This window comes from Vibrio mediterranei, assembly GCF_900088415.1.
Classification (GTDB): Bacteria; Pseudomonadota; Gammaproteobacteria; order Enterobacterales; family Vibrionaceae; genus Vibrio; species Vibrio mediterranei.
Genome location: NZ_FLLQ01000008.1, coordinates 1 through 57,671, shown reverse-complemented (window position 1 = coordinate 57,671; position 57,671 = coordinate 1). Strand labels below are relative to the sequence as shown.

Here is a 57,671-nt window from a genome sequence, read left to right as displayed (position 1 = left end):
AGCAGTTTAGGTGAGGTTGCTAATGCTCTGGCTAACATAACGCGACGTGTTTCGCCGGTTGATAGTTGCTTAAAGCCTCGCTCTTTTAAGTGCAAAAGATCCAGCTCTTGAATCAACTGCTCTGCTACAGTTTCGTTGCTGGCAAACTCGGATACCAGTTGAGTCACGGTGCGACCAAAATCGATTCGATCCATAAAGTCGGTATCGTCATTGGCATTTTCCAGTTCAAGTAATCGCTGCTGCTCTGCTAAAGAAACTTGTGCAATGCCGGTTTGTAAACCAAGAATCTCCCCTTCTTTAGGAAAGATTTCTTGGCACAATAAGTCGCCCAATAAGGAGCCTACATTGCCTTGGGTTTCAAATACTGCCCAATGTTCACCAGATTGAATGCGCCAATCTGGAATAGAGATAGAACCAGCTTGGTCAAAAGAAACGTGATTGAAGATGACATCCATAGACTTTTCCCTGTCATTGGTCTGAGAGACGATGAATTAACCAACATACTAAAGCGAAAGGGAAAAATGAAGAGTAAAAGCTAGAGATTGTTATCTCTAGCTTTTGGTAATCAGGTTACTTATCTAAAGCAAACGTAGGTAAGGATAAGTGCCAGCGAATAGCGCCTAAGCGAATAACCAGCGTTGCAACAATACAACACAAGAAGGCTACTTCTGAAGAAGCACCAAGTAACAGAGCTGAGGTATGGAAAACACCACCTATGATACAGGCTGTTGCGTATACCTCACGGCGCAGTACCATAGGAACCTCGCGAGCCAGTACATCCCGAATAATACCGCCACCGCATCCGGTAATTACTCCCATAATGACTGCAACCATATAGGAGTCTTGGAATAGCATTGACTTCTCAACACCGATACCGACAAAAACCGCAAGACCAACGGCATCGCACACTGGTAACACATACCAAGGAAGTCGACGTGGATGGCGAATCAATAGCATGGTCAAAATACAGGTGATGAAAATGACCCAAAGGTAAGTGTTGTCGGTGATCCAGAAAACTGGCGTTGCACCGAGTGCCATGTCTCGAATCGTGCCGCCACCTATCGCAGTGACGCTACCGAGTACCATTACACCAAAAGGATCCATCCTGAGTCTTCCTGCGAGTATCACTCCTGATATCGCAAATACTGCCGTACCAAATAAGTCGACCAAATAGAGCATGGAATCCACAGCTAGTTTCTCACTGAAGCATTAAAAGGAAAGTTCGCCAATTTTACGGGATTTAACGATTGCGCCTAGTGGTTCGTAGCTGAATGTGATCTATCTCTCAATTATTATTGAGTTCTTACCTGATCCAGATACTGGCAAACCTGTTGTATGGCTAGAAGTGTTCTTGGTGTTGGTCTGTTTAGCCAGTCAGACGTCAATGACCACACATGATGTTGGCTAACGGCTGGTAACTCCTGCTGCCACTTGTGCCACATGGTGCCGTTTTTAATGGCATGCTCTGAAGTAAAAATGGCTTGAGGCTGGCGAACTATTACCTGTTCAGGGCTGACTTGTGGGTAGGGGGCTTTGCTATCGGCAAAAATATTTTCACCACCACAAAACTCAAACACTTCGCTCGGCCAACTGCCTTGCGCTAAGGTGATAATGGGCTTTTCACTTAGCTGGTAAAAGTAGCGAACGGGTGTTTCTGTGTCATATTTTTGCTTTAACTGCGCTAAACCTCGACGAAATTCTTGGGCTGCGTTTAAGCCAATGGAAGGGTCATCGGCATATTGGCTTAACTTCTCGATGTTGGTAGCGATATCATCGAGAGTTTTGGTTTGTGAGTAAAATAGGTTAAATCCCAGCTTTTCTAGTTTCTCCAATTCACGAGCAGGGTTTCCCGCTGGCCAGACAAGAATGAGGTCAGGCTGCATCGCCACGATTCGTTCCAATTTGATACCTTGGTAATTGGCCACTCGCTCCAACTCTTTCGCTTGCTCTGGATAGTCACTGTATTCACTTACTGCGATAAGCTTATCGCCAAGTCCTGCGGCATACGCCAGTTCCGTAGCATGAGGGGCTAAACTGATAATACGTTGTGTGTCTGCTAGAGCATGTTGAGTTGCCAAAAAAGTAATGACAAGTATTAGCCAATTCTTCATGAAATTAGAAACCTCTGTGAATGATAAACATGGCTAGACTCTGCATCACTAGCCAAAAATAGATACGCCAAGCAATGTGTTTCTGCAACAAGGCCAAGTGATAAGCTGATGGTGCTACTTTTCCGCCGATACGTGCTCGCTGAAGTTTTTCACCTTGATAGATAGCTGGCCCACCAAGAGCAAGCTCAAAACGGTGTGCACAGCCACTGATGAGCCAAGCCGTGACTGGGTTATGCCACGATTTAGCTTGCATTATGGCGTGTTTAATCGAGGTAATGGGCAGACCAGCAAACATGAGTATTGAAAACAGCTTCTGGGGTGCGAAATCCAACAGTGAAAATAGCCAAGCAATAGGCTTACCGAAACTAGCAAAGCCTTTTTGGCTAGGACTCCAATTGCGAGCGAGCTCTAAAGTCAGTCGATACAGCAAAGCGCCAACACCACCACTAACGCCGTACCAAAACAGCACGCCGACTACGTTTCTAGCATAACTCAGAAGTAGAGTTTCAGAGCCTGCTTTGCCTATGCCCAGAAGCGATAGGTTGTTGGTCTCTCGGTTTACTTTGGTTGAAAGCAGTCTACGCGCATTGGCTTTATCTTCTTGAGCGAGGGCATTAATAAGTTTGTGGGCGTACTGTTCGTTGTTGCGCCAATCAATGGCCAAGAGAAGCAAGGCTAATTGATAGAATTCTGGCTTCCAAACTAATGGCTCAAGAGCCCAAAGTACTAGGCCAGTGGGGACTAACATTAGTAACAGGGCAAGCCAACCCGCAAGGTGTTGTTGCTCGTTTGTTGACGATGGAGAATTGACTTTATCTGCCACTAGCGCAGCAATCTGTTGCCAAAATCGAACAGGATGAGCGGCGGAGGGGATTGGAATTAGCAGATGAAATAACAGCGCACTCCACATTACCAGCAGTGCGCCATTTCCATATAAACTCTCTAGAAAAGAGCTCATTCAGCAGTCCTTGCGTTTTATTTCCCTTAGGAGGCTTAAGTTGAAGGGTTACTTAAGCAAATCCACCATATTTACTACCATTTCAGACGAGCTTTGTGCTGCCAAAGGTAGGAATTCTTCGAAGCTCATTGGTGACTCTTTGTCTGCCACGTCAGAGATAGCACGTACCACGACGAAAGGTGTATTGAACTGGTGGCAAACTTGTGCGATAGCTGATGCTTCCATCTCGACAGCGATAACACCAGGGAAGTTTTTACGGATAGTTTCTTGACGTTCTGGACGACATACAAACTCATCACCAGTACAAATTAGACCACGTACTGCGTGCTTATCTTTCATCTGTGCAAGCGCTTGTTCTGCTGTTTCCATCAATTTAGCGTCGGCAGCGAAGGCCGCTGGTTGACCCGCCATCTGACCAATTTCATAGCCAAATGCCGTCACATCAGCGTCGTGATGACGAACTTCAGTGGAGATGACGACATCTCCTAGGTTGAGTGAAGACTCAAAGCCACCTGCAGAACCTGTGTTAATAACCACATCAGGTTGGTAATCGCTAAGAAGAATCGTTGTTCCTACAGCTGCCGCTACCTTGCCAATACCTGACTGTAGCAAGACAATGTCTGCACCGTTAAGTTGACCAGTAAAGAAGGTGCAACCGCCTTTTTTAGTTTCAACAAGGTTTGTTAATGCTGATTTTAGGATGGAAACTTCTTGTTCCATTGCGCCGATTACGCCGATTTTCATAGAGATTCTCTCAGGTTGGAAAACGTATTTGGCGTGCAGTATAGCAATAGTCTTTGCACAGCCCAACCATTGCTATAGCAATTACTCAAGGGTTTGCTTCAATCAGTCCTGATTCGATCAACTTGAGGCGAAATGCTTCAACTCTTTCACGGTTCACGTCAAAGTCGTAATAGCCAATTCTAGCTTCGGAGCGAACCAATAATTGGTCTCCTTCAATTTTTAGTTCCATATCATCGACATAGCGAAAAACACTGGAGGTGTATTCGACTCGCAGATAATTGCCTTCTTTGGCCGCAACTTCGGCATTCGGAAGGGTTAAGGCGACTTGTTCTATCTGATTGATATTGGTGTTTGGCGTCAATGTGAATGGGGCAAGTGTAAACTCTTCTCGGCTATCTTGAGTTGAAACACACCGAGGACTATCGCCACAGGGTTGCTCTGTCCGGTCCGTTGTTGTTTTATAACCTGCACCGCATGCGGTTAGGATCATCACTGAAGAAAGTGTAAGCCACTTGGGTAATGTCATAATCATCCCTTAAACAAAAGCCCAGCTAGGCTGGGCTAAGAAAACAATGGTCATTCTGATTGATGAAGATCGGAATGGCGTGTCTGGTGTTAGACCTCTAAGAAGTCTAGTATGCCTTCTGCCGCTTTGCGCCCTTCGTCAATGGCAGTAACCACGAGATCTGAACCACGAACTGCATCACCACCAGCGAAGATCTTCTCATTGGTCGTCTGATACATAAATTCTTGAGAGGCTGGAGCTTTGATCCGTCCCCATTGATCGAGTTCTACACCGTGAGGTTCAAGCCATGACATCTGGTGCGGTTGAAAACCGAACGCCATGATAACAGCATCAGCGGCAAGAACGTGTTCACTGCCTTCTACTGGTTCTGGACGACGACGACCAGCCTCATCGGGCTCACCTAGTGCCGTTTTCACTACTTTAACGCCGCATGTGTTGCCATTGGCATCCACCTCTATGCCTAGAGGCTGCAAGTTGAACATAAAGTTCACGCCTTCTTCACGAGCATTTTTTACCTCGCGTCGGGAGCCCGGCATGTTAGCCTCATCTCGTCGATAAGCACAGACAACGCTACTAGCTCCTTGGCGAATAGACGTTCTGACACAGTCCATAGCTGTATCACCACCACCAAGAACGACCACTTTTTTACCTTTCATATCAATGAAAGGATCAGAGGCTTCCAACTCCATAACTTTGTAGGTGTTGGAAATCAAAAATGGTAGGGCATCAAATACACCAGGAGCCTCTTCATTTGTCAGACCTGCCCGCATGTTTTTATAAGTGCCGACACCTAAAAATACTGCATCATAGTCTCTGACTAGTGTTGCCATGTCGATATCTTTGCCCACTTCAGTATTGAGCTGAAACTCGACGCCCATTTCGCTAAAGATTCGACGTCGGTTTAACATGACATCCTTTTCCAACTTGAACGATGGGATACCGAATGTCAGCAGTCCGCCGATTTCTGGGTAGCGGTCAAAGACAACGGGCTTAACACCATTGCGAACTAGGATATCTGCAGCGGCGAGTCCCGCCGGGCCTGCACCTATGATAGCCACCTTCTTGTCCGTCCACTCCACATGGGACATATCCGGCTTCCAGCCCATTTCAAAGGCTTTGTCGGTAATGTATTTCTCGACATTACCTATAGTAACGGCACCAAAATCTTCATTGAGTGTACACGAGCCTTCACAAAGGCGATCTTGTGGACAAACTCGTCCGCAGACTTCAGGTAGACTGTTGGTTTGATGTGATAGCTCGACAGCTTCAATGATTCGTCCCTCATTCGCCAGCTTAAGCCATTGAGGGATATAGTTGTGAACGGGGCATTTCCACTCACAATAAGGGTTACCACAGTCAAGACATCGGTCTGCTTGAGCGGTTGCTTGTTGTTTCGTAAAGGGTTCGTAAATCTCTACAAACTCAATTTTGCGAACCTTGAGCGGCTTTTTAGCCGGGTCGACGCGGTTCACATCAATAAATTGGTATACGTTCTGGCTCATAATTCTGGCTCCTTCCAATTATTGTGCTTGAACGCGCAGCTCAGCGGCGCTTCTGCTTTGATGACCAAGTAGTGTGCGTAAATCCGCAGCTTTTGGTTTGACTAGGTAGAACTTTGGAATCCATTCATCAAAGTTCGCCAGAATATTCTCAGCATGCACAGAGCCGGTTTCTTCTAAATGCTCGGCAATCAGTCCACGAAGGTGTTCTTGGTGAATATAGAGATCGGATAAAGAGATAGCTTCGACAGATTCGGTGTTCACACGCCCTTCAAAGTCCTCGTTAGTATCCATCACATAGGCAAAGCCGCCCGTCATACCGGCACCGAAGTTCACGCCTGTTGCTCCTAGAATCGCCACAATGCCACCAGTCATATACTCACAAGCGTTGTCACCTGCACCTTCGATAACTGCAATCGTGCCTGAGTTACGGACACCAAAACGCTCGCCAGCGGTCCCTGCGGCGAACAACTTACCGCCAGTGGCGCCATATAAACAGGTGTTACCAATGATAGTGGCCTCATTACAAGTGAATGTTGTACCGACATGCGGCTTCACGACCAGCTTACCGCCAGCCATGCCTTTGCCTACATAGTCGTTAGCATCACCGGTTAGATAGATTTCAACACCACCCGCGTTCCATACCCCAAGAGACTGACCCGCTGTACCATCGAGGTAAAGCTTAATAGGGCGACTCGCCATTCCCTGGTTGCCATAACGTTTGGCGACTTCACCTGAGAGTCTCGCTCCTGCAGAGCGATCGGTATTACGGATATCAAAGTAGAAGCTACCACCTGATTTAGCCTCGACCGCAGCTTGTGTTTCTTCGACAATCTTTTGGTTTAGCAGTGCTTTATCGAACGGCTGATTTGGCTCTGTCCAGTACAAAGGCAGCGAAAGAGGAGAGATAGGGGCCTCCAAGATATTCGACAGGTCAAGCTTGGCTTGTTTCGCGGTCATACCTTCGAGACTCTCGAGCAGGTCAGTACGACCGATAAGATCAGTAAGCTTCTCTACTCCTAACTGAGCGAGTAACTCTCTTACTTCATCAGCAAGACCTGTGAAGTAGTTGACCACCATTTCAGGTAAGCCCTTAAAGTACTCTTTTCGTAAGGTCTCATCCTGAGTGGCTACGCCCGTGGCACAGTTATTCAAGTGACAAATACGTAAGAACTTACAACCCATAGCCACCATTGGTGCAGTACCAAATCCAAAGCTTTCCGCACCTAAAATTGCAGCTTTGACTACATCAAGCCCTGTTTTAAGACCTCCATCAACTTGAAGACGAATCTTGTGTCTTAAGTTGTTGGCAACAAGAGCTTGTTGAGTTTCAGCCAGACCGAGTTCCCAAGGACAACCTGCGTATTTGACCGACGTTAGTGGACTCGCCGCAGTGCCGCCATCGTAGCCGGAAATAGTGATAAGGTCGGCGTAGGCTTTTGCTACTCCTGTTGCGATAGTGCCAACTCCCGGCTCAGACACCAACTTAACTGACACGAGCGCATTTGGGTTGACTTGTTTAAGGTCGAAAATCAGCTGTGCTAAATCCTCAATAGAATAGATATCGTGGTGAGGAGGTGGGGAAATCAAGGTAACACCTTGTACTGAATGGCGCAGTTTGGCAATCTCCGCTGTCACTTTATGGCCAGGAAGCTGTCCGCCTTCACCGGGTTTAGCGCCTTGAGCCACTTTGATTTGCAACACATCGGCATTGGTCAAATAGTGCGGCGTGACACCAAAACGTCCAGAGGCGATTTGTTTAATGCGAGAGTTACGATTAGTGCCAAATCGACGCGGATCTTCGCCACCTTCACCTGAATTAGAATATCCGCCAAGCTTATTCATCGCCATGGCCAGTGCTTCATGAGCTTCTGGGCTTAAAGCACCAATGGACATTGCAGCAGAGTCGAAACGTTTATACAGCTCTGCATTCGGCTCGACTTTGTCTAGTGCCAGTGGTGAGTCTGACTTTTTAAGCGCCATCATATCGCGCAGCATAGACACAGGACGTTCATTTACTTGTTTGGCAAACGTCTGATAATCAGATGATTCACCACTTTTCACTGCTTTTTGCAGCGTACCAACAACATCTGGGTTGTAGGCGTGGTATTCGCCGTCATGAACATATTTTAGTAGTCCACCGTGCTCGACAGGCTTGCGTTTAGCCCATGCTTTTCTAGAAAGATTAAACAGGTCTTGTTGGAAGTCTTCGAAGTTTGCACCTTGTATACGAGTAGTCACTCCCTTGAAGCAAAGATCGACGATATTGGTGTGCAGACCAACGGCTTCGAACAGCTGAGAGCAGCGATAGGAGGCAACGGTGGAAATACCCATTTTGGACATAATTTTATACAGACCTTTATTGATACCGTATTGATAGTTTTGCATCACGTCTCGGTAGCACTTATCAATAGCACCATCATCGATCAGTTTACCAAGTGCTTCATAGGCCAAATAAGGGTAGATAGCCGTAGCGCCGAAACCAAGCAATACAGCAAATTGGTGAGGGTCTCGGGCCGTTGCAGTTTCAACGATAATATTGGCGTCACAACGTAAGTTGGCTTCGATTAAACGAGTTTGCACCGCGCCGACGGCCATTGCTGCCGGAATAGGTAGTTTTCCTTTGACTAGAGCTCGATCTGAAAGAACCAATAAAACGGTTCCTTGCTTGATGACGCTCTCGGCACTATCGCAAAGGTCAAGCAGAGCTTGCTTGAGATCTTTCTCATTTGGGTCGTAATTAATGTCCAAAATAGTATTGCGATAGTGCTTATCACTCAGCTCTAACAGTTGCTGCATATCAGAGTAAAGGAGTACTGGAGAGTCGAATGTGACTCGATAAGCGTGACCATCGGTCTCACAAAATACATTCATCTCTTGACCAACACTGGTCGCCAATGACATCACATGCTTTTCGCGCAGTGGATCAATTGGTGGGTTGGTGACCTGAGCAAATTTCTGACGGAAATAGTCGGTGACCAAGCGCTCTTTAGAAGAGAGGACTGCCATTGGGGTATCATCACCCATAGAGCCGACGGCTTCTTGGCCCATATCACCTAAAACACGTAATACCTGATCCGTCTCTTCGTTCGTCATAGCGAACTGCTTTTGATAGGTTTTCAGCAGGGGTTCATCAAAACTGCGAGCTCCGACTTGGTCGTCCGGTAATTCACTAAAGGAGGTCAGTTTGTGGACGTTGTTTTCCATCCACTCTCGGTAAGGATGACGGCTCTTTAGATCGTTATCTATGTCTTCTGAATGCCATAGCTCACCTTGTTGAGTATCGACAACAAGCAGCTCGCCGGGGCCAACACGACCTTTCTCTGCAACTTCATCAGGCGCGTAGTCCCAGATACCCACTTCAGACGCTAAGGTAATCAAATTGTCTTTGGTAATCACGTAACGCGCTGGACGTAGGCCGTTTCTATCTAGGTTACATGCGGCATAGCGACCATCTGATAATACGATCCCAGCGGGTCCATCCCATGGCTCCATGTGTTTGGAGTTGAAGTCATAGAAGGCACGCAAATCAGGATCCATATCTGGGTGATTTTGCCATGCTGGTGGCACAAGCATACGCATGGCACGGAAGATATCCATACCTCCAGACAGGAACAGATCCAGCATGTTATCTAAGCTGGATGAATCTGAGCCAGTCTCATTCACGAATGGTGCAGCTGTTTGTAAGTCAGGCAGGAGCGGTGATGCGAACTTGTAGGCACGCGCTTTTGCCCATTGTCTATTCCCCTCAATAGTATTGATCTCACCATTGTGCGCCAAATATCTGAATGGCTGTGCTAATGGCCAGCGAGGTTGAGTATTCGTTGAGAAACGTTGGTGGAATAGGCAGATCGATGACTCCATGCGGAGATCAGCAAGATCGAGATAGAAGCGTGGAAGATCAGCTGGCATGCACAGCCCTTTGTAGACGATCACTTGCGTCGATAAGCTACAAATATAGAAATCTTCATCATCGATGATGCGCTTTTCAATGCGACGTTTGGCTATATATAAGCGTCGTTCAACATCTTGTTCACGCCAACCTGCGGGTGCAGAAATAAAGACTTGAACGATGTTAGGTACCGAGCTCAGTGCGATTGGACCAAGTACGTCATCATTGGTAGGAACGTCTCGCCAACCGGAAACAGTGAGTGTTTCCTGTGACAATTCTTGGTTGATGATATCTTTCGCTGACTGCGCTTTTACCGGGTCTTTGGAAAGAAATAGCATGCCTACGGCGTATTGTTTGCCAAGGTTCCAACCATTTTCTTCTGCGATGAGTTTAAAATAAGAATCCGGTTTTTGGAGTAGTAGGCCACATCCGTCGCCTGTTTTTCCATCTGAGTTGATACCGCCACGGTGAGTCATGCGGTCTAATGCTGAGATTGCGGTGCGAACCAGTTTGTGGCTGGGCTGACCTTGCATATGCGCAATAAGACCAAATCCACAGTTGTCTTTTACAAGACTTGGATCGTAAAGAGCCATTGCCTTTCTCCCTTTGAGCTTGCTGTCATCCTGACAGTAAATTAATGCTTTTTAATGACTTTTTGTTGTTATTTGCGTCAAATTTTTAGAATTTATAAACTTAACAAATTGTATCTATTCTATTTTCACGAACCTCACAACGTATAGCTTATGGCGATAAAGGTCAAGTTTTCAGAAATTTGTTGTGTATGATTCAGAAATTCAAACGATTTATCTGCGATAAGTGACAAGTCATTGCTGTGAAATAGTGAGAAGGTTAACAGTTTGTTGGGGTTGCAATGAAGACGGACACAAAAAAGGCCAGCAAACTGCTGGCCAAATTAGGAAGGAATACTGTTAGTTACTTATTGGTGTAACCAGACAGACAACCTTTAGGCTGAAAGCATTAATGAATCTGCTTTCGCTTCAAGGTTGGTGTTGCCCATAAGGTATTCATCGATGGCACGTGCACACTCACGTCCCTCGTTGATGCAACGCACGACCAGAGACTGACCAGTACGCATATCACCTGCGGCAAAAACACCTTGCTGGTTGGTTTGGAAACCTTGTGACGCTACGTTTCCTCGCTCATCCAGTTTGATATCAAGTTGTGCTAATACGCCCGTTGGTTCTGGGTGTAAGAAGCCCATTGCTAGGAATGCCATATCACAAGGAATGACACGCTCAGAGTTAGCCACTTCTTCAAAACTTGGGCGTTCACCTGGCGCAGCGTCTTTCCATACGATGTCAGCAATACGAAGACCTGTTACTTGACCTTCATCGTTACCGATGAATTCTTTTGTCAGGATATTCCAATGACGGTCACAGCCTTCTTCATGAGAAGTGGTTGTTTTCATAATCATTGGGTATTGAGGCCAAGGCATATTCGCAGGGCGTTTTTCTGGTGGAATCGGCATGATTTCGACCTGAGTAACACTCGCCGCTTTGTGACGGTTTGATGTACCCACACAGTCAGAACCTGTATCGCCACCACCGATAACCACAACGTGCTTATCTTTAGCGTGGATTTCTTCGCCTTTCAGATCCATATCGTTAGCACGACGGTTATTCTGAGCAAGGAACTCCATAGCGAAATGTACGCCTTTAAGTTCACGTCCAGGAACAGGTAAGTCACGAGGAACGGTAGAGCCACCTGTTAACAGCACCACATCAAACTCTTGGCGCAGTTGCTGAGCATTAACATCAACGCCCACATGTTGGTTTACTTTAAACTCAACGCCAGCTTCTGCCATCAGATTGATCTTACGGTCAATGATGTCCATACCCAGTTTGAAATCTGGGATGCCGAAGCGAAGTAGGCCACCCACTTTCTCATCGCGTTCAAATACAGTCACAGAGTGACCTGCACTGTTGAGCTGTTCAGCGGCAGAGAGACCAGCAGGGCCAGAACCGATGATAGCAACAGTTTTACCAGAACGAGAACGTGGCGTTTTCGGTTTTGCATAACCTTCGCGGTATGCTGTTTCAACGATAGTTTTCTCGATATTACAGATAGTGATAGGGTCTTGGTTAATACCCAGTACACAAGCACTCTCACAAGGAGACGGACAGACGCGACCTGTAAACTCAGGGAAGTTGTTAGTAGAACTTAGGATGTTCCAAGCTTCTTCCCAGCTATCACGATATACGGCATCGTTGAACTCTGGGATAATATTGCCGATTGGGCAACCACTGTGGCAGAACGGCACGCCACAATCCATACAACGAGAAGCCTGAGTATTGATTTTGTCGCCAAACTCTTCGTTTAGTACGAACTCTTTGTTGTCTTCAATACGAACGGCTGGGTCGAGCTTCTTTGGAAGCTCGCGACCATGTTCTAAAAATCCAGTAGGCTTACCCATTATACTGCCTCCACTTCTTCCGTTTGAGCTTGCTCAGCTTCTGCTTTGCGCTTTTGAAGTACCGCTTTGTAATCACGCGGCATAACCTTAACGAGTGACGCTAGGCTTACTTCAAAGTTATCTAAGAACGACTGAGCGACTTCACTTCCTGTGAACTCTACATGCTTAGTCAGCATATCTTTAAGTAGTTCGCGATCTTCTTGTTCGATTGGGTCTAGGTCGACCAATTCAGGGTTTAGCTTGGTTTCAAAATCACCCGCTGTATCCCAAACGTAGGCAACACCGCCACTCATACCAGCCGCAAAGTTACGTCCTGTCGAACCAAGGATGATGGCCGCACCGCCAGTCATGTATTCACAACCGTGGTCACCGACACCTTCAACAACGACTTTAGCACCAGAGTTACGTACACAGAAACGCTCACCAGCCATACCGCGAATGAAGGATTCACCAGACGTTGCACCGTAGAAACATACGTTACCAACCACGATGTTATCTTCAGCGACAATCGTTGATTTCGCATCAGGGTAGAGTACTAACGTACCGCCTGACAGACCTTTACCCCAGTAGTCGTTCGCATCGCCTTCCACTTCAAACTTAACGCCTTTAGCAAGGAAAGCGCCGAATGATTGACCTGCGCTGCCAGTGAACTTCACGTTCATTGGTTGAGGTAGACCTTGGTCCTTGTAGACTTTAGAAATCTCATTCGACAGCATGGTACCAGCTGAACGGTCGGTGTTGATGATAGGGAACTCAGCATTTACGGCTTCGCCCTTCTCAAGTGCTGGAATCGCTGCTTGAATTAACTTACGGTCCAGAACCTGTTCTAGGTTGTGGTTTTGTTCCGTTTGGTTGTAAACGCCATCTTGCTCACGAGCCTGTTCAATATGTAGTACAGGTGTTAGGTCGAGGTTCTTATATTTCCAGTGACCAATATCTTCACGAACTTTTAGTTTGTGAGATTGACCCACCATCTCATCGATAGTGCGGAAACCAAGTTCAGCCATCACTTCACGTAAGCCTTCAGCCATGTATTGGAAGAAGGTAACAACATCTTCTACGCGACCATCGAAGCGCTCACGTAGTGTTTTGTTTTGTGTTGCGATACCCACAGGGCAGGTGTTCTTATGACACTTACGCATCATGATACAGCCTTCAACCACAAGCGCTGCGGTTGCGACGCCCCATTCTTCAGCACCAAGTAGAGTTGCTACCGCAAGGTCACGTGGCGTTTTCATCTGACCATCAGATTGAACCACGATACGGTTACGTAGACCGTTCTTCAGAAGCGTTTGGTGTGTTTCTGCCAAACCAAGCTCCCAAGGAAGCCCTGTATGGCGAATTGAAGACATTGGTGAAGCACCAGTACCACCGTCGAAGCCCGCAATCAGGACAACGTCAGCTTTCGCTTTTGCAACACCTGAGGCGATAGTACCTACACCTGCTTCTGATACTAGCTTCACGTTAACGCGACCCGCGCGGTTAGCGTTTTTCAAGTCGTAGATCAGCTGTGCCAAATCTTCGATTGAGTAGATATCGTGGTGTGGTGGTGGTGAAATCAAGCCAACTCCTGGCGTTGAGTGACGAGTCGCACCGATCCAATCATCGACTTTATCACCAGGAAGCTGACCACCTTCACCTGGCTTAGCCCCTTGAGCCATCTTGATTTGTAGCTCATCAGCGTTAGTTAAGTAGTAAGACGTGACACCGAAACGACCTGATGCAACCTGCTTAATTGCTGAGCGTTCCCAGTCACCGTTTTCTTTACGTTCGAAACGAGTTGGATCTTCACCGCCTTCGCCTGAGTTAGACTTAGCACCGATACGGTTCATGGCTACAGCAAGTGTTGAGTGAGCCTCGTAAGAGATAGAACCGAATGACATCGCACCTGTAGCAAAGCGCTTCAGAATGTTTTCAATTGGCTCAACTTCTTCCACCGGAATGGAGCCAGCTGGGTTCTTAACGAAGTCTAATTGGCTACGCAGAGTCGCAGCGTTATCGCCTTGGTCATCGACGGCTTTCGCATACTTCTTAAACTGAGAGTAATCTTTGTTGCGAGTTGACTCTTGCAGTAGGGAAATAGTTTCTGGGTTAAACAGGTGCTTTTCACCACGCTGTTTCCACTGATAAACCCCACCCACATCAAGAACTTGAACTGGAATTTCACGTGTTGGGAAACCAATACGGTGACGAACCAAGACTTCTTTGGCGATATCATCGATGGTAAGGCCTTGAATACGTGAAACCGTACCCGTGAAATACTTCTCAACTACAGACTTACTGATACCTAGCGCTTCGAAGATTTGTGCACCATGGTAAGACTGAAGTGTGGAGATGCCCATTTTCGAGAAAATCTTTAATAGGCCGCCGTTGATCGACTTACGGTAGTTCTCGAACAGCTCAGAGATGCTGGTTTCCGGATCCAGTTTCTTAGTGCGTTGTAGCTCAACCATAGTCTCGATAACGAGGTATGGGTTAACCGCGTTTGCACCATAGCCAACAAGCGTTGCAAAGTGGTGCGTTTCACGTGCATCGCCAGTTTCTACTACGATGTCACACTTAGCTCGCAAGCCTTTGCGGATTAGGTGGTGGTGAACCGCGCCTACCGCCAGCATCGCTGGGATAGCGGCATGGTTAGAGTTGATAGCTCGGTCAGTTAATAGAATGATTGAGTAACCATCGATAACCGCGTCTTCTGCGTATTGACAGATACGTTTTAGTGCACGTTCTAGCTTACCTTCGTCTTCACTTGCTTGGAAAACGATGTCAAGAGTCTTCGCTTGAAGATGCTCATTATCGATAGCACGTAGCTTCTCAAGTTCTGAGTTAGATAGAACTGGGGACTCTAGCTCAACTTTTTGGCAGTGCTCCGGAGATTCCGATAGCAGGTTCTGATCTTTACCAAGGTAAGTGTTCAGAGACATCACCATACGTTCACGAATCGGGTCGATTGGTGGGTTGGTAACCTGAGCAAATAGCTGCTTAAAGTAGTTAGACAGATGTTGTGACTGGTGCGAAAGGATCGCTAGTGGCCAGTCAGCACCCATTGCAGAAAGTGGCTCTTTGCCATCTTTTGCCATAGGGACAATGATTTCGTTTACTTCTTCCGAGCTCACGCCAAACGCTTGCTGTTTGTGGAGTAGCTTTTCAGGAGAAGGTTGGCTGAACTCGTTGCTCGCATCTGGAAGCTTCTTCAGGCTAAGTAGGTTCTCTTCCACCCATTTCTGGTATGGCTGAGCACTTGCAATGCCATCTTTCACTTCTTCATCAGAGATGATGCGACCTTGCTCTAGGTCAGCAACGAAGATACGACCTGGCTGTAGACGGCCACGGAACTCAACGTTCTCTGGCTCAATATCTACAACACCAGATTCTGATGCCATAACGAGGAAGTCATCTTTGGTCACGGTATAACGTGATGGACGCAGACCGTTACGGTCAAGCGTTGCACCTACCTGAACACCGTCAGTGAAACATACCGATGCTGGGCCATCCCATGGTTCCATAACGTTCGCGTGGTACTGGTAGAACGCACGACGGGCTGGATCCATGTTTTTGTTTTCTTGCCATGCTTCAGGAATCATCATCATTAGCGCATGTGGCAGGCTACGACCAGACAGAACTAGGAGCTCAAGTGCCATATCGAAGTTTGATGAATCCGAGCTGCCTTCTTGACAGATAGGGAGCAGCATGTCGATTTCTGCTTGTGTGAACAAGTCAGATTCGATGATAGCTTCACGCGCCTTCATCCAGTTCAAGTTACCGCGAACCGTGTTGATTTCACCGTTGTGGGCAATGTAACGGAAAGGCTGCGCTAGGCGCCATTTCGGGAAAGTATTGGTAGAGAAACGAGAGTGAACCAGTGCAAGCGCTGTCACCATCGTTGGATTTTGTAGATCTAGGAAGTACTGAGGTACTTGCTCAGTAGTGAGCTGGCCCTTGTAAACCAGTGTCTTGTACGACATTGAATTGATGTAGAAGTCATCACCAATGTTAGACACACTTTCTAAGCAAACGCGTACTGTGTAGTTACGTAATACGTAAAGCTTACGTTCTAGCTCTTCAGGCGTACAGCCCGGACCACCAGAAACGAATACGTGTTCGAATTGTGGCTCAGTGCTCAATGGATCAGCACCAATCATTGAGTTGTCAGTTGGTAAGACACGATATCCAATTACTTCCAACTCTAAACGTTGTGCATTGCGCTCTAGAATGTCACGACATTGTGCGCGTTTGTGCTCGTCTTTCGGGAAAAGAACAACACCGACACCGTATTTCTCAAAAGAAGGCAGCTTAATACCAAGCTTAACAGCTTCTTCCAAAAGAAATTCATGGGGCTTCTGAAGTAGGATACCTGCGCCATCGCCACTGCATGGATCGCAGCCTTGACCGCCACGGTGTTCCATGCGCGCTAGCATATCCAGGGCTTGGGTCACTACTTCGTGTGATTTACGGTTTTTTAGGTGAGCAACAAAACCGATACCACAAGCGTCATGCTCCAACTCTGGAGTATACAGACCTTGTGTATTCTGCTCTCTATCTACCATAGATACTTCCTTCCAGTTTAATCTAGGCACAACTTGAGTGTGTGATTGTGCCTTGTCCTTTGTAATTTTGATTCTTGACTGCCAGAGGGGGCAGTTTTCGAGTCCATTCTGCATCTCGCAGGAAAAGTGTTGCGAGAAAAACATTCCGTGGTGATATTCAATGTCATCTTTCCACAATCCAGTGGAATATGTTGGTGGGAGTAGAATATCAACCTTCAATCTACTAATTCGTACTGTAATAAAAACGGCAAAAACAGCAGAATTGTGTAAGTATCCTACAATTTTGCGCTGTGTAATTCCAACGAAAGTTACGTCTGTTCCACATTTTTTTTATCTACTTTTGAATATATCTAATAACATACATGCAACATTTGCCGTTTTTCTGTTGTTTTTATGAATATTTATTGATTTTGGTTAAGCATGCTTTTCCCGCTCGTTGATACGATGCATGGTTTTCTTTTGCAGGGATGTAATTTAGTTTCACTAATTAGAGTGAGATTCATTCTTATTAATAGGTTTTTCGAACATGCAATTACATGAGTTGGTGAATACCATCGGCCAAGATCTCCAGCGTCGATACGGTGAAAAAGTTCACAAACTGACCCTGCACGGTGGTTTTAGCTGCCCTAACCGAGACGGCACGATAGGTCGTGGTGGTTGTACATTTTGTAATGTTGCCTCCTTTGCAAGTGAAGAGACACAGATTCAATCCATTCATGAACAGCTCACGGATCGTGCTGGTGAAGTGAAGCGCGCAAAGAAGTATCTCGCTTATTTTCAGGCTTATACCAGCACTTATGCAGAAGTACAGGTGTTGAAAAACATGTACGAAGAGGCACTTAAGTATGCTGACATCGTTGGATTATGTGTCGGAACGCGTCCTGATTGTGTTCCTGAATCCGTACTTGAACTTTTGGCTGGGTACGTTGAACAAGGCTATGAAATTTGGCTGGAGTTAGGGCTGCAAACGGCTCACGATCACACACTTAAACGCATAAATCGAGGCCATGATTTTGCTGTGTACGATGAGATCACTCGACGCGCTCGTGCACTTGGAATCAAGGTATGTACACATCTTATCGTCGGTCTGCCAAATGAATCAAAGCAAGACAATCTTGTTACTCTAGACAAGGTGCTGGCCACCGGAACGGATGGCATTAAATTGCACGGTTTACATATTGTTGAAGGTAGTACGATGGCTAAGGCGTGGCGTGCTGGGAGATTAGAAGCGCCAACGCTAGAGTTTTACTTAGACGTGGCCAGTGAAATGATTCGTCGTACGCCAGCAGAGATTATTTTTCACCGCGTCTCCTCTTCCGCGCGAAGACCGACCTTGTTGTCGCCACTTTGGTGTGAGAACCGTTGGTTAGCGATGACAGAACTAGGCCGAGTGTTAACCAAACAAGGCCAACAGGGCTCATTGACTCTGAATCCGTTTATTTATCACAAACCTGTTCTCAAATAATTCTACTACCGTGTGAAGCTTCTGGCTTAATGATAGACTTAGGCCAGTTGTAACGCACGGAGTGCTGAATGAAACCTATCAAAAACCTCGCTCAATATTATGTCGACTTGTTAGTAAAGCTCGGCATTGTTCGTTTTTCTATTCTTCTCGCATTGGCTTTGGTGGCATTAGCCGTTGTGGTTCAGGTGGGTATTACCCTTGTTTTGAATGGGCGTGTAGATGACATCGATATTGTCCGTTCGGTATTTTTCGGTCTGCTTATTACTCCGTGGGCCGTGTATTTTCTCTCAGTTGTTGTCGACCAGTTGGAAGAATCACGTCAGCGCCTCTCTAAGATGGTTTCTAAGCTAAAAGACATGCGTTCGCGTGACCAAGATTTGAACCACAAGCTGCAACAAAATATCCGCAAACTCAATCAAGAGATTGAAGAGAGACAAAAAGCGGAGGAAGCGCGTGAAGAGGCGATGAAGGATCTAGAAAACGAGGTGTTTCAACGTGAACGTACTCAACTAGAGCTGGCTGAGCGAACTGCTTTACTGCGTTCATTTATTGATGCTTCTCCCGACTTGATCTATTACCGCAATGCGGAAGGTGTCTTCTCTGGTTGTAACCGGGCGATGGAAGAGTTGACTGGTCGAAAAGAAAAAGAGCTAGTGGGTTTGACGCCATGGGACGTTTACTCTGAAGAGATCGCTAAACAAGTTGTTGAAACCGACCATAAAGTGATGGGGGATAACCAAGCACTGACGTATGAGCAGTGGCTAGAGTACCCAGATGGCAAGAAATGTTTCTATGAACTGCGTAAGGTACCGTTCTATAGCAAAGATGGTAAGCACCTTGGGCTGGTTGGTTTTGGTCGTGATATCACCGAGCGTAAGCGTCATCAAGAGTCATTAGAGAAAGCGAGTCGAGACAAAACAACGTTTATTTCGACCATTAGTCATGAGCTGCGTACACCGTTAAATGGCATCGTCGGTTTAAGCAGAATGTTGCTTGATAGCCACCTAAATACTGAACAGCGTAAGCACATGCAAACTATTAACGTCAGTGCCATCACGCTAGGCCATATCTTTAATGACATAATTGATATGGACAAGTTTGATAGACGTAAGCTTGAGCTTTTCCCTGAACCACTGAACTTTGAAGACTTTGTCACTGAACTTGAGAGCATTTCAGCTCTTATGGCTGAGCAGAAAGGGTTACGATTTGATCTTGAGCGTTTAACGGATCTCCCAGAAGGCGTGGTAGTCGATGCGACACGACTACGTCAGGTGATTTGGAATCTGGTTAGCAACGCCATGAAGTTCACCAAGCAGGGTGGCGTGGTGATGACCATCAGTGCGGATATTGAAGATAATTATGCTCATATCATTATCGAAGTTGAAGATACTGGAATAGGTATTCCTCAGCACGAACTTGATAAGATCTTCGCTATGTATTATCAGGTGAAGTCAGGGAAAGACAATTTACATGCTGTGGGCACCGGAATTGGTCTTGCGGTTTCTAAGCAACTGATAAAGATGATGGATGGTGACATCACGGTAGACAGTGAAGAAGGGTTTGGAAGTACATTTACGGTATCCATCAATGTCCCTTGTGCTGATAAACAACAATTGGCTCCAGTAGAAGTGAAGCAACAAGGTAGTCTCAATATTTTCTTACTGGAAGATATAGAGTTGAACATTACGGTCGCACGTTCGCTGTTGGAAAGCTTAGGACATACAGTCAGTGTTGCAATGACGGGCGAAGAAGCCATCGCGACGTTTAAGCCAGAAGAGTATGACCTCGCGTTGCTCGATATTCAGTTACCTGATATGACGGGCTTTGATGTTGCACAGAACTTTAGAGAGCACTACACACAATTGCCTCCTTTGGTCGCTTTAACGGCGAATGTGCTAAAGGATAAGCAAGAGTACCTAACAAAAGGCATGGATGACGCTATCAGTAAGCCACTGAGTGTTAAAGCACTCACGGAAGTCATTAACAAGTTTGCTGGCGATGAAGAGTCTACTGACGTTGAGGAAGCAACCGTAGTTGAGAAAACAGATATTAATGACGAACTGTTTAACCGACTTTTAGATTTCGATATGTTGGACTCTTATGTTGATATTGTCGGCACCAAACCTGTGTACGATAGCATCACTATGTTCGAGCAAATGATGCCAGACTATCTCGAGATACTGGATTCGAACATGACTGCGAAAGATCAATCCGGCATTGCCTCTGAAGCACATAAGATTAAAGGTGCTGCTGGATCTATTGGCTTAAAACGCATTCAATCAGTTGCCCAGAAGGCTCAGTCTCCGGATATGCCAGCATGGTGGGAGAACATTGAAGATTGGGTTGAAGAGATAAAAAACGAATATCACAATGATATTCAAGTACTTAAAATGTGGTTGGAAAGTAAGGAATCAAAATGAAGAAAATACTCACAGCACTAGCACTTTCTGCAGCTTTAGCCGGTTGTGCAACCTCTCCAGCGACAGACTCAAAAGTATGGATGACGGGAAATACTGCTATGGTTGAACAGCAGACTGTTCGTCTAGAGTCGAACCTTTGGATCGATATGATGCCAAAAATTGGTGAAACGACTGCACTGGTAAAAGAACAAACTCTTCACGGTGCATTAAACCTAGTGACTGACACGCAGCTACCAGCTGATATGGATGTCGCTATGGTGGTATTGAAACAAGGTGATGTGTCTTGGGAGTTTGAAGGTGATGACTTTGAACTGCGGAATCACTCAGAGAATCAGTGGGAAGTGGCGTTTAACTGGCAGTTAGAAGTCAACATTACTAAGCCAGTAGATGTGGCTGTGCAGCTGGTTGGTGGCGATAAACAAACTTGGGTTGTCAACAAACAAGTGAATGTGGATACGGTGTATTGATTGAGGCTGAATCGCTTACATTAAAAAAGGGACGCATAGTGCGTCCCTTTTGCTATTCGTTAGAAGATTATTATTCTTCTAGATCGCCACAGAAGCGGTAGCCTTCACCGTGGATAGTTGCGATGATTTCTGGAGTACCTGAAACCGACTCAAAGTGTTTACGGATACGACGAATCGTTACATCTACAGTGCGATCGTGTGGTTTAAGCTCACGACCAGTCATCTTCTTAAGAAGATCGGCGCGAGTTTGAATCTTACCTGGGTTCTCACAGAAGTGCAGTAGAGCACGGAACTCTGAACGAGGTAGCTTGTAGCCGTCGCCACTTGGGCTAACTAGTGAGCGACTATTGATATCAAGAACCCAACCGTTGAACTCATATTTCTCAACGCTGCGTTTTTCTTCAGTAGCGGCACTTGTGCTCATTGAACGAGTTAACAGGTTACGTGCACGGATAGTTAATTCACGAGGGTTGAATGGCTTAGTGATGTAATCATCAGCGCCAATCTCTAAACCTAGAATTTTATCCACTTCGTTGTCACGACCAGTCAAGAACATTAATGCTACATTAGCTTGCTCACGAAGTTCACGAGCTAGTAGTAAACCGTTTTTACCAGGAAGGTTGATATCCATGATAACAAGGTTTACAGAGTTCTCAGACATGACTTGGTGCATTTCCTGACCGTCGCTGGCCTCGAATACAGCATATCCTTCTGCTTCAAAAATGCTTTTAAGGGTGTTACGGGTTACTTGCTCATCTTCAACAATAAGAATCTGCGGGCTTTGCATCGGCGGTACCTAATTTAAACTTGTGATAATTCTGTCGCTAGTAGAATAAATTCTAGGCAAAAAGTTAACATATAGGTAATGTTTCTTAGATGTTTACTCAAAATCGTAGAAACAGTTACAGGTTAAGTCGCCTTCCGTGATGTTGCCAAAAAAACGAGAAATCCCTTAAATCTCTTATTATTCTGCTATGTCATTGAGGCGAATTCTATAATGTTAACAGCATGCTAACAATGGTCAAATGTTAATTCCATGCACTTTGTTGATTTAAATCAATAGCGCCTTTGTAACAAATATTAATAGTATTGGGCAAATACAACAATTTAGATAATATGAGTATTGATGCACACTTGTGGCGTGCCTATTCAGAAATTTGCATAGAATTTATCACTGAGTGGGACAGCGAAAATTACGTGATCATAACGGCTTGGAACCCACAGAGTCGTAAACTGTCTAACGAACTAAATTGCATAAAAAACCTTAACTTAGAGCAAAGACTCAAAATTTATAACTACCAAAATGTTAAGGTGGGAAACCCGAGTTTTAGCTGGGTTGAAGACAGCTTTGCGGTAGAAATGACTTTAACGCAAGGCTGTGAGTTAGCGCAAAAATACCAGCAAAATGCCATTTATTGGGTAGAAAATGGTGTACTGTTTTTGGTTTCCTGTGATGAGAGTCAAACGCAAAAAAAATTAGGCCGATTGGGTGATTTCTTACGTTAGCAGAAAAAATTACCGGATAGGCGATAAAGGATTTTAATTTAATGCTCTTCTAAAGACTTGCTACTAGCATGGCTATTGAGCAAAAAATCACGGAGGAAAAATGAGAGATATCACACCTGATATTTGTGACCAACACGAAGATAAAGTCATGTTGCTGAATTTGCCACTGCAAAATTTCGGGCAACGTGCCGCGTTCTGGGGAGAGATTGTAACGGTACGCTGTTACCACGATAACTCAATGGTGCGAGAAGTGTTAGGGCAAAATGGTACAGGCAAAGTACTCTTTGTTGACGGTAATGGTTCTTGCGCCAAAGCACTGCTTGGGGACCAACTCGCGATTATGGCAATAGAAAACGGATGGGAAGGCGTGATTGTGAATGGCGCAGTTCGGGACGTGGCGGCTATGGCGGAAATGGATCTGGGAGTGAAAGCGCTAGCGGCATGTCCTTTCAAAACAGAAAAACGTGGAGCAGGTCAAATCAACGTTACATTAACGATGAACAACCAAATCGTTCAACCTGGGCATTACGTTTATTCTGATTGGAATGGGGTATTGATCGCTAAAGAAGCATTAGAGTTTTAAGTCATGCTTGAACTGATGCTCAGTTAAAAACGGAAGCCTAGACCCACTTCGACGCCTTGTTGTACCTTCTCAAAATCGAAGGTGGCGTGAACGTCTAGGTTTTCGGTTAATCTCATCCTACTTGATATTTCCGCAGCCATTGCGCCTTGCTTTTCGTTATTCTCTTCATATTGGTAGCCACGAAGTGTGCTTTTTACCGAGATACGGTCAGACACATTGTAGCTAACGCCACTCAAAAATCCTTGGTCTATCGACTCGTGCGAATTATTCAATCGAGCCCCGATGTAAACATCTAACGAGTCAAAGATTGAATAGGAATAGCCACTATCAATATTCCAAGTATCAAAAGAATCACTGCTACCCAGCTTAGTGCCTGAAGAAAGAAAGAAGTTATGAGGGGAGGCGTCATGCTGCGAAGGCAGCGTAGGTAGGTCTACCGCGAGGGACATTCCTGAGAACAATAGCAAGGGTAAAGCGTAAAAAGACACTGCTTTCATAGCACCACTCCTTGGTTATTGTTTTTATAGTTTATTGACTTCTAATTAAAGCACATAAACTAAGCAAAAAGTTGTAAATCTATATAGCAATTGGTTATTAATAAAGATCCTAACTGAATAAGTTATCTGCAATTATCAATTTCTATGCGTTTACGAAAAAAACGCCGCTAAAGCAATAAAAGTACATTTTTTAATTGACTCAGCTACAACAAATAGGTTAAACGTATGGGTAAGCACATAAGAGATTTTTAAGAAGACCCTATGTTTAGTTGCCAGCACGTAGTAATGACCACCACGATTATTATTACCGACATTACCAATGTTGGGGCGGGCTGGTAGACGGAAGAAATTCAAAAACAAGGCCTGTATCCCCAAGATACGGGCCTTTTTTTTACCTGTTTTGAGTATTTCGGGAGGAAAGGATGCGAGTACTAAAATTTGGAGGTTCATCATTAGCTGATGCAGACCGCTTTCTAAGAGCAGCGGACATCATCGCTAATAATGCCCAGCAAGAAGATTTGGCAGTGGTGCTATCGGCACCGGGTAAAACGACAAACAAACTTGTCGCCGTTATTGAAACTGCCCTAAAAAACAATGAAGTTGAGTTGCAGATTTCAGAGCTTGAAACATCATTCAACGAACTATTTTCTAATATTGCTGCTGTACTCCCGAATATTGAGCGCACAGATTTTGACAATCAAGTCAAAACATCTTTATTCCAATTGCATCAATTTGTCCACGGTATCCGATTACTCGGAACTTGCCCAGATCACGTGAATGCTCGCATTATCTCAAAAGGCGAGCGAATCTCGATTCAACTTATGAAAGCTGTACTGCAAGCTAAAGGTCAAGCTGCGGATCTTATTGATCCAGTTAAGTACCTTTTTGCTCAAGGTGATCATTTAGAAGCGATGGTGGATGTGGAAGTATCAACCCAAAACTTCCAAGCTAACCCACTGGCAGAAGGTGTCGTGCACATTATGCCGGGCTTTACTGCTGGCAACGCTAAGGGTGAATTGGTTACGCTTGGTCGTAACGGCTCTGACTATTCTGCGGCGGTATTAGCAGCGTGCTTGCGTGCTGATTGTTGTGAAATTTGGACGGATGTTGATGGGGTTTACAACTGTGACCCTCGCCTGGTTGATGATGCTCGCCTTCTCAAGTCACTGAGCTATCAAGAAGCGATGGAGCTTTCTTATTTTGGCGCTTCGGTTCTTCACCCAAAAACTATTGCACCTATCGCTCAGTTCCATATTCCATGTCTCATCAAGAACTCGTTTAACCCACAAGGGGCTGGTACCTTGATTGGTCAAGATACTGGTGAAGATAACTTACCAATCAAAGGTATCACGACGCTGTCTAACCTTATCATGGTAAACGTATCTGGACCTGGTATGAAAGGCATGGTGGGCATGGCGAGTCGCGTTTTTGGCGCTATGTCATCAGCGGGTGTGTCCATCGTTCTTATTACTCAATCATCTTCAGAATACAGCATCAGTTTCTGTATTGAAGAAGAAGACAAGCTCGATGCAGAGCGAGCATTGCGCGAAGCTTTTGAACTGGAACTTAAAAACGGTTTACTAGAGCCTGTTGAGTTTATGGATGATGTCGCGATCGTGACACTAGTGGGCGATGGCATGCGCACGTCTCGCGGTGTCGCTTCTCAGTTCTTCTCATCACTGGCAGAAGTTAACGTCAACATTGTCGCAATCGCACAGGGCTCCTCCGAGCGCGCTATCTCAGCGGTAATCCCAGAAGACAAAATTTCTGAGGCCATCAAAGCGTGTCATGAAAATCTTTTCAATTCCAAGCATTTCCTAGATGTGTTTGTCGTTGGTGTTGGCGGTGTTGGTGGTGAGCTGGTGGACCAAATTCAGCGCCAGCAAGCCAAACTGGCAGAGAAAGGCATCATTATCCGCGTATGTGGTCTGGCAAACAGTAAAGGTGTCTTGCTAGATGGTAAGGGACTTCCTCTCGACCAATGGCGCGATCGTATGGGCGACGTAAGTGAGAAGTTCTCGGTGGCAGGTTTAGCCGCATTGGTTCAGCGTAATCACATTATTAACCCTGTTTTGGTTGATTGTACTTCTAGTGAAGACATTGCCAATCAATATACGGAGTTTTTAGCGGCAGGCTTCCATGTAGTCACGCCAAATAAAAAGGCAAACACTGCGAGCATGTCTTACTATCATCAACTGCGTGATGTCGCTCGTAACTCTCGTCGTAAGCTAATGTATGAGACAACGGTAGGGGCAGGTCTGCCAGTTATTGAGAACCTACAGAACCTGATCGCAGCGGGTGATGAGCTAGAGAAATTCAACGGTATTCTATCGGGTTCGTTATCTTTCATTTTCGGTAAGTTAGATGAAGGGTTAACGCTAAGCCAAGCAACTAATGTCGCAAAAGATAAAGGTTTCACTGAGCCAGATCCACGTGATGATCTATCAGGCATGGACGTAGCACGTAAACTGCTCATCTTAGCTCGCGAAGCGGGGATGGCGCTTGAACTTGAAGATGTCGAAGTTGACCAAGCGTTGCCACCAGGTTTTGATGATTCAGGTTCAGTAGATGAGTTTATGGCCCGTCTGCCTGAAGCGGATGCTTACTTCAGCCAACTGTCAGCGGACGCTGCCAAAGAAGGCAAAGTGCTGCGCTACGTGGGCGAAATCGCAGATGGTAAGTGTCGCGTACGCATTGCTGCCGTGGATGAAAACGACCCTATGTTCAAGATTAAAGATGGTGAAAACGCACTGGCATTTTATAGTCGCTATTATCAGCCAATTCCACTGGTATTACGTGGTTACGGTGCGGGTACAGAAGTGACCGCAGCAGGCGTGTTCTCTGATGTGATGCGTACATTAGGCTGGAAACTAGGAGTGTAAGATGAGTGATAGCGTTGTCGTTTATGCTCCGGCCTCTATTGGTAACGTGAGTGTTGGTTTTGATGTATTGGGTGCTGCAGTCTCTCCTATAGATGGCACTCTGCTTGGCGATTGCGTTGAGGTTAAGCTAGGTGATAAACCTTTTGACCTAGCAACGAAAGGCAGCTTTGTTGATAAGCTGCCCGCTAACCCGCAAGAGAATATTGTTTACGATTGTTGGAAAGTGTACGCCCGTGAATTAGATAAGAAAGGACTAGCCCTTAAACCTGTGTTTATGACACTTGAGAAGAACATGCCGATTGGTTCTGGCTTAGGATCGAGCGCTTGCTCTATCGTCGCGGCGCTAGACGCTTTGAACCAATTTCATGGCAATCCATTAAATGAGACCGAGTTACTGGCTCTTATGGGAGAAATGGAAGGGCAAATTTCTGGTGGCATCCATTACGACAATGTGGCACCTTGCTATCTAGGCGGTGTGCAACTGATGCTGGAAGAGCTTGGTATTATTAGCCAAGAAGTGCCTTGTTTTGATGATTGGTATTGGGTGATGGCGTATCCAGGCATTAAAGTGTCAACGGCAGAAGCGCGCGAAATTTTACCTTCTCAATATCGTCGTCAAGACATCATTGCTCATGGTCGTCATCTGGCAGGGTTTATCCACGCATGTCATTCTAATCAGCCTGAATTGGCAGCAAAGATGATCAAAGATGTCATTGCCGAACCATACCGTGCTAAGTTGCTACCCGGCTTTAGTCAAGCGCGTGAATACGCGGCAACAGCGGGGGCTTTGGCAACTGGAATTTCAGGTAGTGGCCCAACGCTGTTCAGCATCTGTAAAGAAAAAGATGTGGCAGAGCGAGTGGCTCGCTGGCTAGAAGAAAATTACGTACAAAATAACGAAGGATTCGTGCACGTTTGTCGTTTAGACAAGCAGGGTTCGAAAGTAACAGGAAGTGAGCTATGAAGCTTTACAACATCAAAGAAAATGACGAGCAAGTCTCGTTTGGCCAAGCTGTCCGTCAAGGCTTAGGTCGCAACCAAGGTCTATTTTTTCCATCTGAACTGCCTAAGTTCGATGACGTAGATGCTTTATTGGCTGAAGATTTTGTGTCGCGCAGCGCAAAGATTCTCTCTGCGCTAATTGGCGAGGAGTTGCCTGCAGAGAAAGTCGGCGAATTAGTGGACAATGCGTTCCAATTTCCGGCTCCAATCAACCAAGTGAAAGATGGTGTGTACGCACTAGAGCTTTTCCATGGCCCAACGTTGGCATTTAAAGACTTTGGAGGCCGTTTTATGGCTCAGTCTTTAGCTGCGGTTTCTGATGGTGGCAAAATCACTATTTTGACAGCAACATCAGGTGATACTGGTGCTGCAGTCGCTCACGCTTTCTATGGTATGGAAGACATCAATGTCGTGATTCTTTACCCGAAAGGTAAAATCAGTCCACTTCAGGAAAAGCTGTTCTGTACGCTAGGCAAAAACATTCACACAGTGGCCATCGATGGTGACTTTGATGCTTGCCAAGCGCTCGTGAAACAGGCATTTGATGATGCAGCATTGCGTGAAGAAATTGGATTAAATTCAGCAAACTCAATCAACATCAGTCGTTTGATGGCGCAGATTTGTTACTACTTTGAAGCCGCGTCTCAACTTAGCAAAGAGCAGCGCGAAAACCTCGTAGTATCAGTACCAAGCGGTAACTTCGGTAACTTAACGGCTGGCCTGCTTGCGAAAGCGCTTGGATTGCCTATTAAGCGCTTTATCGCGGCAACCAATGCGAATGATACTGTGCCACGTTACCTAGAAACAGGTGAGTGGGCTCCAAAACCGACGGTGGCAACAACGTCAAATGCGATGGATGTTAGTCAGCCAAACAACTGGCCGCGTATCGAAGAACTCTGCCGCCTTAAAGGTTGGGGTTTGGACACGTTAGGCAAAGGGGCGGTCTCTGATGAGCAAAGTGCGGAGTCGGTTCGTGATCTTAATGCTCTAGGCTACTTATGTGAACCTCATGGTGCGATTGCTTATCGAGTACTTGAAGAGCAGTTGCAACCGGGTGAAACAGGCTTGTTCTTGTGTACCGCGCATCCTGCTAAGTTTAAAGAAGTGGTCGATGATATCTTAGGTTCTGACATTGAGTTACCTGGGCCATTGGCTAAACACGCGGCAATGGAGCTGTTATCTGAAGATTTAGCCAATGACTTTGAGGCACTAAAAGCGGTGTTACGCCGAGTCCAATAGGTCTAGATGACACTAATCGCAACGCCTTGAAATTTAAGTGTAGCTGAGTAAGCACATTTAGGTTTCGGGCGTTTTTTTGTATCTGTTGTTTGCGGATTACCTAAAATAATAAACACTGCCACTATTAAAGGAGTACAGGATGACCCCTGTTCAAATGCGTGATTATTTCGATAAGCTTGGCATTAAGAATGAGCTTGAGCCTACGGTGGCCGATATGATATCGCTTCATCATGCTCAGCATCGGACGTTGCCATTTGAAAACTTTGACGTCTACGTTGGCCAAGGAATTAAACTTGATATTGATGCGATCTTTGAAAAACTGATACGTCATCAGCGTGGCGGCTATTGCTTTGAAGTCAACGGGTTACTGCTTCGAGTTATGGAGAGCTTAGGTTTTACCGTTAGGCCACTATTAGCACGAGTACATCTTAGCGGCGAGCCTTCGGGACGGAGCCATCAAGTGACATTGGCTACGATTGATGACCAGCAGTGGATTGTTGATGCAGGGTTCGGTGCGAATACGCCAAGAGCACCTCTGGAGCTGACATTGCATCGCGAGCAGTGTATTGACCACCAATGTTTTCGATTTATCGAAGATGAACGCTGTGGTTATTTACTTCAAGTGAAACAGCAAGATTGGGTGAGTCTATACAGCTTGGATATGACCTATGTATGTCGCGGCGATATTTTGTATGGCAATCATTTTACCTCGACCAGCCCAGAGACTCACTTTACCAACAGTTTGATTGCAGCAAAGCCAATTGAAGGCGGCATCATTACACTACTCGATAGCACGTTAAAAATCAGAATGGGTAACGAAGAGGCGCAAGAAGTAGAACTGACTAAAGCGGACTTGGCGGAGAACGTTGAACGCCACTTTGGTATTCAACTAGAGGCATCACAGCTTGGTAGTATCATCGCAAAACTTGGATGGTAATAACTGACAATGTTACACCGTATGATACTTGAGTAATCATATGACTTAGGTATGGTTGGCAAAAAACGTAATGGTGAAGGGTAGAGGATGTTGGAGAAAGCTCGTTGGGGTATTGCAGGTTTAGGGAAAATAGCACGTCGGTTTGCTATCGACTTAACTCAACATTCGCAATGTGGCGAATTAGTTGCGGTGGCAGCACGTGATGAAGCTAGAGCGTCGAAGTTTGCCGAAGAATTTGAGTGTAGCCGCTCGTATGGTTCCTACCAAGCATTAGCGGATGATGCCGACGTAGATGTGGTCTATATTGCGACATTACACCCCTATCACCGAGATTTGGTCGAGCTTTTTTTAAACGCTGGCAAGCATGTGCTGGTAGAAAAACCCGCATTTACCAATGTAAAAGATTGGGATGAAATGGCTGCGCTAGCGATACGACATGGTGTCATCTTGGCGGAAGCCATGAAGTCTGTTGTGTTTCCTGCCTACCAAGAGTTAAAACAGTTTATTGCCAACAACAATATCAAGCTAACCTCAGTACAGGCAGCATTTGGTAATTGGCATGAGTATGATGAGAACTACCAAATCTTCAACGCTCAGCAAGCCGGTGGTGCGACACTGGATGTGGGAGTGTATGCGCTGTGGTTGTACGCAGATTTATGTACATTGTGTGGCGTAACTATTGGTAAGCCCGACGTGGTCTTTTCTCAAGATAACCCTCAAGCAAAGGTGGATGAAACCGCAGAGTTTCATTTTAAATCTGGTCTTCAAGGTCAGTTAGCAGCCTCAATAACACGTAATTTAGTGCGTAGTGCTGTCATTCAGGGTGAGGACTTTGAAGCGACCATTGCTGAAAAGTGGTGGAACCCGAAATCAATTCAAGTGGTGTATCGAGATGAGACCGTGTTGATAGCACCGCAAACAATCGGGACTGGCTTTGAACATGAAATTGATCATCTAAGTGGGCTGATTTTGCAAGGTGCTAATACCTCATCAATCCTAAAGCATGAAACCAGCCGAGCCGTCATTGAAGTGATGGAGCAAAGTCTGATTGCTGGTGGTTTGGGTTATCTTAGCGAATAATCAGGTAGCAAATAAAAAGCGCCTTCAATGTGAAGGCGCTTTTTTAGCTCAAAGAGCGGATAACGGGATAATCAGTTAAGCAGTTTCTGCTTTGCCTTGTGGCTTTTCTTCATCTGCAAGGTCTGTTTCACCTTTACCTTTCGACTTCTTAATCACGTAGCCAGTGATAGATAGTGAGGCAACAATACCTAGAATTGTTGACAGCTGCATTGGCAGACCGAAGCCTAGGGTTGCGTTATTCAAGATGAAGGTAATAACAACCGTCGTCATAAAGATGGCTGGAACAGTCGTTACCCAGTGCATCTTGTTGTGACGTAGTAGGTAAGCCGAGGCTGTCCACAACATCATTACTGCAGTTGTTTGGTTAGCGAAACCGAAGTAGCGCCAGATAACACCAAAGTCTACTTGAGTTAAGATGCCACCGATAACGAATAGTGGTAGAGCCATCAGTAGGCGGTTACGTAGTGTTTTCTGCTCCATGTTGAAGTATTCAGCAAGGATTAGACGGCTAGAGCGGAATGCAGTATCACCTGAAGTGATTGGCAGAATAACCACACCTAGGAAAGCAAGCACACCACCAAATACACCCAATAGGCCAAATGAAGCGCTGTACACTACGTTACCTGGACCACCATTTTTAACTGCTTCAGCTAGCGAGTCGATAGAGCCGAAGAAAGACAGAGCAAGAGCACACCAGATAAGAGCGATAACACCTTCACCGATCATTGCACCGTAGAAGACGAAGCGACCATTCTTTTCGTTTTCCATACAGCGCGCCATCAGTGGAGACTGTGTTGCGTGGAAGCCAGAGATAGCGCCGCAAGCAATAGTGATGAATAGAGCTGGCCATAATGGTAAGTCATTTGGGTTCATGTTGGTGAACATATCGCTGACTTCAAAGCCACCCATAACTTGGTGCTCGCTTGATAGTGCCACTGCTGTGATAAGACCAACAGACATGAAGATGAGCAGTGCGCCAAATAGTGGGTAGAAGCGACCAATAATTTTGTCGACAGGTACGATTGTCGCGATGATGTAATAAGCGAAGATAACCACAACCATGGTTGTCATGCTCATTGACATGCCCATTTGGTCATTCACTAGGTTAGTGATCATGCCTGCAGGTGCAGAAACGAATACCACACCAACAAGTAGCAACAAGACGATGGCAAAAATGTTCATAAAGTGTTTGGCGCCATTGCCTAAGTAACGACCGGTAATAGTAGGAACAGAAGCACCACCGTTACGTACTGAAAGCATACCTGAGAAGTAATCGTGCACTGCACCAGCAAAGATACAACCAATGACAATCCAAAGCATAGCGGCAGGACCGTATAGTGCACCCATGATTGGGCCGAAGATTGGACCAACACCAGCGATATTTAACAATTGAACCAAGTACACTTTCTTGGTCGACATTGGCACGTAGTCAACACCATCAGCTTTAGTGTGAGCTGGTGTTTGACGTTTTGTATTAATACCAAAGACCTTCTCAATGAAAGCCCCGTAGATAAAGTAGCCGCCGATCAAGGCTGCAACACAAGTTAAAAACCACAACATAACTGTTATCCCTAGTTTGTGATGACATTAAATTCTGGTAACCATTATAAAAATGATGAATTGGCTACACATCGGCTTATTCGGTTAGTGGTGGAATAGATGATTAAGTGGTCAATAACCAACTTAAGTGGTTTTATCGAAGAGTAAGTGGTCGTTTTTCCGAGTTAAGTGGCGGTAGAAAAGCGTGAAGCTCATCACTTAGTCAAGGATTGAGTGGTAAAAAACACTTAAAACTGGCATTGTGACGGCAGAGAGAGTTGGATGAAAAGGAATCTCATGAAAGCGTTTTTAGTGGCAGCATCCGCTTTGTTAATATTTGGATGCGCCAAAGGAGTGGATGACCTCGCTAAAGAGGGAAGTTGGGAACAGATTGGCTATCAAGATGGTGTGCGTGGGCAATTGTCTCGCAGTTACTCTGACCTTAATAAACTCGGCGCTGCCGTTCATTCAGAGTACGACTCGGGCTATCAAAGAGGCATTCTAGAGTTTTGTGATGCTGATTTTGCTTATCAAATCGGGTTATCTGGGCAGTATTACACTGGGGCGTGTGAAGGCTTACCCGATGGACAGCGTTTTAGAATGGAATGGCAACGCGGTTGGAATGACTATTCTCATTAAAAAATGATTTAGGAAGCTAGGGCATAACACCCTAGCTTTTTTATTCACTTTCTTGGCTCTTGCTTATTACCGCTTTTCTTAGGAAACCGTCTTGTTGATGTAACTGCTGATGTGCTTGCTGCTTATCTAATCCAGTTAGAATCATGAGAATCGACAGCTTCACGTCATATTGAGTTTCTTTTAACGTGACTTCTGCCTGTTGTTTGTTGCAATCCGTAGCCTGCATCACAATGCGCGTTGCTCTGGCGACTAACTTTGCATTGGTCGCTTTTACATCCACCATCAGGTTCTCATAGCTTTTACCTAAACGAATCATACTTGCTGTCGTGAGCATGTTGAGAACTAACTTTTGCGCGGTCCCCGATTTCAGTCGAGTGGAACCTGTCAGAGCTTCCGGACCTACCACAGGACTAATAGCTATTTGAGCGATGTTAGCAATATCAGAAGCGGGATTGCATGATAGTGCGACGGTCGTGGAACCTAATTGGTTGGCATATTCTAATGCACCAATGACGTAAGGCGTGCGCCCACTAGCGGCGATGCCAACAACCACATCTTTTGAAGTCAGCTTATGGTCAATAAGGTCTTTTTCACCAAGAGCTGGGTCATCTTCTGCGCCTTCTTTGGCTCGGAACATCGCGTCATTACCGCCAGCGATGATACCGACGACCATATCAGGGTCGGTGCCAAAGGTTGGTGGGCATTCTGATGCGTCGAGCACACCTAGCCGGCCACTGGTACCTGCACCCAAATACAATAATCGACCACCTTGTTTAAAGGCCTTAGTGATGGCGTCTACCGCCAGCGCAATGTCTGGAATGACCTTTTCTACCGCAAGAGGCACTAGGGCATCTTGTTGATTCATGCGCGCTAGAATCTGTTGCGATGAGAGTAAATCTATATCCATGGTCTCAGGGTTTCTTCCCTCGGAGACAAGTTGAGAAAGCGCATTGAGAAGTGCGTCGTTAGTCATAGTGGTTCCTAGTCAGCTGAATAGAGTACGCCTAAAGGGACGGCTTTACTGGCGCCAGTTACTGAGGGCAAATTGCTCGGTATCTTGTTGAGATAGCAATGTGCAAGCCAAGCGAAGGCCATGGATTCCATATAATCTCCACTAATGGCTTCGCTATCGGTTGGTGCCACATTCCAGCCTTTAAGCAGTTCACTCAGGCGTTTCATTATTATTGGGTTATTTGCGCCACCGCCACACACTAAAAGCTTCGGCGTAGTACCGATGGGATAGTTCTCAATGGCATTAGCGATAGTCAGGGCGGTAAATTCGGTCAGAGTTCTGAGCACATCATGCTCGTTTATTGGCGTTGAGATGGCAGCAAGGCATTGTTTCAACCACTGTTCATGATAATGCTCGCGTCCGGTACTTTTTGGTGCAGGACGTTTTAGGTAGTCATCTTTGAGCATTTCATCTAACAAATGGGTGAGCACATTGCCTTGTGCAGCAAGCTGTGCATCTTTGTCAAAAGGTTGGCAAAAAGCGTGAGAACACCAATGATCCAAAAGCACATTTCCAGGTCCTGTATCAAAGCCAATCACATCGCCGTTGGGCTGCAATATGGAAACATTGGAAATACCACCAATGTTTAAAATCACCTGTGTTGAATCACTATCGGCAAATAAGTAACGATGGAATGCGGGTACTAAGGGCGCACCCTGTCCGCCGAGTGCCATATCTTTACGCCGAAAGTCTCCGATTGTATCAATACCTGTTAGTGTTGCTAGGAGGTTATTGTCTCCCAACTGAGTGGTAAAGCGTATTGCACCATCTGGTTGGTGAAAGACGGTTTGGCCGTGATTACCGATGGCTGCGATATCGTGCTCCGTATAGGTGGTTTTACTAAGCAAAGAATTGACGGCCTCAGCATAAAGTAGCCCTAGCTGGTGGTCGAGCTCACCGATATGTTTAAGGTTGGTTTCTTGACCATGACAGATAGCAAGCACTTGAGTTTTCAGTGATTCAGGGTAGCTAAGGAAATCGCTGGCGAGTAAGTTAATTTCACGGTCTTTTATCGATACCAGTGCAGTATCGACACCATCCAAACTGGTACCCGACATTATGCCTATGTAAAGCGCTTCCTTAGTCATCATAAACTTACTCCGTTTTTACCTAGCAATATTGTAAATCAAAAATAATCAGAATAATCTCTGGAGACGCCCATTTGATAATAAATTTGCAGAGGAGCAATTATGGGACCGCTATGGCTTGATGTGGAAGGTTATGAACTGAGTGCTGAAGATAAAGAGATTCTTGAGCATCCTACCGTTGGGGGCTTGATTTTGTTTGCGCGTAACTATCATGATTCCGAGCAGCTTATTGAACTGAACCGCCAAATCCGTCAAGCGGCGAAAAAGCCCATTGTTATCGGTGTGGACCAAGAGGGGGGGCGTGTTCAACGTTTTCGAGATGGTTTTACATTATTGCCGCCAGCCGCTCGATACGCGCAATTACGTGATGAAGCGCTCGCGAACCAAGCTGGTTGGCTTATGGCAGCAGAATTGATTGCTCACGATATTGATTTGAGCTTCGCGCCTGTTCTCGACCAAGGACACCAATCTAAAGCCATCGGCAATCGTGCTTTTGGTGATAACTTTCAAACCATCGTCCAGTACAGCACAGCGTTTATGGCCGGCATGAAAGCTGCGGGTATGGCGACTACTGGCAAGCACTTCCCTGGTCACGGAGGAGTAACGGCAGATTCTCATTTCGAAACGCCAATGGACAGTCGAGACACTATCTTTGAAGATGATATGCGAATCTTCAAGGCTCACATCAAAGCGGGTGTGTTGGATGCAATGATGCCAGCTCACGTAGTGTTCCCGCATTATGATGACAAGCCTGCCAGTGGTTCGAGCTATTGGTTAAAAGAGGTACTTCGTAATCAGCTAGGCTTTCGAGGCATAGTGTTCTCTGATGATCTTTCGATGGAAGGCGCAGCTATCATGGGGGGACCCGCTGAGCGTGCGCAACAAGCGCTGGACGCAGGCTGTGATACGCTGCTTATGTGTAATAACCGTCACTACTCTATCGAGGTACTAGATAACTTACCAATTACTAAGGTGAAGCAGGCTAGTCGGATGTTGAGGAAGAAAGAGTTTAATTTAGAAGACCTTAAGAAGAGTGCTCAGTGGAAAGCGGCGAATCACAAAATTCTGTCGTCGTTGGAAGGCTAGGAGTTGCTATTAGGATCCCCTTGCCGGTGCAGGGGGATAGCAGTTGAGGAGTGCCCAGCTTCAGCTTATCGAGATAAGCTGCTTACTTCCGTTAGTGAAAGCCTAACGTCTCTTTTAATGATTTCAGGTAGCGGCGACTTACAGGTATTGGGTGATCACTTTGAGTAATGATCTCGGCTAACCCATTGTCTAACAGCTTAATTTCTTTAATAGCCTTGACGTTCACTAAAAACTGGCGGTGGCAACGGATCAACGGCGTTTTATCTTCGAGTACTTTAAGCGTTAGCTGCGATGTGGCCTTTTGTTCGGCAGTTTGAACATGTACACCGGAAAGGTCGCTGTAGGCAAACTCAACATCGGTAGTTGGAATAATGACGATACGGTTGTGGCCGACACAAGGGATTTGGTCGAGTGTTTGTGGTGCTAGAGTATCGATCGCTTCCAGCGTTTGTTGCTCACGTTTTTTTAGTCGCTTAACGGTTTTTTCAAGACGACACGGATCAACAGGTTTTAGTAAGTAATCGAACGCATTATCTTCAAACGCTTGGATGGCATATTGATCGTAAGCGGTGACAAAGACGACTTTCGGCATGGTATCAGGGTCGAGCATGCCAAGTAGTTCAATACCGGTGACTTGTGGCATTTGAATATCAAGAAAGACCACATCTGGTTTGAGTTGGTTAATTTTCTTGAGACCTTCAATGGCATTACTTGCCTCACCAATGATGTCAATTTGCTCGGTTTCCTCCAAGAGCTCTATTAGCTCTTCACGAGCAAATAACTCATCATCAATTACTAAAGCTGTTAACTGTGTCATGACGCAATAGCTGTCCTTTTATCTTTGCGTGTAGAAGGCGAGGGGATGATAAAGCTCATTCGCGTAAAGTGGTCTTTTTCCACTTCAATTTTTAGCGCTCCGTCACGACCAAATTGATTTGTTAGGCGTTTACCGACAATTTGCATACCTAGCCCTTCATGTCCCTCCTTGGGCGCAATAAAGGTTCCGGCATTATCCTCGACGACTATCTCGCTCCCTGACTGAGTGGTATGACTATAGATTCGAATGATCCCACCTTCAATTAAATTGGAAATACCATGCTTAATCGCGTTTTCAACCAGAGGCTGTAAAGTGAAGCTCGGTACTTCTTGTTCTAACAGTTCTGAAGCAATATCAATATCCACTTCTAAACGGTCGGTAAAACGCGCTTTTTCGATAGTGAGGTAGGCGTTAACGTGGGCTAATTCCTCTTTTAAGGTGACCGTTTCGATATTCTGTTTCAGGTTGCTACGGAAAAACTGAGAAAGATGCTGTATTAGGCTGCGTGCTTTATCAGGATCGCGTCTAGTGATAGCACTAATGGTATTCAACGCATTAAACAGAAAATGTGGGTTAACTTGTGCGTGAAGTAGCTTGATTTCGGCCTGTTTGAGTAAGGTCTGTTTGTTTATGTAGTCACCATGAAGGATCTGGCTAGAGAGCAGCTGAGCAATACCTTCAGCCATGGACATATTAATGGTTGAGAATAGCTTACGCTTGGGCTCGTATAGCTTGATAGTGCCAATTACTTCGTCACCCGTGCGCAGTGGAATTATCAGCGCAGATCCCAATTTACAGTCTTCAGATATTGAGCACTGGTAAGGATTCTCTTTGCCGTCAAGGTAAATGATCTCGTTGTTGTTCATCGAATCGAGCGTACTTTGAGAGGAGATAGGTCGGTTAAGGTGATGATGGTCAGCGCCTATACCGACAAAAGCCAGTATCTTGTCATGATCGGTAATGGCGACGGCACCGACATTGGTTTCTTCGTAGATAATTCGTGCAATCTTGCTGGCGTTATTGGAGTTAAAACCATGGACTAAAATGCCCACGGAGCGTTCTGCAATGTTTAATGCGCGACGAGAGAAGGTCGCTGAGTATTCCTCAAAAATGGTCTTACGGTCTTGAAGAATGCTCATAAATAGCGCGGCACCGACAGAGTTGGCGATGATCATCGGAGCGGCAATATCAGAAACCAACGCATAAGCTTGATCAAAAGGTTTAGCTACAATGAGGATGATTAGCATCTGAACCAGTTCCGCCACAAAAGTAATGTAGAAGACAACCAGGGGGTTAAATAGCTCTTCTTTTTTATCCTTTCTGAGAAAATACAGATGCATTAAACCACCGATGACCCCTTCTGCCGTGGTGGAAATCGCGCAGGCTAAATCGGTAAATCCTCCTAATGTGTAGCGGTGTAGACCACCGGTTAACCCAACGGCAAACCCTACGATGGGGCCGCCGAATAGCCCACCCATCACCGCACCAATGGCTCGAGTATTGGCGATAGCATCGTTGATTTGTAATCCGAAGTAGGTACCCAAAATACAAAACGATGAAAACAGTACATAAATGCTGAGTTTATGACTTAAACGATTGGAGACACTAAACAGTGGAATAAAAAGCGGTGTCTTGCTCAGCATATAAGCGAGCATTAGATACACGCACATCTGCTGCAAAAGGGAGATGATTAAGTCCATAGATTACAACCAACAACGAAGTTGTATTTTATTGTATACGCAACTGACCAATCGTGGCAGTTTGTTATCATCGAACTGTTATCAAGAACTGAAGCGATAGTAATTCTTGGTGTAAAGTTATATTTACATTTAATGTTTTTCAAAGTTTACGCTTGCATGTGTTTTTTATCTAGGTATATTACCAGTTAAAGCTTAGCCGGACGGTTTTAATTATAAAGTTCGGTGTAAAATAATATTTACAGGTGAGACCATGAAGAAGAGTGAACTAAGTAATATTAATATCAGTGACGAACAGGTACTGATTACACCAGAACAACTAAAAGAAAAATTACCGTTGAGTGAAAAAGCTAGAAAGTTCATTCAAGATTCCCGTGAGACTATCGCCAACATTATTCATAAGAAAGATCATCGTCTACTTGTCGTATGTGGGCCTTGCTCTATTCATGATGTAGAAGCGGCGAAAGAGTACGCAAAGCGTTTGAAAGCGTTGTCGGAGCAGCTTAACGACCAGCTATACATTGTTATGCGTGTTTACTTTGAAAAGCCGCGTACAACGGTAGGCTGGAAAGGCTTGATTAATGACCCTCAACTGGATGGTACCTTCGATATCGAGCACGGACTGCACGTAGGGCGCGAACTCTTGGTAGAGCTTGCGGAAATGGACATTCCATTAGCGACAGAAGCGCTTGACCCGATCAGTCCACAATACTTGGCGGATACCTTCTCATGGGCGGCAATTGGTGCACGTACAACAGAGTCACAAACTCACCGTGAGATGGCCAGTGGTCTTTCGATGCCAATCGGCTTTAAAAATGGTACCGATGGTAGTTTGGCGACAGCAATTAATGCGATGCAAGCTGCTTCATCAAGTCACCGCTTTATGGGAATTAACCGTGAGGGTCAAGTCGCCTTATTAACGACTCAAGGTAACGAAAATGGCCATGTTATCTTACGTGGTGGTAAGCAGACCAATTATGACTCAGTATCGGTCACCGAATGTGAGCAAGAGTTAGCGAAATCGAATCTTGATGCGTCATTGATGGTGGATTGTAGTCATGCTAACTCTCGTAAAGATTACCGTCGTCAACCACTAGTAGCTGAAGATGTCATTCACCAAATCCGAGAAGGCAACAAATCTATTATTGGTCTAATGATTGAGAGTCATATCAATGAAGGAAACCAAAGTTCAGACATTCCTCTAGATCAAATGAAATATGGGGTGTCGATCACCGACGCATGTATCAATTGGGATACAACTGAGGCACTATTACGTCATGCTCATAAAGAGCTTGTCCCATTCTTGGAAAATCGTATTAAGGAATAATTACGTCCATGGCTGCTGAATTGAACGCATTGCGCGACCAAATTGATGAAGTCGATAAGCAAATGCTCGAGCTTCTTGCGAAGCGTCTATCCCTAGTAGAACAAGTTGGTGAAGTGAAAAGCCGTCATGGTTTACCTATCTATGCTCCGGATAGAGAAGCTGCCATGCTAGCGTCTCGTCGTGAAGAGGCGGCGAAGAAGGGCATACCACCACAGCTAATTGAAGACATTCTGCGCCGTACGATGCGCGAGTCTTACGCGAGCGAAAAAGACTCTGGATTCAAATGTCTAAATCCAGAGTTACGTTCAGTGGTTATCGTTGGTGGTAACGGTCAACTCGGTGGCCTATTTGGTAGAATGTTCAAACTGTCTGGCTACGAAGTCAGAGTACTAGGCAGCCAAGATTGGGATCGTGCAGATGAGATTCTCGATAACGCTGGTTTGGTTGTTGTCACTGTGCCGATTCACCTCACTGAGGGTGTGATTGAAAAGCTAAATGCGTTACCGAAAGATTGTATCCTTTGTGATTTAACATCGATCAAATCTAAACCTTTGAACTCAATGCTTGATATTCACAAAGGTCCCGTTGTTGGTCTTCACCCGATGTTTGGTCCTGATGTACCAAGCCTTGCGAAACAGGTGATTGTTTACTGTGATGGCCGAGGTGAGAACGAATACCAGTGGCTGTTGGAGCAGTTCAAGATTTGGGGCGCAAGTTTGTGTCAGATTTCTGCAGAGCAGCATGATAAAGGCATGACGCTTATCCAAGCGCTTCGTCACTTTACCTCGTTTGCTTACGGTCGCCACTTAAGTCAGCAGAACCCGGATTTAGATACGTTAGTTAAACTCAGTTCACCTATCTACCGACTCGAGTTGGCGATGGTGGGTCGATTATTTGCTCAAGACCCAAGCTTATACGGTGACATTATTATGTCTTCAGAAGAGAACATTGAGATGATCAAGTGCTTCCATAAACAGTTTGGAGAAGCATTAGCACTGCTTGATAGCAAAGATAAAGATAAGTTCATCTCTGAGTTTAATGAAGTTAGCGAGTGGTTTGGTGATTATTCACAGCAGTTTATGTCTGAGAGTCAGAACCTACTGAAGCAGGCTAACGATGCCATACATCGCGGTTAAACGCGGGCGATGAAAGAACCAATTAAAAAACGCAGCGAAGTCGCTGCGTTTTTTTAGTTTGTCTGTTCACTTGTTTCGTTGGTGGTGTCTTCGGTAACGGCAGTTTTAATCGAAGAATCCACATAGGGTGCATTAGTTAGGTTTATTTGTAGCTTAACCACGCTACCGACAAGATCAATCAGCGGTGCCCATTGCACTTTCTTTTCTTTCTCGAACACGTAATCGAAGTTCTCAGGGCTCCAATCGATGAAGTATTGAGGGTTAAGTGTGCGCCCTAAAAAGCGTACTTCATAGTGAAGGTGTGGTCCGGTTGAATTACCGCTATTTCCACACGTAGCGATGACGTCTCCTTTGCTGACGAACTGCCCACTCTTAGCTTTAAACTTATGTAAGTGAGCGTAAGAGCTCATAAAACCAAATGAATGGCGCACCGTCATATAGTTACCATAACCTTGACGGCTTGGTCTTACCGTTTCAATAACGCCATCGGCTGGCGCTAAGATTTGTTCACCTGTTTTACAGGTTAGGTCGATACCAGTATGTAACTGGCGTTTACCAGATATAGGGTTAGTACGTCGTCCATAAGACGAGGAAACGCGCTGATAAGTAACCGGGCTATCATTGGGAATTAAGCGCAGCATTGTGGCACGAACTGCGGAGTCAATGGCGGCCGCATCAATACGCTCCGCTAATGGCATTTCAGCATCGTAGAGCTCTTCATCGGTGAGACCAAGAACTGTTTCCACGTCATTAACTCGTTTGCTCAGGAGTTGGAGCTCATCACGTTTCTCTTCAAGTTCTTGAGAAAGATCGTGAGTGACATTGACTTGTTCTTCCAGTTTAGCTTCAAGTAGCGCTTTTTCTTGCTGTAGATCCGTCAGAGACACTTCAGTAGATGACAGCTGTGTTTGAGATTGGTTATAGGAATAACCGACTAAGCCCAAGGCAACAGGAAAGGCTGCAGCGAAGAGGATGGCAGTGTAAGTACGCTTTCGTCCTAAACGCAGAGTTCGTTTCTTTCCTTGTTCATTCGGTATTACTACCTTGATTCTATTCGGCATAGTGATTATCGCTACACCACATTGGTCTATGAAATGTGGTGATTTTTCAGTTAATTTCGTTATTTTGTGGGTGAAAATCACAAAAAAGAGGGCGCTATTATTAGCGCCCTCTTGAAAAAAAACAAGTTTATCTCAAATTCAAACGGTTATTTTGAGATGCGTTTGTATTTAATACGGTGTGGTTCAGCAGCTTCTGGACCCAAAGTCTTCTTCAGCCATTCCATGTACTCAGTGTAGTTACCTTCATAGAAGTTAACTTGACCTTCATCGCGATAGTCGATGATGTGAGTAGCGATACGGTCTAGGAACCAACGGTCGTGCGAGATAACCATGGCACAGCCTGGGAACTCTAGTAATGCTTCTTCAAGTGCACGTAGAGTTTCAACGTCTAGGTCGTTGGTAGGCTCATCGAGTAGCAACATGTTGCCGCCCGCTTTAAGAAGCTTAGCGAGGTGAACACGGTTGCGCTCACCACCGGAAAGTTCACCGATGATCTTCTGTTGGTCGCTACCTTTGAAGTTAAAGCGTGAGCAGTACGCGCGCGCAGGAATTTCAAAGTTGTTGATCTTAATGATGTCAGCGCCTTCTGAGATCTCTTGGAAAACCGTATTGCTATCGTTCATTGAATCACGGAACTGTTCTACAGAAGCTAGTTTCACGGTATCACCGAGTTCAATTGTGCCGGCATCTGGTTGCTCTGTGCCACTTAGCATTTTGAATAACGTCGATTTACCCGCACCGTTAGCACCGATGATACCTACGATAGCACCTTTTGGAATGCTGAAAGAAAGATCATCAATCAGTACACGGCCATCGAATGACTTAGTCAGGTTGTTCACTTCTAGAACTTTATCACCTAAACGCTCACCTGGTGGAATGAATAGCTCGTTCGTTTCGTTACGTTTTTGATGATCGCCACTTTGTAGCTCTTCAAAACGTGCCATACGTGCTTTTGACTTCGCTTGACGGCCTTTAGGGTTTTGACGAACCCATTCCAGTTCTTTCTCAATGGTTTTCTGACGAGCTTTCTCTTGAGACGCTTCTTGTTGTAGACGTGCATCTTTTTGCTCTAGCCATGAAGTGTAGTTACCTTCCCATGGAATACCTTCACCACGGTCAAGCTCAAGAATCCAACCTGCTGCGTTATCTAAGAAGTAACGGTCGTGGGTAATCGCAACAACAGTGCCATTGTAGTCCACTAGGAAGCGTTCAAGCCAAGCAACAGATTCGGCATCTAGGTGGTTGGTTGGTTCGTCAAGAAGCAGCATGTCTGGCTTCTCAAGCAATAGGCGACAGATAGCGACACGGCGACGCTCACCACCGGATAGGTGTTGAATCTTCGCATCCCACTCAGGTAGACGAAGAGCGTCAGCGGCACGCTCTAGGGCGTTCTCTAGGTTATGACCATCTTTCGCTTGGATAAGAGCTTCTAACTCACCTTGTTCTTTAGCCAATGCGTCGAAGTCTGCATCTGGTTCAGCGTAAGCCGCATACACTTCGTCTAGGCGCTTCATTGCACCAGCAACATCGGAGACTGCTTCTTCAACGATTTCACGAACCGTTTTTGATTCATCAAGAACAGGTTCTTGCGGCAAGTAACCTACGTTCAGACCAGGTTGCGGACGCGCTTCACCATCGATATCAGTATCAATACCCGCCATGATACGTAGAAGGGTAGACTTACCAGCACCATTTAGGCCTAGAACACCGATTTTTGCACCAGGGAAGAAGCTAAGAGAGATATCTTTAAGGATTTGTCGCTTTGGTGGCACTACTTTGCTCACGCGCGACATGGTATAGACGTATTCAGCCATTGCCGATCGTTCCTACTTTTGAAGTCAATAAAGTTGTTATTTTACACTACGCAGTCAGAACGTTTCAATTTTCGTTATGCGATCTTAAGCCTCAATATCATTCAAAATGCGCGGTTTCGCCAAGAGTCAGGGAATTCTCAACAATGGAAACAAATTCTTAATGACAAACCCATTGGCAAGAAGGAGTAATTGGTCTTAAATTGAAGATTGACCATGTATTCAAATGAAGCTGACAAGGCTCAATAAAAAACGACAACAATAAACTCACTGGTCATTCTTCACAGCATCTAAGGAAATCGGTACATGCTTTTATACGGACGGTATAAGCAACGACTGCTAGCAGTTACTTCGGTCATCGTAGCCTCACTGGCATGGCCTGCATTTGCGGCAGAAACACAACTAGAACAACAACGCTCAGATTATGATAGGGCGCAAAAGCTCATTGATAAAAAAGATGTCAATGGTTATCAAAAACTTCGGCCTAAAATTGAAGATTACGCTTTGACTCCTTATGTCGATTATCGAGTGTTTTCTTTGCAACTAGCAGATAAGTCGATTGAGGACGTCAATACATTTATTGAGCAGCATAAGGGTTTCCCTTTCTCCTATCGTATTAGAGCGCCGTATTTGGATCAATTGGCCCGTCAAAACAAATGGCAAGACATTCTAACCTTTCAAACCTCTTACCCAAATGGCGAGCGATATCAATGTCACTACCACTATGCTCAGCTTAAAACTGGGAATAAACAGGAGGCGTACAAAGGCGCTCAAAACTTATGGTTGAGTGGAAATAGTGTTGATAGTGCTTGTGATAAGTTATTCAAGGAATGGGATAAGTCAGGAGCGCTGACCGACCAACTAATTGTCGAGCGAATGATCCTTGCTTTTGAAAAGCGTAATGGGTCATTAATTAACTATCTAAATAAGAAGCTGGCAACATCGACAGGTAAACAGCATGGGAAACAAATTAAAGACCTGTTCAAATCACCTAATAAGGTGGTGTCTTTTGCTGACAGTAAATTCCCACAACCGTATAAAAACCAGCTAACTGAACTGTCACTCCGAAAGTTAGCTCGTAGTGACAGAGATAAAGCAAGAACCGCACTAACTCAACTGAGTAAAAATGCCTCGCTAGACGATGAGTTGCAACAGTCGATGCAAGATTATGTGGCGATGCGTTACATCACGACGGATTCCGAAGCCGAAGCTAACTGGCGTGATAAAGTGCTTAGCCAATCAAGCAATGATGGTTACTTGGAACGTAGAGCGCGTCTTGCGGTGCAACAAGCCGATTGGAAAGGCTTGAACCGTTGGATTAGTAAAATGTCGCCAGAGAAACAAGAAACCAGTCGTTGGCAATATTGGTTGGCGCGTTCTGAGTTGGTAACAGGTAACAAAGAGCAAGGACAACAACGCCTAGAAGGGATTGTAGGTCAGCGTAACTTTTACAGCGCCGCTGCCGCGACATACCTAGAGCACTCTATTGTTTATCCTATTTCCACGACAGTGTTAGACCCTAAAGTCGTAGCACCGTATCAAGCTAGCTTAGACCGAATCGAAGAGTTGATTGAGCGAGACAAAATAGCCGCAGCTAAATCAGAGTGGCGTTTCTTATTGTCTAACGTAACTGCAGATGAGAAGCAGATGTTAGCGGCTTATGCTGGCAAGAAACGTTGGCATCATTTCACCGTTGTAGCGACAATTTCTGCCAAAATGTGGGACAACATGTCATTGCGCTTCCCAACGGCCCATCGCTGGTGGTTTGATTTCTACAGTGACAAGCTCGACCTTGATAGCGTGTTACTCATGTCGCTCGCACGTCAAGAAAGCGCGATGGATGTGGAAGCGCGCTCTCCTGTAGGTGCTCGAGGCGTGATGCAGATTATGCCAGCTACGGCAAAGTATACTGCGAAAAAGCACAAGATACGCTATGGCAGTACAAGTGACTTGTATCAGGTGGGTAAGAACATTGAGATAGGCTCGCACTACCTTAATGAGCTGCTTGATAACTACGATGATAACCGTATCTATGCATTAGCTGCCTACAATGCAGGGCCTAACCGCGTAAAACGTTGGCGTGAAGCTTCTGATGGCAAGTTAGATGCCATCGCCTTTATTGAAGCGATACCTTTTAGAGAGACTCGTGGTTACGTTCAGAATATTCTAATGTTTCAAGTCTACTATCGAGATTTACTTGGTGTTCAGGGAAGTTTCCTCACTGAAGCGGAAGCGAAAAAACGTTACTAGTGGAGATGGGCTACCAATTCATGTGGGCTTGGAGTTAGAATGGGTAACTGGATGTTTCTGATGGAATATTAAATGGAACCACACTATCAAGACTGGCAACAGGTACTCGACCTTATTCAGCGTTCGCAAAGCAGTGAGCAGCAAGCAATGCTGATGACGATGTTGCTAACACCAGATGAACGTGAAGCAGTGACGGCGCGGGTGAACATTCTCTGTGAGTTGTTAAAGGGAGACATGTCCCAACGCCAAATTAGTCAGATGTTAGGCGTAGGTGTGGCAACCATTACTCGCGGCTCTGCGGAAGTAAAGCGCTTGGCCGACAAAGATAAGAACGCGCTTAGCGACTTATTGCTTAAGTAAGCGAAACCTATGGGTTTCGCTTACCTTGTCAGAGAAAACGTCTTTAGAAGTGTTCAGGATTGGTAAATGGGATCAGCGCCAGTATTAACGCTTGGTGATACACAGAACTGCGTGTGAGCTGATGCTGGGTTAGTAAACCAATTGCCCCGCCTTTTTGTTTGATATTATCGGTACCAAAGGTCTTATCCATCACATCGCCTAGTTCAACGCTTGGCGACAGTTGGTCTACGACTGCGGGTGGAAGCATTAGACTCGCGCTTCTTGATTCGCCCGTCTGTGTCTCTGTTTCAATAATCATCCATGCAAACGTGGAATGCCCATCTAAACCAGCTTCAATCCCAACATAGAAATCACCGTCTTTGATGGTTTTCTTGGCATTGTGAACTCGTGTTTTAGCACCAAGATGAGTTTCATCATTGCTCATAGGTTGCTCGGCCACGCCACTTGGCACGTTTACCCCTTGAAAAGTGAACGTTTGGCTAGGAAAAGCGGATTCAAAGGCGCTTTTTACGGCATTGATTTTGGCTGGGTTAAGCGACGCGATAACCACTTTGTTCATTATTACTTATCCTGTCTATACGTTTGGGCTTAATTCTAACGTAAATCTACCTTAGATTTGTCATTTAATAACGATGTGTTTTTTATCATTAGTGTGAGTGCTAAATGCCTCCATTAGGAATAATTAGAATTTATATGGTACGATATTCTGTATTTGATGGTAATGTTGTACGCATAAGAGATAATAGAAATGAGATTAAAAAAAGTAGTGGTTGCCTTAGGGCTTATTTCTCTTGTTGGTTGCCAAGCGACGCAGCGACAAAACGCGACAACAGGAGAGTATGAGACAAACTCAGCAACCAAAGGAGCTGTGATTGGCGCAATTGCTGGCACAGCTGTTGGTATTGCTTCAGGTGGTGATAGCCGTGGGATTCTTATTGGTGCGGCGAGTGGCGCAGCGTTGGGTGGTGGTGTCGGATATTATTTCGACCAACAAGAAAAAGCGCTGAGACAAGAGTTGTTAAATTCAGGTGTGCAAGTTGAGCGTGTTGGTGACAATCAACTTTTATTACGTTTAGAGAACGGTATTGGTTTTGACAGTAATTCTCACGCTCTTAACAGTAGTATTCACAACACACTGAGAGGTGTAGCGCGTATTTTGGTTGAGTATCCTGATACCAGTTTAGTTATCGAAGGCTATACAGATAGTACGGGTAGTGCTCAATACAACCAAGAGCTATCAGAAAAGCGCGCTGAGCAAGTACGTTCGTTCTTGATTAGTCAGAATGTAGCGGCAGGTCGTGCGGTCGCCCGTGGTAATGGTGAGCGATTCCCAATTTGCAGCAACTCTACACCAGAGGGGCGTCAATGTAATCGTCGAGTGGAGATTAAGATTCTGCCGCTAAAGTAGCTTTGAAGACAGGCCACAGCTCGTAAAATAGAAATAGCCCCAGCTCATGATGACTGGGGCTATTTGTTTTTATTCACCTAAATCGGGCATCACTGGTTTTACGTTATCGATAGGGTAGCAACCCAGTACTTTAAGGTATTTAGTGATTTTTATAAGCTCATGAATGGCTTGTTGCATTGATTCTGAGTCTTTATGGGCTTCCACATCCACATAAAACATCTCTTCCCAAGGATTACCCATAATAGGGCGTGACTCGAGCTTGGTCATATTGATTCCATAGCGCTGGAGTACTAAGAGGGTTTCAACCAACGAACCTGCTTGTTGAGACGTCGCCATGATAAAGGTAGTTTTTGCTGGAATTTGCGCTGACACTTCAACAGGCTTTCTTGCAACGACGATGAATCGAGTGTGGTTTTCTGTCTGATTAGCAATGTTGCTTTGAATCGATTGCAAGCCATACAGTTTGCCACTGGCTGCGTGGCCGATTGCAGCAACATCGTCTCTATTAAGCTGCTGAACTTTCTGCATTGCATCCGCTGTACTTGCACAAGACTCTAGTTGAACGCCAGATAGTCTGCCCAAGAACTCACTGCATTGCTGATGAGGTTGTGGGTGAGAGTACAGCGTTTTGATGTTTTCCAGACGAATTTCTTTGGTCGCAACCAAGCAGTGCTCAATAGGTTGGGTGATTTCACCAACGATATGTAAAGTCGTATGTTGCAGTAAGTCGAATACTTCATTAATTGAGCCAGAGCTGGTGTTTTCAATAGGCAATACACCGAAATCAGCATGACCTGACTCAACCGTTTTTGTGACTTCTTTAAACTGGTCACAATTGAGTTCAATGAGCTCCGTGTTCTTACGAGAGAAATAATCTCGGCTTGCTAGGTGTGAATAAGAACCCTTAGCACCTAGAAAGGCCACTCTAGCAACAGGTTTTCTGCTTTGTTGCGGGTTGGCTAGGTTTTGCAGGTAAACCTGTTGCAGCAGAACAGAATCTTCAATGATGGTGTGGAAGATCTTTGTGATGTAAGACGCATCCAGCTCGTACTTGTCTTTACCGTTATTAATGAGCTTAACCAAAAGTTGTTGCTCACGAGCGGCATCACGAACCGGTTTTGAGGTTTCTACTTTGCTTTTTGCTACTTCAATGCTGAGCTTGCGACGTTCAGAAAGAAGCTGCAACAAGTTGTCATCTAGCTCGTTCAGACGTAAGCGAATTTCTTCAAGTGAGTAGTTTGTGTCTGTCATCAAATAATCCTTATAAAAAAACCTCCCATTGGGAGGCTTTCCGTTCGTTTTTGACTTTTCTTTCGAAAACGAAGAAGCCTCCAAGCCTAGTGGAGAAAAAAGAAGTCAAAAAAGAACAGATTAATCGGGTACATAGAAAATGTAGTCTTAAGTTTTTTTGGGCTAAGCCACACAATAAGCAAGGGAGTGGGGAGCGTCAAGCAAAAAAATAGCGCCTTACGGCGCTATTCTACAATCGTTTTATTTACGAGCCTTTATTCGGTTTCTTCTACTAACTCAGGCTTATCCGTGCGTCTCGCTTCTGGCTTATGTCTGAGTTTGTTTAGCTGACGTTCTAACTTCTGTTCTACCTCGTTAACGGCAGCGTATAAATCTTCATGAGTAGCGGAAGCGACAAGTTTGCCTTTGGGTACCGTAATGGACGCTTCGAATTTCATTTGTTTGTTTGGCTCTTCGCTGAAAGCAGTCTGGCAACTAATGATATCCACTTGCCATTTTTCTAACTTCTTAAACTTGCTTTCGATATGCTCACGGATTGCAGAGGTGATCTCAATGTTTTTACCAGTGATGTTTACTCTCATATGTTTTTTCCTCTGTTGCATCCCTCATGGGTTAACTCCAGATTACTTATCCATGGAGAAAAGAATGTGATCTAGATCACTAAAATGATAGGGTTTTTCGCATCAAAATTTAAATGTGATCTATCGCAAAACTTTTTACTGTTAACACATGAAAAGACTTTCTTTTCCGTCAAAAGTCATTAATTTGGAAAGAGTAGCGCACTGAAAATCCTCCATTTTTGGCGCGTTTTTACGACCTAAGAAATCTCCTGCTTAAAATTCACTCGACTTTAAAATGTGATCACTATCACTCAGTGATGGTCTCCTCTTTTGACCCCAAAACTCGATAAAATTCAATGTCACTATTTAGTGCTTGTTGTTCCTGCCTGATCTGCTGTAGAGACTCTAGCTGTTTGTAGATAACATAGTATCGGTTGATATTGGCCACGTAAGTCACGGGCTCAGAGCTAATATTCCTTCGTGCCATCAGCTCCACATTGCCAAACCATTTATTAGGGTCGTAACCGTATTTGGTGGCTAAGCGCCGCATTTTAGCGATGTTTCCCGGACCTGCATTGTAGGCCGCCAACGATAAATAAACTTTGTCATCATTACTTATCGCATCATCGCTAAAATATCTATCTCGGATAAAGCGCATATATTTCACGCCAGCATGGACGTTATTCTCAATTTTATTGATGTTTTTGATGTTTACATTGCGATCACGAGCGGTACTTGGAAGGACCTGCATGATGCCAACAGCACCTTTGGGTGAGACTTTGTTTTGGTTTAGCTTAGATTCTTGAAAAGCCTGTGCGGCAATCATAAGGAAGTCAAAGTCGTATTTGTCGCCATACTTCTTGAACAATGAAATCAGCTTATCCAATTGTTGGACATTCTTAGGATCAAGGGCCTTTGAAAACCAAGCGGTGTTATCCAAGTATTTGTTATAAATAATATTTCCTAGCAATGTGCCTTGTTTGGCAGTTTTAATATAAGCGTTTACTTGTTTCTCTAATTTTGGCGAGTCTTTGCGCATGGCCCACGCGATTTGACCATCTTTACTCAATGGTATTGAGTCATGGATATTTAAATCGTCAAACGTCTTGTTCCAAAAGAATGCTTTATGGCTATCGAGAACGGTCGCTCCAATATAGCCTTGCTTAACCATTTCGACCAATTCGTAGTCTTGAAGCGTTTCTTCTAAATACTGAACGTAGACAGGAGGCATATCATTGCTGGTTAGTTCTTGATTCAGTGCCTGTAAGTTTTCGAAATAACTAGAGCTGCCACGAACCCAAACTTCTTGACCACTTAAATCTTCGACACTTTCTAAAGACGGATAATCGTCAGTTGTCACAATCAGCTCGCTGATGTCAGAGAGAATCGGGGTACTGAACTGAATGATTTCTTGTCGTTTGGGTGTAATTGTGAGGTTTGCGACAACGAGATCGCCATAACCATTAACTAAAGCCGGAATGAGGTCGTCTCGTGGTACAGGAATTACCTGTACTTTCATCTTTGAGTATTTCTTTTTGAGATTTTTCTCGAAGTGATAGAGCTGTTCCGCTCCAATCCCTTTGGGTTGTCCTTTTTCTATGTAATAGAAACCAAGATCAGCCGAGACCAAAACGCGAATAACACGCTTCTCTACTAAACTATCCAAATCGCCAGTATATGGTTCATTACTTAGAGGAGTTAACTCTAAAGCCCTTACTGGAAGTGTCATGATCCCTATGACAAAACATAATAAAATCGCCTTCACAACTATCCCTTTTTGCTACTTAGCTAAAGATAAATATATAAATAAAAAAGGAATTTTGCCAACTTATGGGCACAAAAAAGCGCTGCATTGGCAGCGCTTTTGGAAGGTGGATTTGTCTATAACCCTAAAGTGGGTTTAGTTCCATTAGTTTCTCAGTACGTTCAACTTGCTCTTGCATTCCTAGTTCTTCGTACGCTTTCTTTTGCAGTACTAAAGATTGGCGAGCTGCTTCTGTATCAGGATAGGTTTTTTGAATTTCTTGAGCTCTATTGATAGCGGCAATCCAAGCTTCACGTCGGATATAGAAGTCAGCGGTAGCAAGGTCATATTTAGCCAAACGGTTTTTCAACGCAACCATACGTTTCTGCGCGTCTTCGGCGTAAGCACTATTCGGGTAACGTTTTAGTAGGCGATCGAAATCAGCAAATGCAGCTTTTACTGGCTCAGGGTCGCGGTCTGAGCGATCGATCCTGAGAATGTCATGCATGAAGTTTCTGTCTTGTGCCATATGCGTTAAGCCTCGCATATACAACACCCAGTCAGAACGTTCGTGAGTTGGATTTAATCGAGAGAAACGCTCTATCGTAGCCAGACCCAGCGCTAAGTCATCGTTCTTGTAGTAAGCGTAAATCAAATCAAGTTGTACTTGTTCAGTGTAAGCACCAAATGGGTAGCGAGAATCCAGCGCTTCAAGGCGCTCAATGGCTGATGTCCAGTTACCACCTTGTAACGATTCTTGAGCTTCAGCGTAGAGCTGGGAAGGCGGAACATCTGGGACGGTGACTTCTTTGTCAGCACAACCAAACAACAAAGCTAGAGAAAGCAAGCTTGTTAGTTTAAGTAGTTTCATACGAGAACGAGTTTCCTTGACGTAAATATTTTTCCGTGTCCATTACTTTTCTTCTCAGTAACGGATACAATGATGGGCTATATTATCCACACTCGTGGTATTAGTCCCAAGGTTTTTTAAAAAGTTCGATATGGCTCAGCAGATTGAATTAACAAATACAGTAAAAGACAGCCAGTTAGGTCAACGTTTAGACCAAGCTGTAGCTGAATTGTTCGCAGATTTTTCTCGTTCGCGCCTGAAAGAGTGGCTTCTGGACGGAAAAATTGCCGTTAACGGTGAGGTAATCACTAAACCGCGTACCAAAGTTATGGGCGGTGAGTTGATAACCGTTCAAGCTGAACTAGAAGATGAAGAGCGCTTTGAAGCTCAAGACATTCCTCTTAATATCGTCTACGAAGATGATGACATTATTGTGATCAATAAGCCAAGAGATTTCGTTGTTCATCCTGGAGCAGGGACACCAGATGGCACGGTTCTTAATGCGTTGTTACATCATTTCCCAGCGATCGCAGAAGTACCACGCGCAGGTATTGTTCACCGCCTCGATAAAGATACGACAGGTTTGATGGTTGTAGCTAAGACGGTTCCTGCTCAAACTCGATTGGTACGTGCTCTACAAAAGCGTAACATCACCCGTGAATACGAAGCTATTGCTATCGGTAAAATGACGGCTGGTGGTATGGTAGATAAAGCGATCGGTCGTCACTCGACTAAACGTACACTGATGGCTGTGAACGAACTTGGTAAACCTGCGGTAACTCATTACCGAGTTGCAGAACATTTCCGAGAGCACACCCGTATTCGTTTACGTCTAGAAACGGGTCGAACTCACCAAATCCGTGTTCATATGTCTTATCTTCAGCATCCACTGTTAGGTGATAGCGCTTATGGCGGCCGCGCTCGTATTCCACGCGGAGCGAGCGAAGAACTGACTCACATGATTCGTAGCTTTGATCGTCAAGCTCTGCACGCGGTAATGCTTAAGTTTGCGCATCCAGTTACTGGAGAAGAGATGACTTTCCATGCTCCTATTCCAGATGACATGGTTGTCGTGACGGAAGCGTTGCGTGAAGACGCTAAGTTAAACAAAGAAGAAGATTATTAATGTCGCTTCTGACGCCAAACTGGAGCAAACCTAATAATGTTGAAGCGTTAAGCTCGACACGTGAAAATGGAGTCTCTAAGGCTCCATTTTCCAGTTTTAATTTAGGCATGCATGTTGGCGATGAGCCTTCAGATGTATTGGCAAACCGTCGATCGCTGGAAATCAGTGCAAATATGCCGTCTTCTCCTGTTTGGCTCAATCAAACTCATTCGACTAGAATCGCTACCATTCAAGCTCCTACTGAACTGGTATTGGACGCGGATGCGAGTTTTACGCGAACCCCCGGTGTCGTCCTTAGTGCCATGACGGCAGATTGCTTACCAATTCTAATATGTGCAAAGGATGGAACAGCAGTTGCTGCGGTCCATGCAGGATGGCGTGGATTGGCCGACGGGATTGTCGAAAAGGCCGCTGGCCTGTTCGATAGTGAAGCACAGGCTTGGATTGGACCAGCAATTGGCTTTGAGTCTTTTGAAGTTGGACTGGATGTGAAACACGCATTCTGTCATATGAATCCTGAATATGGAATTGCATTTAAAGAAAGCGTGAATCCAGAGAAATGGCTTGCTGATCTGGCACTCATTGCACAGATGAAATTACAAGCTTCAGCGATCAGTGATGTAACGCTGAGTAACTTGTGCACGTTTAGCGATGAAAAACGTTTCTTTTCCTATCGACGTGATGGACAGACAGGTCGTATGGCAAGCTTTATCTGGATCAATCACTGATTTTCACTCCTTTGTCTTGAAATCCGTTTTGCTAGCAACCATCTTAATTGCATAACAAGCTGTATGTAATTTAAACGGGGGTTGCTATGCGCCTAGATCGATTTACTAGCAAATTCCAAATTGCTATTTCTGATGCTCAGTCATTGGCATTGGGTCGAGATCATCAATATATAGAACCTGTCCACCTTATGGTTGCTTTGCTTAACCAAGAGGGCAGTTCTATTCGTCCACTATTAACCATGCTGAACGTCGATGTGGTTCAATTACGTTCCAAACTGTCCGAGTTAATGGACAAACTTCCTAAAGTCACAGGTGTCGGTGGCGATGTTCAGCTGTCTAGTGCTATGGGGCAAATATTTAATCTCTGTGACAAAATTGCTCAAAAACGTCAAGACGCCTATATCTCTTCTGAGATCTTTTTGCTTGCAGCAATAGAAGATAAAGGCCCTTTAGGTGCGCTTTTGAAACAGCAAGGATTAACAGAAGCAAAAGTAAACCAAGCAATCGAGCAAATTCGTGGTGGTCAGAAAGTAGATGATCCCAATGCGGAAGAAAAGCGCCAAGCTTTGGAGAAATTTACCATCGATCTTACCGAGCGAGCGGAACAAGGCAAGCTTGATCCGGTCATTGGTCGTGACGATGAGATTCGCCGCACCATTCAAGTACTTCAACGTCGTACCAAAAATAACCCCGTCATTATAGGTGAGCCCGGTGTAGGTAAGACAGCTATCGTAGAAGGACTAGCACAACGCATTATTAATAATGAAGTCCCTGAAGGCTTGCGTGGGCGTCGTGTTCTTTCTTTAGATATGGGCTCATTGGTAGCTGGTGCCAAATATCGTGGTGAATTTGAAGAGCGTTTGAAATCAGTCCTAAATGAACTAGCTAAAGAAGAAGGTAACATCATTCTATTCATCGATGAGCTGCACACTATGGTTGGTGCTGGGAAAGGTGAAGGTTCGATGGATGCAGGCAATATGTTGAAGCCTGCATTAGCTCGCGGTGAACTGCACTGTGTCGGTGCGACAACATTGGATGAATATCGCCAGTATATTGAAAAAGATGCGGCGTTAGAACGACGCTTCCAAAAAGTATTGGTTGATGAACCAAGCGTCGAAGACACCGTAGCGATATTACGTGGCTTGAAAGAGCGTTATGAGCTCCATCACCATGTTGAAATTACTGACCCTGCTATCGTTGCTGCAGCGAGTTTATCGCATCGATATATTACTGATAGACAACTACCCGATAAGGCGATTGACCTTATTGATGAAGCTGCGTCGAGCATTCGACTTCAGATAGATTCGAAGCCGGAATCTTTGGATAAGTTAGAACGTAAAATCATTCAACTAAAAATCGAGCAGCAAGCTCTCAAAAATGAGTCGGATAATGCCAGTGAAAAGCGCTTGCTTGCTCTCAATGAAGAGTTAGAGTCAAAAGAGCGTGACTATGCGGAGCTGGAAGAAGTCTGGAATGCAGAAAAAGCAGCGCTATCGGGTACTCAACATATTAAGTCTGAACTCGAACAGGCAAGACTCGATATGGATGTGGCAAGACGTGCAGGCGATTTGAACCGAATGTCTGAGCTACAATATGGCCGTATCCCAGAGCTAGAGAAACAACTCGATTTAGCGACTCAAGCTGAAATGCAAGAAATGAGCTTGCTTCGCAACAAAGTGACAGATGCTGAAATCGCGGAAGTATTATCAAAGCAAACTGGGATTCCAGTATCTAAAATGCTTGAGGCAGAAAAAGATAAGCTTCTAAAAATGGAAGATGTTCTGCACAAACGCGTCATAGGGCAAGCGGAAGCTGTCGAAGTTGTATCTGATGCCATTCGCCGTAGTCGAGCTGGCCTCGCGGATCCTAATCGTCCAATAGGTTCTTTCTTATTCCTTGGCCCAACAGGTGTGGGTAAAACGGAACTGTGTAAAACGCTTGCAAGTTTTATGTTTGATAGTGAAGACGCCATGGTGCGTATTGATATGTCTGAGTTCATGGAGAAACACTCAGTCGCTCGTTTAGTAGGTGCGCCTCCCGGTTATGTAGGTTATGAGGAAGGTGGATACCTAACGGAAGCCGTTAGACGTAAACCATACTCGGTTATTTTGCTGGATGAAGTTGAGAAGGCGCATCCTGATGTCTTCAATATTCTACTGCAAGTTCTAGACGATGGCCGCTTGACCGATGGACAAGGTAGAACAGTCGACTTTAGAAATACGGTAGTCATTATGACATCGAATCTTGGTTCATCTCGTATCCAAGAGAATTTCCAGGTGCTTGATTATGAGGGTATTAAGCGAGAAGTAATGGATGTTGTGACCTCTCACTTCAAGCCAGAATTCTTAAATCGTGTAGATGAAAGTGTGGTCTTCCATCCTTTGGGTGCGGAGCACATTAAATCTATTGCGGGTATTCAATTGCAACGCTTGGGCAAACGCATGGAAGACAATGGCTATCACCTAGTGGTTGCCGATGCAGCTTTAGATTACATCGCCAAAGTAGGTTATGACCCAGTATATGGAGCTAGACCGCTTAAAAGAGCGATTCAACAAAGTATCGAAAACCCGTTGGCTAAAGAGATACTTGCCGGCAAAGTCGACCCAACTAAGCCAGTTCGTCTGATAGTGAACAACGACAAAATTGCTGTTGGGCAGTAAATAGCAAGGGAAATAGAGTAATAAAAGGGGGCTTAGCCCCCTTTTTTGTGTCTTTTTTCGACGCTTTGTTTCTTTTGTGTTCGAACGGCTGTAAAAAACGATTTTATTTCAAATTAGCGCTTGCCAAGAATTGGTTCATCTCTATAATGCCACCTCGCTGACACGGGATGAGGCAACGAAAAGCCTTCACGAGTTAGCAGGTCAAGTTGCTTCTAAAGAAGTAAAGCAAAATTAGTTAGGAAAGTGGTTGACACGATAACTGAAATAGCTAAAATGACCGTCCGTTTTGAGTAAGGCTCAAAACAAGCTCTTTAACAATATAAACCTATCAATCTGTGTGGGCACTCGTTGATGATAATCAAATTGGATACTTCGGTATCAAATTAGGTTTCAATGAAACGAAGTGACCAATCAAGTCGAAAGACTTGGCACAGTCAATTCATTATCGTTCTGTTGGAACGATAATAGCTTTAGATTACTAAGGTAGTTTAAAGTCAGTATTCATTGAGCCGAACAAAATCTTAAATTGAAGAGTTTGATCATGGCTCAGATTGAACGCTGGCGGCAGGCCTAACACATGCAAGTCGAGCGGAAACGAGTTAACTGACCCTTCGGGTGACGTTAACGGCGTCGAGCGGCGGACGGGTGAGTAATGCCTGGGAAATTGCCCTGATGTGGGGGATAACCATTGGAAACGATGGCTAATACCGCATAATGCCTTCGGGCCAAAGA

44 protein-coding genes, 1 rRNA gene and 2 other annotated features (1 of these 47 running past the window's edge) are annotated in these 57,671 nt (G+C 45.0%); of the genes, 21 read left to right on the top strand and 24 right to left on the bottom strand.

The genetic code is table 11. The annotated features are described in order from the left end of the window. From VME0621_RS20135 to gltB (VME0621_RS20090), 10 genes are all read right to left on the bottom strand, one after another. Positions 1-455: the beginning of an ATP-binding cassette domain-containing protein gene (locus tag VME0621_RS20135; RefSeq protein ID WP_062459858.1), read on the bottom strand. Its footprint begins 1,000 nt before the window's first position; only the first 455 of its 1,455 coding nucleotides appear in the window; its start codon is at positions 453-455; its stop codon lies off the left edge, out of view. A 115-nt stretch (positions 456-570) separates the two neighbouring features. After that, the gene (locus VME0621_RS20130) at positions 571-1,179 is read right to left on the bottom strand and encodes a TRIC cation channel family protein (protein ID WP_216610721.1); all 609 of its coding nucleotides are present in this window, start codon (positions 1,177-1,179) and stop codon (positions 571-573) included. Positions 1,180-1,292: 113 nt separating this feature from the next. Continuing rightward, the gene (btuF, locus tag VME0621_RS20125) at positions 1,293-2,111 is read right to left on the bottom strand and encodes a vitamin B12 ABC transporter substrate-binding protein BtuF (protein WP_062459854.1); all 819 of its coding nucleotides are present in this window, start codon (positions 2,109-2,111) and stop codon (positions 1,293-1,295) included. Between the two features lie 4 nt (positions 2,112-2,115). After that, on the bottom strand, positions 2,116-3,069 hold the full coding sequence (locus tag VME0621_RS20120) for a cobalamin biosynthesis family protein (RefSeq protein WP_062459852.1): 954 nt from the start codon (positions 3,067-3,069) through the stop codon (positions 2,116-2,118). A gap of 48 nt (positions 3,070-3,117) precedes the next feature. Beyond that, entirely contained in the window at positions 3,118-3,813 is a 696-nt protein-coding gene (mtnN, locus tag VME0621_RS20115; protein WP_006072892.1) for a 5'-methylthioadenosine/S-adenosylhomocysteine nucleosidase, read from the bottom strand. A gap of 85 nt (positions 3,814-3,898) precedes the next feature. Beyond that, a complete protein-coding gene (locus VME0621_RS20110; protein ID WP_038223970.1) occupies positions 3,899-4,339 on the bottom strand; it encodes a DUF1499 domain-containing protein in 441 nt (146 codons plus the stop codon). An 89-nt stretch (positions 4,340-4,428) separates the two neighbouring features. Beyond that, positions 4,429-5,841: a glutamate synthase small subunit GltD family protein gene (locus tag VME0621_RS20105; protein WP_062459850.1), complete on the bottom strand. Its 1,413-nt coding sequence runs from the start codon at positions 5,839-5,841 to the stop codon at positions 4,429-4,431. An 18-nt stretch (positions 5,842-5,859) separates the two neighbouring features. Continuing rightward, a complete protein-coding gene (gltB, locus tag VME0621_RS20100) occupies positions 5,860-10,323 on the bottom strand; it encodes a glutamate synthase large subunit (RefSeq protein WP_062459848.1) in 4,464 nt (1,487 codons plus the stop codon). Positions 10,324-10,694: 371 nt separating this feature from the next. Beyond that, complete coding sequence (locus VME0621_RS20095) at positions 10,695-12,164, bottom strand: glutamate synthase subunit beta (protein ID WP_038223963.1); 1,470 nt, start codon at positions 12,162-12,164, stop codon at positions 10,695-10,697. Continuing rightward, on the bottom strand, positions 12,164-16,711 hold the full coding sequence (gltB, locus tag VME0621_RS20090; protein WP_062459846.1) for a glutamate synthase large subunit: 4,548 nt from the start codon (positions 16,709-16,711) through the stop codon (positions 12,164-12,166). The genes VME0621_RS20095 and gltB (VME0621_RS20090) overlap by 1 nt, the downstream gene beginning before the upstream one ends. A gap of 526 nt (positions 16,712-17,237) precedes the next feature. On the opposite strand from gltB (VME0621_RS20090), the gene mnmL reads away from it, so the two are divergent. The 3 genes from mnmL to VME0621_RS20075 all read left to right on the top strand — a co-directional run bounded on the left by mnmL (position 17,238) and on the right by VME0621_RS20075 (position 21,063). Next, on the top strand, positions 17,238-18,176 hold the full coding sequence (mnmL, locus tag VME0621_RS20085) for a tRNA modification radical SAM protein MnmL/YtqA (RefSeq protein ID WP_062459844.1): 939 nt from the start codon (positions 17,238-17,240) through the stop codon (positions 18,174-18,176). A 68-nt stretch (positions 18,177-18,244) separates the two neighbouring features. Beyond that, entirely contained in the window at positions 18,245-20,596 is a 2,352-nt protein-coding gene (gene arcB, locus VME0621_RS20080; protein WP_006072899.1) for an aerobic respiration two-component sensor histidine kinase ArcB, read from the top strand. Beyond that, on the top strand, positions 20,593-21,063 hold the full coding sequence (locus VME0621_RS20075; RefSeq protein WP_006072900.1) for a hypothetical protein: 471 nt from the start codon (positions 20,593-20,595) through the stop codon (positions 21,061-21,063). Before arcB ends, VME0621_RS20075 begins: the two co-directional genes overlap by 4 nt. Positions 21,064-21,133: 70 nt before the next feature. Here the strand turns inward: VME0621_RS20075 and arcA are convergent, their stop codons facing one another. Next, positions 21,134-21,850, bottom strand: a complete 717-nt coding sequence (arcA, locus tag VME0621_RS20070) for a two-component system response regulator ArcA (RefSeq protein ID WP_006072901.1) — start codon at positions 21,848-21,850, stop codon at positions 21,134-21,136. 329 nt (positions 21,851-22,179) lie between these two features. On the opposite strand from arcA, the gene VME0621_RS20065 reads away from it, so the two are divergent. Then, positions 22,180-22,569: a DUF3293 domain-containing protein gene (locus tag VME0621_RS20065; RefSeq protein ID WP_062459842.1), complete on the top strand. Its 390-nt coding sequence runs from the start codon at positions 22,180-22,182 to the stop codon at positions 22,567-22,569. A gap of 100 nt (positions 22,570-22,669) precedes the next feature. After that, positions 22,670-23,152, top strand: coding sequence for a putative 4-hydroxy-4-methyl-2-oxoglutarate aldolase (locus VME0621_RS20060; RefSeq protein WP_006072903.1), 483 nt, complete (start codon positions 22,670-22,672; stop codon positions 23,150-23,152). Positions 23,153-23,175: 23 nt separating this feature from the next. Here the strand turns inward: VME0621_RS20060 and VME0621_RS20055 are convergent, their stop codons facing one another. Then, complete coding sequence (locus VME0621_RS20055) at positions 23,176-23,649, bottom strand: hypothetical protein (protein ID WP_062459840.1); 474 nt, start codon at positions 23,647-23,649, stop codon at positions 23,176-23,178. A 277-nt stretch (positions 23,650-23,926) separates the two neighbouring features. Continuing rightward, positions 23,927-24,042, top strand: a sequence feature (Thr leader region). Between the two features lie 29 nt (positions 24,043-24,071). Here VME0621_RS20055 and thrA point away from each other — a divergent pair. The 5 genes from thrA (at position 24,072) to VME0621_RS20030 (ending at position 30,789) form a co-directional block, all read left to right on the top strand. Beyond that, a complete protein-coding gene (gene thrA, locus VME0621_RS20050) occupies positions 24,072-26,531 on the top strand; it encodes a bifunctional aspartate kinase/homoserine dehydrogenase I (RefSeq protein ID WP_038223951.1) in 2,460 nt (819 codons plus the stop codon). A 1-nt stretch (position 26,532) separates the two neighbouring features. Continuing rightward, entirely contained in the window at positions 26,533-27,495 is a 963-nt protein-coding gene (gene thrB / locus VME0621_RS20045; RefSeq protein ID WP_062459838.1) for a homoserine kinase, read from the top strand. Continuing rightward, positions 27,492-28,772, top strand: coding sequence for a threonine synthase (thrC, locus tag VME0621_RS20040; protein WP_062459836.1), 1,281 nt, complete (start codon positions 27,492-27,494; stop codon positions 28,770-28,772). The genes thrB and thrC overlap by 4 nt, the downstream gene beginning before the upstream one ends. A gap of 139 nt (positions 28,773-28,911) precedes the next feature. Further along, positions 28,912-29,709, top strand: coding sequence for an arylamine N-acetyltransferase family protein (locus tag VME0621_RS20035; RefSeq protein ID WP_062459835.1), 798 nt, complete (start codon positions 28,912-28,914; stop codon positions 29,707-29,709). Positions 29,710-29,796: 87 nt separating this feature from the next. Continuing rightward, positions 29,797-30,789: a Gfo/Idh/MocA family protein gene (locus VME0621_RS20030; protein ID WP_006072909.1), complete on the top strand. Its 993-nt coding sequence runs from the start codon at positions 29,797-29,799 to the stop codon at positions 30,787-30,789. Positions 30,790-30,864: 75 nt separating this feature from the next. Here VME0621_RS20030 and VME0621_RS20025 read toward each other — a convergent pair whose 3' ends face one another. Beyond that, positions 30,865-32,349 (bottom strand): carbon starvation CstA family protein, encoded by a 1,485-nt coding sequence (locus VME0621_RS20025; RefSeq protein WP_006072910.1) that lies wholly within the window; start codon positions 32,347-32,349, stop codon positions 30,865-30,867. Positions 32,350-32,625: 276 nt separating this feature from the next. Here VME0621_RS20025 and VME0621_RS20020 point away from each other — a divergent pair, with 276 nt between their 5' ends. Next, positions 32,626-32,967: a DUF2799 domain-containing protein gene (locus VME0621_RS20020; RefSeq protein WP_031493145.1), complete on the top strand. Its 342-nt coding sequence runs from the start codon at positions 32,626-32,628 to the stop codon at positions 32,965-32,967. 40 nt (positions 32,968-33,007) lie between these two features. Here the strand turns inward: VME0621_RS20020 and murQ are convergent, their stop codons facing one another. Continuing rightward, complete coding sequence (gene murQ / locus VME0621_RS20015; RefSeq protein WP_062459833.1) at positions 33,008-33,940, bottom strand: N-acetylmuramic acid 6-phosphate etherase; 933 nt, start codon at positions 33,938-33,940, stop codon at positions 33,008-33,010. Positions 33,941-33,948: 8 nt separating this feature from the next. Continuing rightward, a complete protein-coding gene (locus tag VME0621_RS20010; RefSeq protein WP_062459989.1) occupies positions 33,949-35,067 on the bottom strand; it encodes an anhydro-N-acetylmuramic acid kinase in 1,119 nt (372 codons plus the stop codon). A 102-nt stretch (positions 35,068-35,169) separates the two neighbouring features. On the opposite strand from VME0621_RS20010, the gene nagZ reads away from it, so the two are divergent. After that, positions 35,170-36,153: a beta-N-acetylhexosaminidase gene (nagZ, locus tag VME0621_RS20005; RefSeq protein ID WP_006072914.1), complete on the top strand. Its 984-nt coding sequence runs from the start codon at positions 35,170-35,172 to the stop codon at positions 36,151-36,153. A 91-nt stretch (positions 36,154-36,244) separates the two neighbouring features. Here the strand turns inward: nagZ and btsR are convergent, their stop codons facing one another. Both btsR and VME0621_RS19995 read right to left on the bottom strand, forming a co-directional pair. Next, positions 36,245-36,970: a two-component system response regulator BtsR gene (gene btsR / locus VME0621_RS20000; protein ID WP_006072915.1), complete on the bottom strand. Its 726-nt coding sequence runs from the start codon at positions 36,968-36,970 to the stop codon at positions 36,245-36,247. After that, on the bottom strand, positions 36,967-38,670 hold the full coding sequence (locus VME0621_RS19995; protein WP_038222671.1) for a sensor histidine kinase: 1,704 nt from the start codon (positions 38,668-38,670) through the stop codon (positions 36,967-36,969). The genes btsR and VME0621_RS19995 overlap by 4 nt, the downstream gene beginning before the upstream one ends. Positions 38,671-38,920: 250 nt before the next feature. Between VME0621_RS19995 and VME0621_RS19990 the strand changes: the two genes are divergently transcribed. Both VME0621_RS19990 and tyrA read left to right on the top strand, forming a co-directional pair. Next, complete coding sequence (locus VME0621_RS19990) at positions 38,921-39,994, top strand: 3-deoxy-7-phosphoheptulonate synthase (protein ID WP_006072917.1); 1,074 nt, start codon at positions 38,921-38,923, stop codon at positions 39,992-39,994. A gap of 8 nt (positions 39,995-40,002) precedes the next feature. Beyond that, a complete protein-coding gene (gene tyrA / locus VME0621_RS19985) occupies positions 40,003-41,130 on the top strand; it encodes a bifunctional chorismate mutase/prephenate dehydrogenase (protein ID WP_062459831.1) in 1,128 nt (375 codons plus the stop codon). 53 nt (positions 41,131-41,183) lie between these two features. Here the strand turns inward: tyrA and VME0621_RS19980 are convergent, their stop codons facing one another. Together VME0621_RS19980 and ettA are read right to left on the bottom strand one after the other, a co-directional pair. Then, positions 41,184-42,191 (bottom strand): M23 family metallopeptidase, encoded by a 1,008-nt coding sequence (locus VME0621_RS19980; protein WP_006072919.1) that lies wholly within the window; start codon positions 42,189-42,191, stop codon positions 41,184-41,186. A gap of 146 nt (positions 42,192-42,337) precedes the next feature. After that, entirely contained in the window at positions 42,338-44,005 is a 1,668-nt protein-coding gene (ettA, locus tag VME0621_RS19975) for an energy-dependent translational throttle protein EttA (RefSeq protein ID WP_006072920.1), read from the bottom strand. A 303-nt stretch (positions 44,006-44,308) separates the two neighbouring features. On the opposite strand from ettA, the gene sltY reads away from it, so the two are divergent. Both sltY and trpR read left to right on the top strand, forming a co-directional pair. Next, positions 44,309-46,252, top strand: coding sequence for a murein transglycosylase (gene sltY, locus VME0621_RS19970; RefSeq protein WP_062459830.1), 1,944 nt, complete (start codon positions 44,309-44,311; stop codon positions 46,250-46,252). A 72-nt stretch (positions 46,253-46,324) separates the two neighbouring features. Continuing rightward, positions 46,325-46,612: a trp operon repressor gene (gene trpR, locus VME0621_RS19965; RefSeq protein WP_006072922.1), complete on the top strand. Its 288-nt coding sequence runs from the start codon at positions 46,325-46,327 to the stop codon at positions 46,610-46,612. Positions 46,613-46,655: 43 nt separating this feature from the next. Here trpR and yjjX read toward each other — a convergent pair whose 3' ends face one another. Then, positions 46,656-47,171 carry an inosine/xanthosine triphosphatase gene (gene yjjX, locus VME0621_RS19960; RefSeq protein WP_006072923.1) on the bottom strand — a complete coding sequence of 172 codons (516 nt, stop codon included), beginning with the start codon at positions 47,169-47,171 and terminating at the stop codon, positions 46,656-46,658. A gap of 189 nt (positions 47,172-47,360) precedes the next feature. On the opposite strand from yjjX, the gene VME0621_RS19955 reads away from it, so the two are divergent. Next, positions 47,361-48,020, top strand: a complete 660-nt coding sequence (locus tag VME0621_RS19955; RefSeq protein WP_062459828.1) for a YiaD family glycine zipper/OmpA-like lipoprotein — start codon at positions 47,361-47,363, stop codon at positions 48,018-48,020. A gap of 69 nt (positions 48,021-48,089) precedes the next feature. Here VME0621_RS19955 and pheA read toward each other — a convergent pair whose 3' ends face one another. The 4 genes from pheA to bamD form a co-directional block, all read right to left on the bottom strand. After that, complete coding sequence (pheA, locus tag VME0621_RS19950) at positions 48,090-49,271, bottom strand: prephenate dehydratase (protein ID WP_006072925.1); 1,182 nt, start codon at positions 49,269-49,271, stop codon at positions 48,090-48,092. Positions 49,272-49,283: 12 nt separating this feature from the next. Beyond that, positions 49,284-49,403 (bottom strand) — a sequence feature (Phe leader region). Between the two features lie 122 nt (positions 49,404-49,525). Beyond that, a complete protein-coding gene (hpf, locus tag VME0621_RS19945) occupies positions 49,526-49,852 on the bottom strand; it encodes a ribosome hibernation-promoting factor, HPF/YfiA family (protein WP_006072926.1) in 327 nt (108 codons plus the stop codon). A 286-nt stretch (positions 49,853-50,138) separates the two neighbouring features. Next, entirely contained in the window at positions 50,139-51,560 is a 1,422-nt protein-coding gene (locus VME0621_RS19940) for an MltF family protein (RefSeq protein WP_062459826.1), read from the bottom strand. Between the two features lie 160 nt (positions 51,561-51,720). Beyond that, a complete protein-coding gene (gene bamD, locus VME0621_RS19935; RefSeq protein WP_006072929.1) occupies positions 51,721-52,446 on the bottom strand; it encodes an outer membrane protein assembly factor BamD in 726 nt (241 codons plus the stop codon). A 130-nt stretch (positions 52,447-52,576) separates the two neighbouring features. Between bamD and rluD the strand changes: the two genes are divergently transcribed. The 4 genes from rluD to VME0621_RS19915 all read left to right on the top strand — a co-directional run. Beyond that, positions 52,577-53,551 (top strand): 23S rRNA pseudouridine(1911/1915/1917) synthase RluD, encoded by a 975-nt coding sequence (gene rluD, locus VME0621_RS19930; protein WP_062459824.1) that lies wholly within the window; start codon positions 52,577-52,579, stop codon positions 53,549-53,551. Continuing rightward, the gene (gene pgeF, locus VME0621_RS19925) at positions 53,551-54,279 is read left to right on the top strand and encodes a peptidoglycan editing factor PgeF (protein ID WP_062459822.1); all 729 of its coding nucleotides are present in this window, start codon (positions 53,551-53,553) and stop codon (positions 54,277-54,279) included. The genes rluD and pgeF overlap by 1 nt, the downstream gene beginning before the upstream one ends. A gap of 86 nt (positions 54,280-54,365) precedes the next feature. Then, entirely contained in the window at positions 54,366-56,939 is a 2,574-nt protein-coding gene (clpB, locus tag VME0621_RS19920) for an ATP-dependent chaperone ClpB (RefSeq protein ID WP_006072932.1), read from the top strand. Positions 56,940-57,462: 523 nt separating this feature from the next. Continuing rightward, positions 57,463-57,671 (top strand): 16S ribosomal RNA (locus VME0621_RS19915); the annotation flags it as partial.

Bases quoted from the DNA above. Each gene is read 5' to 3' on its own strand.
- VME0621_RS20130 (WP_216610721.1), bottom strand. From the start codon at position 1,179: ATGCTCTATTTGGTCGACTTATTTGGTACGGCAGTATTTGCGATATCA.
- btuF (WP_062459854.1), bottom strand. From the start codon at position 2,111: ATGAAGAATTGGCTAATACTTGTCATTACTTTTTTGGCAACTCAACAT.
- VME0621_RS20120 (WP_062459852.1), bottom strand. From the start codon at position 3,069: ATGAGCTCTTTTCTAGAGAGTTTATATGGAAATGGCGCACTGCTGGTA.
- mtnN (WP_006072892.1), bottom strand. From the start codon at position 3,813: ATGAAAATCGGCGTAATCGGCGCAATGGAACAAGAAGTTTCCATCCTA.
- VME0621_RS20110 (WP_038223970.1), bottom strand. From the start codon at position 4,339: ATGACATTACCCAAGTGGCTTACACTTTCTTCAGTGATGATCCTAACC.
- VME0621_RS20105 (WP_062459850.1), bottom strand. From the start codon at position 5,841: ATGAGCCAGAACGTATACCAATTTATTGATGTGAACCGCGTCGACCCG.
- gltB (WP_062459848.1), bottom strand. From the start codon at position 10,323: ATGGCTCTTTACGATCCAAGTCTTGTAAAAGACAACTGTGGATTTGGT.
- VME0621_RS20095 (WP_038223963.1), bottom strand. From the start codon at position 12,164: ATGGGTAAGCCTACTGGATTTTTAGAACATGGTCGCGAGCTTCCAAAG.
- gltB (WP_062459846.1), bottom strand. From the start codon at position 16,711: ATGGTAGATAGAGAGCAGAATACACAAGGTCTGTATACTCCAGAGTTG.
- mnmL (WP_062459844.1), top strand. From the start codon at position 17,238: ATGCAATTACATGAGTTGGTGAATACCATCGGCCAAGATCTCCAGCGT.
- arcB (WP_006072899.1), top strand. From the start codon at position 18,245: ATGAAACCTATCAAAAACCTCGCTCAATATTATGTCGACTTGTTAGTA.
- VME0621_RS20075 (WP_006072900.1), top strand. From the start codon at position 20,593: ATGAAGAAAATACTCACAGCACTAGCACTTTCTGCAGCTTTAGCCGGT.
- arcA (WP_006072901.1), bottom strand. From the start codon at position 21,850: ATGCAAAGCCCGCAGATTCTTATTGTTGAAGATGAGCAAGTAACCCGT.
- VME0621_RS20065 (WP_062459842.1), top strand. From the start codon at position 22,180: ATGAGTATTGATGCACACTTGTGGCGTGCCTATTCAGAAATTTGCATA.
- VME0621_RS20060 (WP_006072903.1), top strand. From the start codon at position 22,670: ATGAGAGATATCACACCTGATATTTGTGACCAACACGAAGATAAAGTC.
- VME0621_RS20055 (WP_062459840.1), bottom strand. From the start codon at position 23,649: ATGAAAGCAGTGTCTTTTTACGCTTTACCCTTGCTATTGTTCTCAGGA.
- thrA (WP_038223951.1), top strand. From the start codon at position 24,072: ATGCGAGTACTAAAATTTGGAGGTTCATCATTAGCTGATGCAGACCGC.
- thrB (WP_062459838.1), top strand. From the start codon at position 26,533: ATGAGTGATAGCGTTGTCGTTTATGCTCCGGCCTCTATTGGTAACGTG.
- thrC (WP_062459836.1), top strand. From the start codon at position 27,492: ATGAAGCTTTACAACATCAAAGAAAATGACGAGCAAGTCTCGTTTGGC.
- VME0621_RS20035 (WP_062459835.1), top strand. From the start codon at position 28,912: ATGACCCCTGTTCAAATGCGTGATTATTTCGATAAGCTTGGCATTAAG.
- VME0621_RS20030 (WP_006072909.1), top strand. From the start codon at position 29,797: ATGTTGGAGAAAGCTCGTTGGGGTATTGCAGGTTTAGGGAAAATAGCA.
- VME0621_RS20025 (WP_006072910.1), bottom strand. From the start codon at position 32,349: ATGTTGTGGTTTTTAACTTGTGTTGCAGCCTTGATCGGCGGCTACTTT.
- VME0621_RS20020 (WP_031493145.1), top strand. From the start codon at position 32,626: ATGAAAGCGTTTTTAGTGGCAGCATCCGCTTTGTTAATATTTGGATGC.
- murQ (WP_062459833.1), bottom strand. From the start codon at position 33,940: ATGACTAACGACGCACTTCTCAATGCGCTTTCTCAACTTGTCTCCGAG.
- VME0621_RS20010 (WP_062459989.1), bottom strand. From the start codon at position 35,067: ATGACTAAGGAAGCGCTTTACATAGGCATAATGTCGGGTACCAGTTTG.
- nagZ (WP_006072914.1), top strand. From the start codon at position 35,170: ATGGGACCGCTATGGCTTGATGTGGAAGGTTATGAACTGAGTGCTGAA.
- btsR (WP_006072915.1), bottom strand. From the start codon at position 36,970: ATGACACAGTTAACAGCTTTAGTAATTGATGATGAGTTATTTGCTCGT.
- VME0621_RS19995 (WP_038222671.1), bottom strand. From the start codon at position 38,670: ATGGACTTAATCATCTCCCTTTTGCAGCAGATGTGCGTGTATCTAATG.
- VME0621_RS19990 (WP_006072917.1), top strand. From the start codon at position 38,921: ATGAAGAAGAGTGAACTAAGTAATATTAATATCAGTGACGAACAGGTA.
- tyrA (WP_062459831.1), top strand. From the start codon at position 40,003: ATGGCTGCTGAATTGAACGCATTGCGCGACCAAATTGATGAAGTCGAT.
- VME0621_RS19980 (WP_006072919.1), bottom strand. From the start codon at position 42,191: ATGCCGAATAGAATCAAGGTAGTAATACCGAATGAACAAGGAAAGAAA.
- ettA (WP_006072920.1), bottom strand. From the start codon at position 44,005: ATGGCTGAATACGTCTATACCATGTCGCGCGTGAGCAAAGTAGTGCCA.
- sltY (WP_062459830.1), top strand. From the start codon at position 44,309: ATGCTTTTATACGGACGGTATAAGCAACGACTGCTAGCAGTTACTTCG.
- trpR (WP_006072922.1), top strand. From the start codon at position 46,325: ATGGAACCACACTATCAAGACTGGCAACAGGTACTCGACCTTATTCAG.
- yjjX (WP_006072923.1), bottom strand. From the start codon at position 47,171: ATGAACAAAGTGGTTATCGCGTCGCTTAACCCAGCCAAAATCAATGCC.
- VME0621_RS19955 (WP_062459828.1), top strand. From the start codon at position 47,361: ATGAGATTAAAAAAAGTAGTGGTTGCCTTAGGGCTTATTTCTCTTGTT.
- pheA (WP_006072925.1), bottom strand. From the start codon at position 49,271: ATGACAGACACAAACTACTCACTTGAAGAAATTCGCTTACGTCTGAAC.
- hpf (WP_006072926.1), bottom strand. From the start codon at position 49,852: ATGAGAGTAAACATCACTGGTAAAAACATTGAGATCACCTCTGCAATC.
- VME0621_RS19940 (WP_062459826.1), bottom strand. From the start codon at position 51,560: ATGACACTTCCAGTAAGGGCTTTAGAGTTAACTCCTCTAAGTAATGAA.
- bamD (WP_006072929.1), bottom strand. From the start codon at position 52,446: ATGAAACTACTTAAACTAACAAGCTTGCTTTCTCTAGCTTTGTTGTTT.
- rluD (WP_062459824.1), top strand. From the start codon at position 52,577: ATGGCTCAGCAGATTGAATTAACAAATACAGTAAAAGACAGCCAGTTA.
- pgeF (WP_062459822.1), top strand. From the start codon at position 53,551: ATGTCGCTTCTGACGCCAAACTGGAGCAAACCTAATAATGTTGAAGCG.
- clpB (WP_006072932.1), top strand. From the start codon at position 54,366: ATGCGCCTAGATCGATTTACTAGCAAATTCCAAATTGCTATTTCTGAT.